A 56,539-nucleotide genomic window follows, 5' to 3' on the forward strand; every position below is an offset into this window, starting at 1 on the left:
CTGGTGGTACGCCCCGGAGCAGGGCTTCGGCCTGGCCGTGCGCACCGGTTGGGCGATGCTGCGCTCGTTCGGTTTCCTGCTGCTGATCGGGCACGTCCGCCGGGGCCGCACGGTGGCCCGTCCCTTCGGGCTGATCCTCGGGGTCACCACGATCTTCGCCGTCGGCCGGCTGATCGTGCCCCGGCAGGGGGTGCCGCCGCTGCCCGGGCTGCTCGGCTTCGGCGTGCTCACCGCGCTCTGTGTGGCGGTGGTGTGGATGCTCTACCGCTCGTCGGCGCTCGCTGGGCATCTCGTCCGGCACCGGCCGCGGCTCGTCATCGACAAGGCCGGCATCTCCTGGCGGGAGACCCCGCCGCGTCGGCCGCAGGCCAGCGGTTGGCTGCTGACCAGCCGAGTCGCGGCGTTCACCTACAGCCCGCTGATGCTGGTGCCGGCGCTGGTGGCCGGAGGCGCGATCCTGGACGACCGTCTGTCCGCCGTACCGGCCGTGCTGTTCTGGTTCGGCGCCGGCATCGCGGCCAGCTACGCGGTGCTGTTCTGCACCGCGTTCCTGATGCGCGGCAAGGACTGGGCACGCGGCCTGCTCGTCGTCGTCACGCTGGCCGTCCTGGCCGTGGACCTGCCACTGTGCTGGTGGCTGCTGGGCGTGGACGGCCTGATCCGCGACGGCGCCCCGCTGCTCGCCGCCGCCGCGCTGGCCCTGTACGGCCTGCGCCGGGCGGCCCGCGCCCCAGACGCCGCCGCCCCGGTCTGAGAGCCCGGCAGACTAAGCCCCGGGTTCGAGCGGTGCGCGACCTGAGAGGGGGTTGGCAGGCACTGTCGAGCTGCCCCGGATATGGACCGGCTATATCCGTACCCCGTGCATGCCGATCCGGCAGTGGCGGGGATCTGGCGCCTGGGTGGGCGGCGGGCGTGGCTCCGGCCGTGATCGACTCGGGATCGCCGAAGTCGGGGTGATCGGGCGACGTGGACACCCCGATATCGGCGATCCCGAGTCGATCAATGCCTGACGTCAGCCATCGGAGCCACTCTGCCCCACCAACGGGGCAGCTCGACAGGCAACGCAGCAGGCGGCGAGGGGGTGGCACTCCGGACTCGCCGCTCCAGGCGTCCGCTTCGTCGCCACCGTTTTGTGGCCGTCGCTGCGGGGCTGCCAGTTAGTGGCCGCGCGACCGTCGCCGCCGGTCTGGGGCCGTCGGTCTCGGGCCGCCGGTCTGGGGCCGCTGGTCTGGGGCCTGTCGGTCTGGGGCCGCCGGGTCGTGGCCGCGCGACCGTGACCGCCGGTTCGTGGCTGCCTTCGGGGCTTGGGGTGTTCGGCTCGGCGAGGTCGTCCGGCTTCGGTGCGGCCCGGCCGTGCGGCAGCGGTGCGGGCGGCCGGGCAGGGGGCAGGATGGCGGGTGATGTCGGTCACCGTGGCCGGTGTCGACGGCCCAGGTGATCGCCGGGCGGGACGGGTACGAGCCGCGCCGCCCCGGTCGGAGGGAGGCGCGCGGTGAGCGACGAGTTCGACGTGGTGGTGGTGGGGGCGGGGCCGGCCGGGGCGGCCGCGGCGCTGACGGCGCGCCGGGCGGGCGCCAGTGTCTTGCTGCTGGACCGGGCCGACTTTCCCCGGGACAAGGCCTGCGGCGACGGGATCGCCGCGCACTCGGTGGACGTGCTCGCCGAGCTGGGCGTGACCGAGGCGGTGGCCGGCTACGCCGCGCTGCCCGCGCTGCGGATGGTCTCCCCGGGCGGCCAGGCGGTCGCTCGGGCGCTGCCCCGGCCGGCGTACACCGTGCCTCGGGAGGTCTTCGACGCGCGGCTGGTGGCGGCTGCGGTGGCAGCCGGCGCGCAACTGCGCCGGCACAGCGTCCGCCGGGTCCAGCCGCGCTCCGACCGGGTGGTGCTCGACGGGGAGCTGTCCGGCCGGGTGGTGGTGGGAGCGGACGGCGCCGGGTCGGTGGTGCGCCGAGCCCTCGGCCACCCGGTGAACCCCGACCGGCACCTGGCACTGGCCATCCGGGGTTACGCCCCGGCGTTGCCCGGCCCACCCGAGCAGCTCATCGTCACCTCGAAGGCACGCTGGCCGGCGTACGCCTGGTCGTTCCCGATCGGCGACGGGCGGGCGAACGTCGGGTACGGGGAGGTGCTGCGCGGCGAGCCTCTGAGCCGGGCGTACCTGCTGGACCGGCTGGCCGCGCTGCTGCCCGGCACCGACCTGTCGACGGTGACCGCGCTGCGCGCCCATCATCTGCCGCTGTCCACGCACCGGCCGGCACCGGGCCGGGACCGCACCCTGCTGGCCGGCGACGCCCTGTCGCTGATCAACCCGTTCACCGGTGAGGGCATCTTCTACGCGCTGCTCTCCGGTGCGCTGGCCGGTGCCGCGGCGGCCCGTGCGCCCGAGGCGGCGGCGCGTCGCTACGCCGTTGGCCTGCGTCGTCGCCTCGGCACCCATCTGCGGCACAGCTCGGTCGCCGCATGGTTGGCACGACGGCGGCGGGTGGTCGACGCGGCGGTCCGGGCGGCCCGCCGGGACGACCGCGTGTTCGACGATGTGGTCGAGCTGGGACTCGGCGACGGGCGGCTCACCGCCCGTACGCTGGGCATGATCGGCATCGAACTGTCCGGCGGGGATCGGCCTCCGAAGGGGTGATCCCGCTGGCGGGTCGCTACGCTGCTAGGTGATGACGCTGCGGAACCTTATCTACTCCGTGTACGAGCGCCGGCTCACGGCGAAGCTCGCGGGCAAGCCGGTGCCCCGACACGTCGGGGTGATGTGCGATGGCAACCGCCGGTGGGCGAGGGAGATGGGCTTCGTCGACCCCAACGACGGGCACCGGGTCGGCGCGGCGAAGATCAAGCATGTCCTCGGCTGGTGTGACCAGGCCGGCATCGGGCACGTGACCCTCTACCTGCTGGCCACCGACAATCTGCGCCGCCCGGCCAGCGAGCTGGACCCGCTGCTGCAGATCATCGAGGACCTGGTGGTGGAGCTGGCCGAGGAGGGCAACCCCTGGCGGCTGCGCATCGTCGGCGCGCTGGACCTGCTGCCCGCCCAGACGGCGGCGGCGCTCAAGGGCGCCGAGGAGCGCACCCGGGACCGCAGCGGCGGCGCGGAGGTCAACATCGCCGTCGGCTACGGCGGCCGGCGGGAGATCACCGACGCGGTCCGTTCGCTGCTGCTGGAGCACGCCGCCTCGGGCGGCACGATCGAGGAACTGGCCGAGGTGCTGGACGTCGAGCACATCGCCGAGCACCTCTACACCCGCGGCCAGCCCGACCCCGACCTGGTCATTCGCACCAGCGGGGAGCAGCGGCTGTCCGGTTTCATGCTCTGGCAGTCCGCGCACTCGGAGTTCTACTTCTGCGAGCTCAACTGGCCGGATTTCCGGCACATCGACTTCCTGCGCGCGCTGCGCTCGTACGCCACCCGCCAGCGCCGGTACGGCGCCTGACCCTGCTGCGGGCGCAGGAGAGCCCGGTCAGGGCAGCCGGGTGAGGGCTCGGGTGAGGAAGTCGCCCAGTGCGGCCGGGGACTCGATGGTCAGGTCGGCGGCGTTGGCCACTTCCTGACCGGTCTCCGGGTTGGCGACGGCCACGCAGACGCCGAAGAAGTCCGGGTCCGCCTCGGCGCGGGCGCGTAGCGCCGCGAACGCCTTGATGTCCGAGACGTCGTCGCCGAAGTACCAGGCGCCGGTGGCACCCTGGACCACCTCGCCGATCACCATGCCCTTGTCCCGGTCGACGGGCGGCTTGAGCTCCAGCACCATCCGCCCGGCCTGCACCCGCAGCCCCAGCCGGTCGGCCTGCGCCTGCCCCCACTGCTGCACGGTCGGGCCGAGCTGCGGCGCGGTACGCCAGTGCAGCGCGACCGAGAGCCGCTTGAACTCGACGAGCGTGCCGGGTGGCAGCTCCGCCCGGGCCAGGTCGGCCAGCTCGGCCATGGTCGGCACCCACGGCAGGGCGGTGGGCTCGGTGACGGTCTCGCCACCGGAGTGGCTGTGCTCCAGCCCGTAGAGACCGTAGAGGTCGACGCCGCTCAGCTCGCCGAGGCGGTCCCGAAGGAACTCCACGGGCCGCGCGGAGACGATCGCGATCCGCTGCACCACCGGGGCCAGCGCCTCGATCGCGGCGAGGGCGTTGGGCGCGGGGCGGACCGCCGTCGGGTCGTCGTCGACGGGCGCGAGTGTGCCGTCGAAGTCGAAGAAGAGCACGGTCCCCGCCGCCCGGCCGGCAGTGACCTGCCATGCCTGATCGGCGTTCAACGGGGTCCTCGGCTGGTGGTTGCCCAGATTCAACGGCGGCACGCGCGTCAGCGTACCCCGGCGTTGAGGGCTCATTCCTGGCCGAGCACCACCGCTCGGCGGCGCGCGATCAGCGTTCGGCGGCTCCTCGTCCGCGGCGTCCGAACGGCACCACCGCCGCGTCCTGCCCGTGGCTGAGCAGGTAGCCCTCCACGAAGCCGGTGTTGCGGTCCCCGGTGCGGGTCTCGATCTCGGTGAGCCGTGCCACCAGGAACTCGGTGAGTGCGCTGATCCGGTCGTTGAGCCGTTCGTGCAGCTCCGCGACGACGGCCAGGATGACCGCCGTGCCGGCGCTGATGAGCGCGAGAAGGTTGACGAGCAGCGGCAGCTGCCCACCGTTGACCGCGAGGGTCACCACGTTGCCGGTCGCCCACAGTGTCATCGACACCGTGGCGACCACGACTGCCCACCACTTCAGGGTCATGGACAGACCCCTCCTTATGTCCCGCAGGGCTGGGTTCGGCCTTGTCCCGTCCCCCCGCCGATGACGAGCCCAAGCAGTACGAGTACGGACGCTAGCGTGCCCGTTCCGACCCCGGAGCGAAACGAATGAACCTGACCAGGCGTTCTTTCGCCATCTGAGGAACTAGCCTGCCTGATTGCCCCTATTTCGGACATCGACCGGCAACGTTGGGCGGTATGCGAGGTATCTAATGGTTTCGCGGATGTGGAACTTCTCCGCGTCCGACACGTTCGGGTCGACGAGGCGGCGCAGCAGGGCCTCCACGTCCGGGTCCATCGGTGGGGCCGGCTGACCGGCGCGGGGGCCGGTCGCGGTGCGGTCCCAGCCGAGCGCGGCGAAGGCGGCGGCCGGGTTCAGGCCCAGGCCCTCGCAGAAGGCGACGACGCGTTCGGCCTCGGGGTCGCTGGCCCAGTCCCCACGGACCCACCGGTTGATGGTCTGCCGGGAGACGCCGGTACGTCGGGACACCTCGGTGCCGCTCCAGGCCCGCGTCGCCCGCGCCTCGTCGAGGGCGCGCCGGACGAAGGTGGCGAAGGCGATCTTTCGCGCATTGGCCGTCTCGGTCACCCCGTGACGGTACGGCCAGCCTGGCTCGGGCGTACGCCCAGGCACGCCGCTGTCACGCAGACGTGACGGTTCTCTCGGATTCGCGGTAAACGATCCAGCGTCGCTCTGGAGGGGTGTCACCCGGGCAGAATAGATGCCCGTAGTGGCGAATGTAAGCGGACGAAAAGCTGATACTGTCACGCCCATGGGACAATCTACGGTGTGTCACGTGCATGAGACGACTGGTGCTCGCATGCGTCACGCCCCCGGCGCCGAGGGGGTGTGGTGACCGAGCTCGCCACCCGAGCCCAGGCCTTCGGGCTGATCGCCGAGGGAGTGGCCGCGGGGCTGAGTGCCCCGTGGCGCCTCTATCTCGCCCGAGGCTGCCGATACCTGTCGCTGAGCGTGGGCGACCGCACCGAGTGGAACGCCTGGCGTACCCACCTCGGCTGCCCCGAGTTGAGCGTCCGGGTCTACGACGCCGGCGGGGAGATTCGCCGCTCCTCCGTCGCCGAGGTCGTGGTGGACGGCTGCCGGATCAGCGTCGAACTGGTCGAGGAGGTCAGCACGGACGACCTGGACCGGCTGCTGGTCGCGGATCCCACCATCGACCCCACCGCGGTCGAGCCGGAGGAACGATGATGCGGCGTCCGGGCCGGGTCGGGGCCGCCCGATGAGCCCGTTCCTCGTGGTCTTCCTCGTCCTGGTGCTCGGTGCCACCAGCTACGCGGCCGGCCGGCTGCACGGGCAGCTCAGCTACCGCATCGGCTACCGCTTCGGCTACCGGCAGGGCTACTTCGACGGTGACCGGGGCGCCTGGAACCGGCGTCGACGCGACGCCCAGGCGGCGATCGCCTCCGCCCTGTCGGTCTCCTCGGCGGGGGCCGTCCGCTCCGCCGGCACGGTGGCCCGCCCCGGCACCACGTACACCGGCTCGTCGTTCACCGCGCCGGCCGCCCCCATCACCGGGCGGCACCCGACCGGCACGCTCGTTCGACGGACCGGCTGAGCCGGCCGGCGGGCCGCCGCGAGCGGTCCCGCCGACCGGCGCCGAGGAACGCGGTGCGTCGTCCGCGGCGGACACGCACCGTCGGGGCCACGTCAGACCGGTGACGGTGGCCCCGCCGGCCGGGATGCGCGCAGGGGGCATGCATCCCGGCCGGCTTGCCGCGCCGTGCCGCCGGCTCCGCGGGTCGCCGTTGCCGGAGATCCACGATCGCCCCTAGCCGGGACGGTCCGCCGCCGCTAGCGTCTAGGCATGGCACGGGGTTCTCCCGAGCCAGCCGGTCCGCCCGGATCTGCGACCTCGCGCACGGGGTTCCGCATCCGACCCCGTGTCCCCGGGCACCGGACGAGGCGGAACACGGGTGGCCGGGTGCCCATCCGTCGGAGCAGGCCTGTGACGACTCGCCGTACCACCGCCGGTGCCGACCAGACCCCGGCCGCGACTGCCACGACCCGCCGTGCCCCCCGGAGCCGCCGCAGCGCGGCAACCGCGCCGGCCGACCCCAAGGAGCCGCGACCAGCGGGCCAGGCGTTCGTTCTGGACACGTCCGTGCTGTTGTCCGATCCGGCGGCGTTCCACCGCTTCGCCGAGCACGAGGTGGTGCTGCCGCTGGTGGTCATCACCGAGCTGGAGGGCAAGCGGCACCACCCGGAGCTGGGCTGGTTCGCCCGGCAGTCGCTGCGCATGCTGGACGAGCTGCGGATCCGGCACGGCCGGCTGGACACGCCGGTGCCCGCCAACGACGCCGGCGGCACGCTGCGGGTGGAGCTGAACCACACCGACGACGGCGTGCTGCCTCCCGGGTTCCGCACCGAGAGCAACGACGCCCGGATCCTCTCCGTGGCGCTCAACCTCGCCGCCGAGGGCCGGGACGTCACGCTTGTCAGCAAGGACATGCCGCTGCGGGTCAAGGCCGCCTCGGTGGGTCTGCGCGCCGACGAGTACCGCCACGGCCAGGCCAGCGACCCGACCTGGACCGGCATGTCCGAGCTGGAGTTGGGCGAGGAGCAGATCTCCGCGCTGTACGCCGGCGACACGCTCGACGTCGACGAGGCGGCGGGTCTGCCCTGCCACACCGGTCTGGTGCTGCACTCGTCGCGCGGCTCCGCGCTGGGCCGGGTGCTGCCGGACAAGTCCGTCCGGTTGGTTCGGGGCGACCGGGAGGCGTTCGGCCTGCACGGCCGCTCGGCCGAGCAGCGCGTCGCCCTCGACCTGCTGCTCGACGAGACGATCGGGATCGTCTCGCTGGGTGGGCGGGCCGGCACCGGCAAGTCGGCGTTGGCGCTCTGCGCCGGGCTGGAGGCGGTGATGGAGCGTCGCCGGCACAAGAAGGTGATCGTCTTCCGCCCGCTGTACGCCGTCGGCGGCCAGGAGCTGGGCTATCTGCCCGGGTCGGAGTCGGAGAAGATGTCGCCGTGGGCGCAGGCGGTCTTCGACACGCTCGGCGCGGTGGTGCACGAGAACGTGCTGGAGGAGGTCACTTCGCGGGGCATCCTCGAGGTGCTGCCGCTGACCCACATCCGGGGGCGCAGCCTGCACGACGCCTTCGTGATCGTGGACGAGGCCCAGTCGTTGGAGCGCGGCGTGCTGCTGACCGTGCTGTCCCGGATCGGGCAGGGCTCCCGGGTGGTGCTCACCCACGATGTCGCCCAGCGGGACAATCTGCGGGTCGGCCGACATGACGGCGTGACGGCGGTGATCGAGGCGTTGAAGGGTCATCCCCTCTTCGCCCACGTCACGCTCAGCCGGTCGGAGCGCTCGCCGATCGCCGCAATGGTGACTGACCTTCTGGAGGACATCCCGTTGTGATGGGAGCTTTGTAGGCTTTCGTCCAGATTCTGAGTGTGGCGCAGATCACAAACGTGCCGGTTGGTTTCCCATCAGTCTCACTGTGCGCGATGGTGTCCCACGAGCGCCCACGCACCACAGGCATCGTTGGTGATCGTTCGTCCAGGCTCTGGGCGGCATCGGTGACGGTCGGTGCGTCGGCGCGACCGGCTCACCGGTCGGGGCGCTCACGGCACGGCTGAGGGCCACCTGGCCTGGCGCCGCGTCGTGTCCTTGCCCCCAACGAAGGGACCACTTCGTGAGTCGGCTGTGGAGCCGGTTGGGCGCCCGTACGGCCGCTGTCGCGCTGCTCTCCGTGGGCGTAGCCGGTGGCTTCTATCTGGGCCAAGACCGGGAAACCCAGCAACAGGGACTGGCCGCGCAGGAGAGCGTCGAGGTCGACCGGATCGACTTCGCCTACCAGCGCGAGCGCCAGGCCAGCCACCAGATCGCGTTCGCCCGGCAGCGGGCCGCCGAGTACCAGGCCAAGCTGCGGGCGGCTCAGGCCGCCAAGGAGGCCGCCGAGCGGGCCCGCCGCGCCGAGGCCGCCGCGGCGTCGCGCAAGCGCGAGCGCGAGGCCGCCGCCAACGAGGTCGCCAAGCCGTACGAGGGGCGGATCCCGGCGTCCTGCGAGGAGTACAGCGGCAACCGCAAGATCGGCTGTGCGCTGATGATCGAGGCGGGCTTCGGCATCGCCGAGTTCCCCTGCCTGGAGAAGCTCTGGACCAAGGAGAGCGGCTGGAACCACAAGGCCAGCAACTCCTCCTCCGGCGCGTACGGCATCCCGCAGTCGTTGCCGGGCAGCAAGATGGGCGCGATCGCGGACGACTGGCGGACGAACCCGGCGACCCAGATCAAGTGGGGGCTGGGCTACATCAAGGGCAAGTACAAGACGCCCTGTGGCGCCTGGAGCAACTTCCAGAACAACGGCAACTACTGACGTCGCCGAACGGCGGGGCGGGTGGGCGACCACCCGCCCCGCCGTCGTGCGTACGCCCGGTGCGTGGGCGGGACGCGAGTGGCGGTCGGCCCCTTTTGCTGATAGCAGTTGGGGGGTGACCCTGCCACCGCCCAACGGCGACCCCTACCGGTTCGGCACCGAGGCGTTCTACGCCGCCCTCGGCCGGGCCTTCGTCGCCATGTGCGCGGTGGTCCCGTTCCTGTTCCTCATCGAAGCCGTCGACCAGGGGCTCGCGTTCGGCCTGGACGCGACCGCCGGCATCATCCCGCACCGCATCGACGGCCTGGACGGGGTCTTCTTCTCGCCGTTCCTGCACCACGGCTTCGACCACCTCTACAGCAACAGCATCCCGCTGATCCTGCTGGGCACCTTCGTGCTGGCCGCCGGTGCCCGCCGGTTCCTCTGGTCGACCCTGATCATCATCCTGGTCAGCGGGCTCGGGGTCTGGTTCACCGGCTCGCCCAACTCGGTGGTGGTCGGCGCCAGCGGGGTGATCTTCGGGTACCTGGGCATCCTGCTCACCCGGGGCATCGTCGAGCGCAGTTGGTGGAATTTCGCCGTCTTCCTGCTCGTCGGTCTGCTCTACGGCTGGCAACTGGTCGGCATCCTCCCCACCGACGAGCGGATCTCCTGGCAGGGCCACCTGTTCGGGCTGCTCGGTGGCGTGGTGGCGGCGATCCTGTTCCGCCGTCGTCGGCCGGCCGTGGATGGCCCGGACTACTCGGGGTCCACCCTCAGCCTGCCCTGACCTGCTCCTCGGCGCGCCCCTGGGACATACTTGCCCGACCGCTGCGCCCCGCCTACCGTCGAGATCAGCAAGCGTTGATCCGTGAGCGGAAAGCGACGGTACGCCATGCGCGAGGTCGATGTCGCCGTGATCGGGGCCGGTCCAGCCGGCCTCTTCGCCGCGTACTACGCCGGGTTCCGAGGGTTGTCCGTGGCGGTGATCGACGCGCTTCCCGAGCCGGGCGGCCAGGTCACCGCCATGTACCCGGAGAAGCTGATCCTCGACGTGGCAGGCTTCCCCGCCGTGAAGGGCCGCGACCTGGTCGCCAACCTGGTCGCCCAGGCGGCACCCTTCAACCCGCAGTACCTGCTCGGCACGAGGGCCGAGAAGCTGTCGTACGCCGATGACCGGCCGGTGCTCGGCCTGGCCGGCGGCGAGCAGCTCGGCTGCGGCGCGGTCGTGGTCACCGGCGGGCTCGGCAGCTTCAGCCCACGGCCACTGCCCTGCGCCGACGGCGCTCCCGGCGCCGGCATCGTCTACTTCGTCACCGACCCGGCCGAGCTGACCGACCGGGACGTGCTCATCGTCGGCGGCGGCGACTCCGCCTTCGACTGGGCGCTGGCCCTGCAACCGCTGGCCCGCTCGGTGACCCTGGTGCACCGGCGGGAGAAGTTCCGGGCACACGCCTCGACTGTCGCCCGGGTGCTGTCGCTGCCGGTGCGGGTGGTGGTCAACGCCGAGGTCACCCGCCTGATCGGGGACGCCACGGTGACCGGCGCCGAGGTGACCGTGCGCGGCGGAGCGGCCGAGACCCTGCCGGTGGACACGGTGGTCGCCGCCCTCGGCTTCACCGCCGACCTGGGCCCGCTCGCCGAGTGGGGCCTCCGGCTGGACCGCCGGCACATCCTGGTGGACAGCGCCATGGCGACGAACCTGCCCCGGGTCTTCGCGGCCGGCGACATCACCGAGTACCCGGGCAAGGTCCGGCTCATCGCCACCGGCTTCGGCGAGGCCGCGACGGCGGTCAACAACGCGGCGGTGGCCATCGACCCGGACGCCCACCTGTTCCCCGGGCACTCCTCCGACGCTGGCTGACCGTCGGTATCGGACACACACCGGCGCGTGTCCGGACCGAGACGCGCCGGGCCGATCCTGAGGGAATGACGGGGCCCGAGACATCGCGTGACGGCGCACCCACGACGCTGGCGTGGCTCTGCCACCCGGCCACACTCCTGGCCCTGGTCGTGCTGCTGGTCAACGACCACGTGTTGAAGGCGGCGTTTCCCGGCCTGCTCACCGGCAAGCTGAGCGACGTCGCGGGCCTGGTGCTCGCCCCGCCGCTGGTGGCGGTGCTGCTGACGCTGCTGATGCCGCGGCTGCCGGCCCGGGCGGCCGCGTGGGTCGGCCTGGTCGCGGTGGGTGCCGGGTTCGCGATGGTGAAATCCAGTGGGTACGCCGCTGAGCTGGCCTCCTCGGCGTGGACCGCGCTGGCGGGGCCGTCCCTGGTCCGGGCCGACTGGACCGATCTGTTCGCGCTGCCGGCGCTCGGCCTGGCGTGGTGGACTTGGACCCGGGCCCGGACGCGACCGGTGCGTTACCGGACCGCTCGGCTGGTCCGGCTGCTGGTCGTGCTGCCACCGGCGATGTTGGCGGTGGCCGCCACCAGCGCGGTCCGCTACCCCTACGCGCTCGGCACCACGACGCTCGACGGCCGCCCGGCGATCTCGATCGGCGCGGGCTTCGAGGATCCGTACATGCCGGACGAGCCGGCCGACGGCCGTTGGCGGGTCAGCGAGGACGGCGCGACCACCTGGCGGGAGGCCACCGACGACGAGGCGAGCCGGCTGAACAGTCAGGACTCCCCGCGCCAGCAGGCGTGCGCGCCGGACGACTCCCGACGCTGCTACCGGGTGGTCGCCGGACACCTGCGGGTGGAGCAGAGTGACGACGCCGGAGTGACCTGGCGGGTGGCCTGGGAGGTGTCGGACGCCCGGCGCGACGAGTTGGCCCGCCGGTACGAGAGCCCCGGTGACCCCCGTCGCCACTTCTCCGCACGGGAACTGGTCGTCTACCCACACGCCGGGGGTGGCCACGAGGTGCTGGTCGCCAACGGCCGGGACGGATTCCTGCGCCGTCTGTCGGACGGCGGATGGCGGCGCGAGGGCTTCCTCAGTGTCCGGTACACGGACCCCACGCCCGAACTGCCCGCCGTGTACGACGGCGGGCGGGTCCAGCGCACGATCGACGTGTGGCTCGCGATCGCGCTCGCGTTGCTGCTTGGCTGCGCGGTCACCGTGGTCGCCGGTCATCTGGCGATCCGACGTGGTGGCGGCGGTCGTGGCTGGGGGATCGCCGGGGCCCTCACGCTCCTGCTGACCGGACTCGTGTTGAACGCTTCCTGGTCCCAGGTCGACGGCACCGGCGTGGTCACCGTGCTGGTCGTCGTGCCATTGGGCGCGTTGGCGGTGGCGGTGCTGCTCCTCGTACCGTGGCTCGGCCCCGCGCCGGACCGTTGGGTGGGGTGGACCGTGGGCAGCTTCCTGCTCACCGTGATCCTGGCCGGGCTGCCGATGGTCGGCTGGCTCAACGGGACCCCGGAACAGGCCCGGGTCGCGGTCCCGCTGGCCCTGCTGGCCACCGTGCCGGGACTGCTGCTGGGCGTCCGGCTCGCCAGCCTGGCCGACCCGACCCGTGAGGAGAACCGGCGCGATACGCCGCCCTACCCGCCGTACCAACCCCTGCCGCCACGGGCGTCGCTCCACTGACGCCCGGAACGAGCACGCCGACAGGGTAGATCTTGGACACTTTCCGTTAGCAGCTAACGGAAAGTGTCCAAGATCGCCAGCGATGGCGGGTGAAGCGGCCCGGGGTCGTGCCGCGCGGGGGAGCATCTGGTCGTTTGGGATGGGTCATTCAGGTGAACGGTGTGCGCCTGGTCCACCCGACGAACCGAGTGAACAGCGCCTCTGGTCCGGGCATCCCGCTGGATCGCTGAGCACCGACCCAACCAGGACTGAGCCGACACCCCGGCGTCGGTCAGCGGCGGGCGGGTGGTGCCAGCGCGGCGATCAGCACGGCCACCATGGTCAGCGCGGCCCCGAGCAGGGTGTTCACGCCGGGGTGCGAGGCCGCGGTGGGCAGCACCAGGTCAAGCAGGACCGCGCCCACGATCTGACCGGCGATGGTGGCCAGGCCGAGCAGCAGCACACCCGTGAACCGCACGATCGCCGCGGCGATCGCGATGAACACGATGCCGATCGGGCCGCCCAGGTAGAGCCACGGCTCGCTCGGCAGGTGACCGGTCGGCCAGCCTCGTACGGCGAGGTCGATCGCGAACGCGACGAGCAGGGTGGCCGTACCCACGGCGAAGTTGACGAGCGTGGCGGTCAGCGTGTGGTCGGCCGCCGCCCGGACCCGGCCGTTGACCGCCTGCTGCCAGGCGGTGCCCACCCCCGCCAGCAGCGGCAGCAGGGCCAGCGCCAGCGCGCCCGGCGCGCTCAGCCGGTCACCGACCGCCAGGCCGACCGCCAGGACGGTGAGGACCGCGCCGGCCAGCCGTTGCCGGGTGATCGGCTGCCGGCCGGTCGGGCCGATGCCGGCCCGGTCCACGGCGAGGCTGCTGCCGGACTGGCCGGCGACCACGGCCACGGTGAAGACCGCTACGCCCAACGTGCCGATGGTGAGCCCCTGCGAGGCCACCAGGAACGCGCCGCACATCCCGCCCAGGCACTGCCACGGCCGCAGCGCGCCGGCCGCGAGGGCACGCCGCAGCGTGACCAGCCCCCGTCGCCCGCCGGGAGTGGCGGGTACCAGCACGAGCAGCACCAGCAGGCCCAACCCGAACGAGACCACCGCGGCGGCGAAGCCGTCGGCCAGGCGTACGCCCAACTCGCCGTTGATGCGGGACTGCACCGCCACCGCGACCCCGGAGACCGACGCCAGCGCGACACCGGCGGTCCGACGGGTCGCGGAGAGGGTCTGCGGTGTCGCGGTGCCGGTGGTGGTCACTCCTGCTCGGCCAGCGGTCGACCGTCGAAGTCGATGGCGGAGTAGAGCGCCAGCTTCTCCAGCCGGTGGTACGAATCGATCACCCGGATGGTGCCGCTCTTCGAGCGCATCACGATCGACTGGGTGTACGCGCCGCCGGCCCGGTACCGCACCCCGCGCAGCAGGTCCCCGGACGTGACCCCGGTCGCCACGAAGAAGCAGTTGTCCCCGGTGACCAGATCGTCGGTGCTGAGCACCCGGTCCAGGTCGTGCCCGGCGGCGAGCGCCTTCTCCCGCTCCTCGTCGTCGCGCGGCCAGAGCTTGGCCTGCATCGCCCCGCCCATGCACTTCAACGCGCAGGCCGAGATGATGCCCTCCGGCGTGCCGCCGATGCCCATCAGCACGTCGACGTCCGACTCGCCCCGGGCCGCCGCGATGGAGCCGGCGATGTCGCCGTCGGAGATGAACCGGATGCCCGCCCCGGTCCGGCGGATCTGGGTGACCAGGTCGTCGTGGCGGCTGCGGTCCAGCACGCAGACCGTCACCTCGGACACGTCGGTGCCCTTGACCTTGGCGATCCGGCGCACGTTCTCGGCCACCCCGGCGTTGATGTCGATCACGTCGGCGTACGCGGGACCGACGGCGAGCTTCTCCATGTAGAAGACCGCGCTCGGGTCGAACATGGCACCCCGCTCGGAGACGGCGAGCACCGCGAGGGCGTTCGGCATGCCCTTGCTCATCAGGGTGGTGCCGTCGACCGGGTCGACCGCGACGTCCACCTCGGGGCCGGTGCCGTCGCCGACGTGTTCGCCGTTGAAGAGCATCGGGGCGTTGTCCTTCTCGCCCTCGCCGATCACCACGACGCCACGCATCTGAATGGAGTTGATCAGCTTGCGCATGGCGTCGACGGCGGCTCCGTCGCCGCCCTCCTTGTCGCCCCGGCCGACCCAGCGGCCGGCTGCCATCGCCGCGGCCTCGGTGACCCGGACCAGGTCGAGGGCCAGGTTACGGTCGAGATCCTGTGGGATCCGCGTCCTGGTGTTCGTCATGACGGCTGCTCCTCCTCGCGACGGTGCGGGGACGGCCGGCGGCGGAGCGGTCCCGCTGCCGGCTTTGTCGCTGATCCTCACACGATGGCCGACCGGGCGTCGGCGCGGGGCGGTGATGGGCCGGATACCGCCGGTCGGGCGGCTGCGAAGATGGCAGGGTGGAACCCGCACAGCCTGCCGACCGCGTACCCGCCGACCGCACGCCGCCCGGTGGCCAGCCGCCGGTCGACCAACCCGCCGGCGCCGAGCCCGCCGCGACCGGCCCGACGGCGCTGGCCACCGGCGAGCCGGCCCTTGTCGCCGGTGAGCCGGCCCCGGCTGCCGATGAGCCGGCCCTCGTCGCCGGTGAGCCGGCCCAGGCTGGCGGTGAGCCGGCGCCGGACCCGTCGGTGCAGCCTTCGGTGGCCCGGCCGGTGCCGGGTGACGCCGCCGGTGGGCCCGACGACGCCACCGGGGCCGGTGAGCGGTCCGCGCCGCCGCCACGGGTGGCAGCGGCGGCGACCAAGGCCGAGCGGTCGCCCAAGGACATGGCGATCTCGCTGTTGGTGCTGCTGATCCCGATCGCGCTGCTGCTGGCGTTCTACCGGGGCTTCCTCGGCGGCGATCAGGCCACCACTGTCGATCCGGCCCCGGCGATCGAGCAGGCACGGTCGGCGAACATTTTCCCGGTGAGCGAGCCGCATGGGCTCGGCTCCGGCTGGCGTACGGTCAGCGCCCGCTACCAGACCGTCGAGGGCGGCGCGAACCTGCGGATCGGCTACCTCACGCCGGAGGGGCGGGGTGTCCAGCTGCTGCAGAGCAACGTGCCCGCGGAGCAGCTGCTCCCCGCCGAGCTGACCGACCAGAGCCAGCCACAGGGCCCGACGGAGCTGGCCGGGCGCACCTGGCAGCGCTACACGGCCCGGGGGAACCAGCAGGCGCTGGTGCTGCTGGAACCGACCCGCACGGTGCTCGTCGTCGGTGACGCCCGGGACAACGAGCTGCGCGACCTCGCCGGCGCGTTGCGCTGACAGTCCGACATCGATGCGCCCAACGCATCGCCGGTGGGCGTATCCGTTAGGCTCCCTCGGCTCGGTCCGGTCCGCACGCTGCGGCCGGGCCATGTCCATCTCTGTGAAGTGAGAACTCAGTGAACATTCGACGGTGGAGCTTCGGCTTCCTCGCCGCAACCCTGCTCGTCCCCGGCCTGGCCGCGTGCAAGTCCGACGCTGCCGAGCCGGCAGCTGCGCCCAGCCCGTCCGCCCCGGCCGTACCGGCCGACCCGAAGGAGGCGCTGCTCGCCTCCACGAAGGAGGCGGCCAAGGGCGACTTCACCTTCACCCTGACCGGCGCCGACCTGACCGGCGGCGGCCTGGTGCACAAGCCCAGCAACAGCGCGCAGCTGACCATGAAGCTGGGTGACGCCTCCCAGGACGTGTCGATGGAGATGGACCTCATCTACATCGACTCGGAGAGCTGGGTGAAGATGGACATCGGCGGTGCCATGGCCGCCATGGTGCCCGAGATGGCGAAGAACAAGGGCAAGTACCAGCACCTCGACAAGACCAAGGTCAAGGGCATCAAGGACCTCCAGCTCGACCCGGAGACGCTCGACCCGGTCGACAGCGAGACGCTGGTCAAGGGCGTGACTGACGTGCAGAAGACCGGCGAGGGCACCTACGCCGGCAAGATCGACATCAGCGCCTCCACCGAGTCGGTCGCCCTCGACGAGGACGTGGTCAAGGCGCTGGGCGCGCAGGCCAAGGCGCTGCCCTTCACGGCCAAGCTGGACCCGCAGGGCCGCCTCACCGAGCTGGTCATCTCGGTGCCGGCCGCTGGCGAGACCGCCGCGCACGACATCAAGATCGGGTACGCGGGCTACGGCACCGGCACCGGCGCGAAGAAGCCGCCGGCGGACCAGGTCATCGAGGCCTCGGCCGAGACGTACGAGCTGTTCAAGTAGGTCGGCACGACGGATCGGGGCGGCCCAGGGGCCGCCCCGATCCGGCTTTTCCGCACCGGTCACCGCGAACAACCGGACGTCAAGGGCGATTGTCGGACGCGTCGACAGGGAACAAAGAGGGAGTGATCCGGGCGAGCTGCTCGGCCCGGATCGCGCGGCGTGGCCGAAGGGCTGCCGCGTCGCCCGGTTTCCGGCGCCGACCAGGCCGTCGGGTGACCCCCTTGGGAGACACGTATGACTGTTCGACGACTCGGTGCCGGCCTGGTAGCCGCCGCCCTGTTCACGCCCGCCCTGGCCGCCTGCGCCGGCGGTACGACCGGCACCGCTGGATCGACCGCGTCCCCCACGGTGAGCGCGTCCGGCGTACCCAGCGCGTCCGCCGGTACGCCCGTGCCGGGCGACGCCAAGCAGGCGCTGCTGGACTCCACCAAGGAGATCAGCAACGGCAACTTCCGGTTCACCCTCTCCGGCGCCGGCTCGACCGCCGAGGGGCAGGTGCACCAGCCGAGTCAGAGTGCCGCGATGAAGTTCTCCATCGGCGGCCCCTCCTCCGACCTGGCGATGAAGCTCGACGTGATCCACGCCAAGCCGGACAGCTGGGTGAAGCTGGAGCTGACCGGCCCCACGGCCGACAGCCTGCCCGCCATCAAGCAGCTCAACCTCGGCAAGTACCAGCACCTCGACCAGGCCCGCATCAAGGGCAACAAGAACCTCGGCTTCGACTTCGAGAAGGTCGACCCGGCCGGCAGCGCGGTGCTGACCCAGGGCATCACCGAGGTCCGCAGCACCGGCACCGGCACGTACGCCGGCACCATCGACGTCACCAAGGCCGCTGAGGCCGGCTCGCTGAACGCCGCCACGATCGCCGCGCTGGGCACCCAGGCGAAGACGGTCCCGTTCACCGCGAAGGTCGACCCGCAGGGCCGGCTCAGCGAGCTGGTGCTGCAACTCCCGGCCGCCGGGCAGACCGCCGCCCAGGAGATCAAGATGACGTACTCCGACTACGGTTCCGCCACCGCCGCGCAGAAGCCGCCGGCGGACCAGGTCGTCGAGGCGCCGGCCGAGCTCTACAGCCTGTTCAACTGATCGTCGTACGCCGGTGGGGTGGCTCCGGCCGCCCCACCGGCGGTTCCGGCCACCCCGTCCGCGGTCAGGACGCGGGGTCCTGCCGGGCAGCGTCGATCCGCGCCCGAGCGCCGTCCAACCAGCGCTGGCAGATCACCGCCAGTGCCTCGCCGCGCTCCCAGAGCGCCAGCGACTCCTCCAGGGATGTGCCGCCGGCCTCCAGCCGCTCCACCACCGAGGCGAGTTCGCCGCGGGCCTGCTCGTAGCTGAGCCGCTCGTCCGGCCCGGCCTTCGTGTCGTCAGTCATCGCGTCCATCTCAGCACACCCCCGTCCGGGTCACCGCGTCGCCACGTCGCCGTCGACCGTCGCGGCCAGCTCACCGTCGGCGAGGCGGACCCGCAGCGGGTCGCCCTTGCCGACCTCGGCCGCTGCCCGTACGACGTGCCCGTCGGCGCGTTGCACGATCGCGTACCCCCGGTCCAGGGTGGCGGCGGGGGAGAGGGCGCGCAGCCGGGCCAGGGTGTGCCGCAGATCGTCGTCGGCGCCGGCGAGCCGGTGGTCCAGGCAACGGCCGGCGCGCTGACGCAGCCCGGCCAGCTCCGTCGCGCGGTGCTCCACCATCACCTGGGGCCGGGCCAGCACCGGCCGGGACCGCAGGCCGTCGAGGCGGTGGGACTCCCGGTCGACCAAATTGCGGACCGCCCGCTCGAGTCGGTGCCGGGCCTGACCGATGAGGCGTACCTCCTCGGTGAGGTCGGGGACCACCCGCTTGGCCGCGTCGGTCGGGGTGGAGGCCCGCAGGTCGGCGACGTAGTCGACGAGCGGCGCGTCCGTCTCGTGGCCGATCGCGCTGACCACCGGCGTACGGCAGCCGAACACGGCCCGGCAGAGCGCCTCGTCGGAGAAGGGGAGCAGGTCCTCGATGCCGCCACCGCCCCGGGCGATGATGATCACGTCGATGCTCGGGTCGGCGTCCAGCACCTTGAGCGCGTCGACGATCTGCGGCACGGCGGACGGGCCCTGCACGGCCACGTTGACCGTCCGGAACTCCACGGCCGGCCAGCGCCGCCGGGCATTGGTCAGCACGTCCCGCTCGGCGGCCGACGCGCGGCCGGTGATCAGTCCGATCCGGCCGGGCAGGAACGGCAGCCGGCGCTTGCGCGCCCGGTCGAACAGCCCCTCGGCGGCGAGCAGCTTCTTGAGCTTCTCCAGCCGGGCCAGCAGCTCACCGAGCCCCACCTGCCGGATCTCGTCGGCCCGCAGGCTCAGCGTGCCCCGCGCGGCGTAGAACTCCGGCTTGGCGTGCAGCACCACGCGGGCACCCTCGCGCAGTTCCGGAGCGCCGGCGTCCAGCACGTCGCGGTTGGTGGTGACGGTCAGGCTCAGGTCGGCCGACGGATCACGCAGGGTGAGGAAGACAGTCGTGGCCCCGGGACGGCGGCTGATCTGCGCCACCTGCCCGTCCACCCACACCCAGCCGAGCTTGGCGATCCACGCCCCGACCTTCTGCGAGACGACCCGAACCGGCCAAGGCTCCTCCGCGCTGCTCCGCGCAGCGTCCCCACCAACCCCACTCACCCGCCCACCCTACGACCACCCCCGCTGGACCCCGTTGATCATGAAGTTATTGCGCTGGGTGGCGGCGTGTCGTGGCAATAACTTCATGATCAACGGGATGCAGCCCGGGGTTGTGGGCCGTGGTGGGTTGTCGGCGGGCACGTACGATGGGGGGGTGACTGATCTCCGGACCGGCAAGCGCGTGCTCCTGGCCAAGCCCCGCGGCTACTGCGCGGGTGTTGATCGCGCCGTGCAGACCGTCGAGGAGGCGCTGAAGCTCTACGGCGCCCCGATCTACGTGCGCAAGCAGATCGTCCACAACAAGCACGTCGTGCAGACCCTGGAGGCCCAGGGCGCGATCTTCGTGGAAGAGAACGAGGAGGTGCCCGAGGGCGCCACAGTCATCTTCTCGGCGCACGGCGTGGCGCCCGAGGTCTACGAGCAGGCCCGGGAGCGCTCGCTGAAGGCCATCGACGCGACCTGCCCGCTGGTCACCAAGGTGCACCAGGAGGCGAAGCGCTTCGCCGCCGAGGACTACGACATTCTGCTGATCGGCCACGAGGGGCACGAGGAGGTCATCGGCACCGCCGGTGAGGCTCCCGCGCACATCCAGCTCGTGGACGGCCCGGACGGCGTCGACAAGGTCACCGTTCGCGACCCGGAGAAGGTCGTCTGGCTCTCCCAGACCACGCTCTCGGTGGACGAGACGCTGGAGACGGTCGCCCGGCTCAAGTCCCGGCTGCCGCTGCTCCAGTCCCCGCCCAGCGACGACATCTGCTACGCCACGTCCAACCGGCAGCACGTCGTCAAGGAGATCGCCCCCGAGTGCGACGTGGTGATCGTCGTCGGCTCGACGAACTCCTCCAACTCGGTCCGGCTGGTCGAGGTCGCCCTGGACGCTGGCGCCCGCGCCGGTCACCTGGTCGACTTCGCCCACGAGATCGACGACGCCTGGCTGACCGACGCCCGCACGGTCGGGGTGTCCTCCGGCGCGAGCGTCCCGGAGGACCTGGTCAACGACGTGCTGGCGCATCTGGCCGCACGCGGGTTCGCCGACGTCGAGGAGATCACCACCGCCAACGAGCGGCTGACCTTCTCGCTTCCGCAGGAGCTGAAGCGGGACATGAAGGCCGCCGCGACCCGCGGCTGAGCACGTTCGGGTGCCGGATCACGGCGGGCAGGCCGTGCCGCCGGTGGTCCAGCGCGCGGATCACTGTGGGAACGCCGCGTCGTCCCGGTGCGTCGAAGGCGGCATGAGGACCTTTCGGCTCGTCGTCCCCGCCCTGGTCGTCTGCGCGGCGCTGAGCGCCTGCGGGGGGACGGACGGCTCCACCACCCCCGGAGCGCCGTCGGCAACGGTTGGGCAACCCACCCCCGCGTCACCCAGCAGCCCCGCCCCGGCGATCACGCCCTCCCCGCCGCTCAAGTCGCCGGGCGGGCCCAGCGTCCCGCCACCGGTCGGCGCCACCGAACTCACCGGCACGATCACCGCCGGGGTCGAGCCGAACTGCCTGCTGCTCGACGGCTACCTGCTGGTGGGCGGCCCGCGGGACGTGCTGGCTGCCGGCACCCGGGTCACCGTCACCGGCCGGGTGGAGAAGGGCACGATGACCACCTGCCAGCAGGGCACGCCCTTCGTCGTCGAGAGCGCCAACCGCCGCTAGCGACCTCGGCGCCCACTCAGCGGTCAGCGGTCGGCGTCGTCCAGCAGCTCCGGCGCCTGCGGCTGGCGGGGGGTCAGCTCGACCTGGGCGGGGGCCGCCAGCTCGTCGTCCGAGACGCCCAGCTCGGCGAGCTTGCGGGCGCTGACCAGCACCCGCGCCTCCAGCGAACCGACCGCCCTGTTGTACGCGGTCACCGCGCCGGCCAGCGACGAGCCGAGCTTGCCCACGTGGTCACCGAGGGTGGAGAGCCGGCCGTACAGCTCCCGGGCGAGGGTGTGCACCGCCACCGCGTTGCGAGCCAGGGCCTCCTGCCGCCACGAGTAGGCCACCGTGCGGAGCAGGGCGACCAGGGTGGCCGGTGTGGCCAGCACCACGTTGCGGGCGAACGCGTGCTCCAACAGCGTCGGGTCGCGCTGGAGCGCGACGTCGAGGAACGGGTCGGCGGGCACGAACAGGACCACGAACTCGGGGGAGCTGTCGAACGCCGTCCAGTACGACTTGGCGGCCAGGGCGTCGACGTGCCCCCGCAGGTGTCGGGCGTGCGCGTCGAGGTGGGTGTCCCGGCCGCGCTCGTCGCGGGCCTCCATCGCGGTGAGGTACGCGTCGAACGGCGCCTTCGCGTCCACCACCACCGACCGGCCCCCGTGCAGGCGGACCACCAGATCCGGGCGGACGACCTGCTCGTCGGTGGTGGCGGTGACCTGCTCGGAGAAGTCGCAGTGCTCCAGCATGCCGGCCGCCTCGACGATCCGGCGCAGTTGGTGCTCGCCCCAGCGGCCCCGCACCTGCGGCGCGCGCAGCGCGGCGACCAGCTGCTTGGTCTCGGTGCGCAGCTCCCCGGAGACCGCGTTCATCGAGCGGACCTGCTCGCGCAGCTCGGCGTACGCGTCGACCCGGTCGTGCTCCAGCTCGGCGACCCGCTGCTCGTAGCGGCGCAGGCTGTCGTGCAGCGGCGCCACGGCACGGGCCACCGCCTCCTGCGACTGCGCGGTGGCCTCGTAGCTCAACGCCCGCATGGACTGCTCCAGCCGCCCCTCGCCCTCGCGGGTCGCCGTCAGGGTGGCATCCAGCCTGGCGATGTCGGCCGCCGACCGGGACCGGGCCGCGAGCCAGCCCACCGCGCCGCCGGCACCGAGGCACACGATCACCACCAGCAGCGTCGAGACGTCCATCACCGGAGCTTGCCAGACGGGTACGACGTGACACCCGGGGGTACGTTCGATGACATGGAACTTGTGCTGTGCCTCGCGATCGTGCTGGTCGGCGCGCTCGGTGCCGCGGCGCTCATCCGCGCTCAGGGCACCGCCCGTCGGCGTACGGAGCTGGGCGACGCCCGCGCCGAGGCGCACCGCTGGTACGAGCGCCTCGGTGGTCAGCTGTTGACCCTCCAGGGCGACGAGCCGGCGGTCCGTCAGGCGCTGGCCGACGCCGGTGAGCGGTACAACGCGGCGGGTTCGCAGTTGGAGCAGGCGCGTACGCCGCACCAGTTCGCGCTCGCCCGGGAGACCGCGCTTGAGGGACTGGCGTACATCCGGGCGGCGCGGACCGCGCTGGGGATCGATCCCGGCCCCGAGGTGCCGGCGCTGGCCGCCGCGCGGGGTGTCGGGCAGCTCACCAAGGAGCGCGAGGTCGATGTGCAGGGGCAGACCTTCCGGGCCGGCCCGCAGCCGGGTCGGCAGACGCCCTACTACTACCCCGGTGGCCGCTACCAGGGTCGGCCGGTGCCGGCGGGCTGGTATTCGACGCCGTGGTGGAAGACCGCGTTGGGCGCGGGGGCCGGTGTGCTCGGCGGCATGTTGATCGCCGACGCGCTGTTCTCGCCGGCCTTCGCCGACCCGGGATACGGGTACGACGAGGGCTACCAGGAGGGCTTCGGCGACGGCGCCGACTACGCCGACGGCCAGGGCGGCGACGCCGGCGACCAGGGCGGCGACGCCGGCGACCAGGGCGGCGACTACGGCGACCAGGGCGGCGACTTCGGTGGCGCCGACCAGGCGGGCGACTTCGGCGGCGGTGACTATGCCGCCGGCGACTTCGGTGGCGGCGGAGGTTTCGGCGGCGGTGACTTCGGTGGCGGTGACTTCGGTGGTGGCGACTTCGGCGGCGGCGACTGGTGAGCGCCGAGGGCGCTGACTGAGAGCGGTGACTGGTCAGCGGCGGGCCGCTGACCTCTGAACCCTCTGGCTGACATGCGAAACGGGCCCCGGTCGTGGCGACCGGGGCCCGTTGCCGTGCTGCCTGATCAGCCGGTGTTGCGCATGCCGGCGGCGATGCCGTTCACCGTGGTGAGCAGCGCCCGCTCCAGGGCCGTGCCGTCGCTCGGGGCGCGTCGGCCACCCGGGGCGGTGGCCACCGCACGGCCGGCCGCGCCGGATTCCCGGTACTGCCGCAGCAGCGCCACCTGAAGGTGGTGCAGCGGCTCCAGGTAGGTGTCCCGGACGGCCAGGGTGCGCTGGAGCACCGGCGAGTTCTCCAGCAGGGCGGGGGAGGCGGTCACCGCCAGCACCTCGCGCTTGGTCAGCTCGTACTCCCGCTCGATCTGCTCGAAGATCGGGTGCAGCTTCTTCGGCACGAGGGTCTCGACGTACCGGCGGGCGATGCTGAGGTCGGTCTTGGTCAGCATCATCTCGACGTTCGACAGGAACGTGCGGAAGAAGTGCCAGTTACGGTGCATCTCGGCGAGCACGTCCGCCAGACCGGCCTCCCGGGCGGCGGCCAGGCCGGAGCCGACGCCGAACCAGCCCGGCACGATCTGCCGGGTCTGCGTCCAGCCGAACACCCACGGGATGGCCCGCAGCCCGGACAGCCCGGCGCCGGTGTTGGGGCGCTTCGCCGGCCGGGAGCCGATGTTCAGCGCGCCGAGCAGCTCGGTGGGGGTGGACGCCCAGAAGTACGCCGGCAGGTCCGGGTCCTCGACGAGCGACCGGTACGACCGGAACGCCGACTCGGAGACCACGTCCATGGTCGCGTCCCAGCGTTCCAGCATCTCGGCCGGCTGCCGGGGCGCGGTGTGCAGGAGCGTCGCCTGGAGCACCGCGGCGAGGGTCAGCTCCAGGTTCTCCCGCGCCAACGAGGGCAGGGTGTACTTGTCGGAGATCACCTCGCCCTGCTCGGTCACCTTGATCGCGCCGTCAAGCGTGCCGTACGGCTGCGCCAGGATCGCCTCGTGCGTCGGGCCGCCACCGCGGCCGACCGTGCCGCCGCGACCGTGGAACAGCCGCAGGCGTACGCCGTGCCGGGCGGCTACGTCGCGCAGCGCGCGCTGGGCTCGGTGGATCGACCACTGGCTGGTGGTGATCCCGGCCTCCTTGTTGGAGTCGGAGTAGCCGAGCATGACCTCCTGCACGTCGCCCCGGGCCGCGACGAGCGCCCGGTACGCGGGCAGCGACAGCAGCTCGTCGAGGATCTCGCCGCCGGCGTTCAGCTCGCCCGGGGTCTCCAGCAGCGGCACGAAACCGATCCGGGCCCGGCCGCTGTGCACGTCGACCAGCCCGGCCTCGCGGGCGAGCACCACGGCGGCGAGCACGTCGTCCACGCCGAGGGTCATCGAGATGATGTACGACTCGATCACCTCGGTGCCGAACCGGTCCTGCGCCTCGCGGATCGTGCTGAACACGTCGAACGTCTTGCGGGCCGGCTCGGTCAGCGGGGTGTCCAGGGTGGACAGCGGCCGGCGGCCGGTCAGCTCGTCGGCGAGCAGCTTGGTGCGCTCCAACCGGCTCAACGCCGGGTAGTCGGACACCTCGCCGACGGCCTCGTACAGCTGGGCGAGCACCGCGTGGTGCGCCTCGGCGTGCTCCCGGACGTCCATGGTCGCGAGGTGCAGGCCGAACGCGGAGACCGTCCGGATGGTGGAGGCCAGCCGGCCGACGGCGGTGAGCTGCCCGGAGTTGCGGGCCAGCGAGGCGCGCAGCAGGTCCAGGTCGGCGATCAGCTCGGCGGAGCCGCGGTAGTCGCGGCCCGGGACGTGGGCGGTGCCCTGGCGGAGCCGCTGCCGGGTGTTGGCCAGCTTCGCCTTCACGCAGCGTGCCTTGAGCCGGTACGGCTCCTCGGCGTTGACCCGACGGAACCGGGGGGCCACCTCGGGCAGCGCGTCGAGGTCGGCGGCGAGGCTGGCGGAGAGGTCAAGCGACACCCCACGCAGTCGGCGGGACACCGAGACCTCGTTGATCAGGTGGTCCATCGCCTTCTCGGTGGCCGCGATGCCGTGCTCGTGCTGGATGGTCAGCACCTCGCGGGTGACCGCCGGGGTGACGAACGGGTTGCCGTCCCGGTCGCCGCCGATCCAGGTGCCGAAGCTCAGCGGGCGGGCCGTCGGCGACGTCTCCACGCCGAGGGTGCGCAGCGTGTCGGCCAGGTCGTCGAGCACCTGCGGGGCGGCCTCGGCGTACAGGTCGCGCAGGTAGTAGATGGCGTTGCGGGCCTCGTCGGTCGGGTCGGGCCGGTCGAGCCGCAGCTCGTCGGTCTGCCACATCAGGTCCAGCAACTCGGCCAGCCGGCGGTTGGCCGGGCCCTCGTCGCTGGCGCCGTAGAGGATCGCGTTGGCGGTCTCGGTGTCCAGTTCGTCGGCGATGGCCCGCAGCTTGGACAGGATCGAGCGGCGGGCCGCCTCGGTCGGGTGGGCGGTGAAGACCGGCCGGACCGCCAGCCGGCGGGCCGCGGCGGCGATCTCCTCGGCCGGCACCCCCCGCTCGGCGATCATCTTCGCCGCCTGGTCCAGCCAACCGCCCTGCACGGCGCGGCGGCGACGCAGGTCCCGAGCGCGGTGCACCTGTTCGGTGATGTTGGCCAGGTGGAAGTAGGTGGAGAAGGCGCGGGCCAGCTTGGTGCCGGTGGTCACGTCGAGCCCGCCGAGCCGCTGGGCGGCGGCCGGGACGTCGGAGCGGACCTGGGCGCGGATCTCCTCGACGAGGTCGAGCAGCGGGCGGCCCTCCTGGCGGGCCAGGGTCTGGCCGAGGAGGGTGCCGAGTCGGCGGATGTCAGCGCGCAGCGCGGCGTCCGGGCCGTCGTGGTCGTGCTGGTCGGTCACGATGCGCTCCTTACGTGAGTACGAAGGACAGCGCTGTCCGACTCCCTGGATGGTATCCGCGTCGGGCCGGCTGGCAGGAGGGGCTCTCCGCATGCCGTGCCGTGACACGGAACACCTCGGAGATCACTTCAGGGCCTTGCGCGGTCGGTCGCCCGGCGGCCCCGCACCCGGGTCGCGCCGAGCAGGGCGGCCAGCCCGAGCACCGCCCAGAGCACCAGACCGGTCACCGGCCAGCCGATCGAGCGCCGGTCGAAGTACACGGCCGATTTGATCAGGTCGGTGGCCAGGCCGGGCACGTTCCACCGGTGCATTCCGCGCAGCCAGGTGGGCAGGAACTCGGGGGCGTAGATGCCACCGGAGCCCGGGTTGCCGAGCACCACCAGCAACAGGATGACCAGCCCGGTGCCGAGCACGCCCAGCCAGCCCTGGACCGCGGCGGCGACCATCGCGGCGGCGAAGGCGGCCAGCATGCCGACACCGGCGACGGCCGGCAGGTCGTGGTGCCAGACGTCCAGCACCGGGCCGACGATCACCGCCCCGACGATGCCGAGCGCCACGCTGTAGACGGCGAGCGCCCCGATGCGCAGTCCGGCGCGGCGCAGGGTGCGCGGGGCGGTGCCGGCGGAGATGCCGAGCACGGTCGAGGCCAGGTATCCGCCGAGGACGTACCCGATGGCCAGGTAGAAGGGGACCAGGCCGCGGGGGTCGGTGCCGGCGACCGGCACCTCGTCGGTCACCCGCAACGGCAGTCCGGCCTGTTGGGCGGCGCTGGTGAGCACCTGGATGACCAGGTCGGTGGCGGACGGTGCGCTGGCGCTGGCGGTGGTCAGGACGAGCCCGCCGTCGGGGGCGGAGCTGAGCACCGCGTACACCTCGCGGCCGGTCAGGCCGTCGTCGGCGGCGCCCGGGTCGGCGTACTCGATGGCTTTGATCTTGTTGGTCCGGTCACGGACGGCGGCCAGGACCGTGCGCGCGGGCTGGTCGCTCGTCGCCACCCCGACCGGCACGTCCCGGGGGTGCGGCTGGTGCAGGGCGCCGACGTACGCGGCGATGAAGGCGGCGGCCAGCGCGAGGGTGCCGAGCAGCAGGCCTGCGGTGCGGGGGAGCCAGTCGCGTACCCGGACCTCCGGCGCCTCGTCCACCACGTCAGCCTAGGGCGACATTCAACCTGTTTGCGGCATTTCCCGGCGAGCGGCGAAGGTGAGCAATTTTCTTCAAGACCGTCCGGGGTGCCTCTCGCAAGGATGGTCCCCGTTGGTCCGGAAGCCACCCGTCCGGGGTGGCCGGATCGGGGCACGCGGGCCTATTCGGGGAGTTCCGACGCCTGGGCCGGACCTGTCGCGGGCCGCTTCGTGCGCGCCTGAAGGAGCGCCCCAGGACGATCTTGTGCCGGTCCTCCGCGACCGTCTCCGTCCAGCCGTGGTTCTCCACGATGCAGCGCACCTGGTAGATCAGCATTCCGTCCGGATGCCCCAGCACCCGCCACCGGGCGGGCGTTGTGCGGCGACGCGGATCACTGCCGACTCCCTCAGCGGGCATCGTCCCCCCTTGGCACGGCGACCTCGTCACTACCCGGCCCGATTCTGGTCACTCGCCAACCCCTGGTCCACCCCGAGCGGCGGATCGCTCCGACCCGGCTCTGCGGGCTTGCCCGGCCCGTGCCGGCCGACCTGGGCCGGTTCGGTCGCCAGGCTCGTCGGCTGGGGTCCGCGGGTCGGAGAGTTGGCGTGGATCAGGGATTGACGACGGCGAAGGCGCGGACCGGGAAGGTGCCCATGCCGGCCACCATCGGTGGGGCCGCGGTGAAGCGGAACCCGCTCGGCGGCAGCGCGCCCAGGCCGGTCAGGTGCTCCACGATCGGGACCCCGGCGGCGAGCAGAATGCTGTGCGCGGGGCGTACGCCTCCGGCCGCCGGGCTCATGTCGTCGATGTTGATCGAGTCAATGCCGACCAGGGCCGCGCCGGCGTCGACCAGCGCCTGCGCGGCGTCCCCGGTCAGGTAGGGCGCCTCCGGCCCGCCGTACCGCTCGGTGCCGAAGTGCGCATCCCACCCGGTGTGCAGCAGCACCGCGCGCCCGGCCACCTCGTACGGGGCCAGCATCAGCCGGTCCACGGCTCGGGTGCCGGCCGGTACGCGGACCAGCACCCCGGGCAGGTCGGCGAGGCGGTCCAGCGACACCCCGGTCAGGTCGTCGCCGCCCGACCAGCGGTGGGCGGGAGTGTCCACGTACGTGCCGGTGTTGGCGATCATGTCGATCCGGGCCACGTGGAACTCGGTGCCCGCCGCGTACCGCTCGCGGGATGCGGCGAAGGTCAACCAGTCGGTGAGCCGAGGAGCGGGCCACCCCGGCAGGGTGGTCATTCCGTCGCGGATCACGTGGCTCAGCTCGACCAGCCGGCGATCGGCGCCGGAAGCGTCGACGCCCCGGCCGCCCTTGTGCGGCTCCTCGATGATCGTCTTCGCGCTGATCCGGACCTCGGTGACCATCAGCAGGCCGAGGTGCCGGACGAACAACGCCGCCAGATCGTCGTCGGTGATCTCCCGACCCGGAATGTCCAGCCGGAAGCCCTCGGTGCGCAGCCCGCCGCCGTTGGCGAAGCTCACCTCCGCGTCGAACTGTGCGCGCCACTGCTCACCCATCCCGAAACCCGACCACGCCTGCCGGCGGCGGTCAAGATCTTTCCCGTTTCCGACCGCCTCGGGGCCCGGTCAGCGCTCGCCCGCCGCCCTCTGCGGCAAGATCCGCACAACATCAGGGAAGTTGCTGCCTCCCGCGCCCCGGAAGCAGCAACTTCCGGGAAGTTGTGTGGATCTTGGGACGAGGGGTGGCCTGCGCGGGAGCGGACCCGGGCCGGGGTGCGGACCCGGGCCGGGGGTGCGCGGCGCGGGGCGACGCGACCTGGGCGGAAGGGGGTGGCTGTCGGTCGACGGGGATAGGCTTGTCGGCGTGCACCCCCCGTCCGGCTGGACGAGGGGCCGCCGTGGTGTGCGCCGACTCCCCTGGAAGGAATCCCTTGCTCACCGGTCTGTTCTCCGCCGCCCTGGCCGACCCCGGGCTGACCCGGGCGCGTGACCTGGCGCGCTCCGGTGCCGCCCAGGTCGACGGCCTCGACATCACCGCTCCGGCTGCGCTGCGCCCGTTCGCGGTGGCCGCCGTCGCGGCCGACCCCGACGGCGCCGGTGGCGGGGCCGGGCGACCCGTGCTGGCGGTGACCGCCACCACCCGGGAGGCCGACGACCTGGCCGCCGCGCTGGGTGCGCTGCTGCCGCCGGAGCAGGTGGTGGTCTTCCCCTCCTGGGAGACGCTGCCGCACGAGCGGCTCTCTCCCCGCTCCGACACGGTGGGCCGCCGGCTGGCCGTGCTGCGCCGCCTCGCGCACCCCGAGTCGACCGACGCGCACGGCGGCACCGGGCCGCTGCGGGTGGTCGTGGCACCCGTCCGTTCGCTGCTGCAACCGCAGCTCAAGGGGCTCGGTGACCTGGAGCCGGTGCAGCTCGCCGCCGGCGAGGAGGCGGACCTGGAGGAGGTCGCCCGCCGGCTGACCGACATGGCGTACGCCCGCGTCGACCTGGTCACCAAGCGCGGCGAGTTCGCGGTGCGCGGCGGCATCCTGGACGTCTTCCCGCCCACCGACGAGCACCCGTCCCGGGTCGAGTTCTGGGGCGACGAGGTGGAGGAGATCCGCACCTTCGCCGTCGCCGACCAGCGGACCATCGAGCAGGTTCCGCTGCTCTGGGCGCCGCCCTGCCGCGAGTTGCTGCTCACCCCGGCGGTCCGCGAGCGGGCCGCCGCGCTGGCCGAGCAGCACCCGGAGCTGGCCGAGATCCTGGACAAGCTGGCCGAGGGCATCCCGGTGGAGGGGATGGAGTCGCTGGCCCCGGTGCTGGTCGGCCCCGACTCGCTGGAGCTGCTGCTGGACGCCATGCCGGCCGGCACCCACGTCCTGCTGTGCGACCCGGAGCGCATCCGCACGAGGGCGCACGACCTGGTGCGTACCTCGGAGGAGTTCTTGCAGGCCAGCTGGGCCGCCGCCGCGGTCGGTGGCCAGGCCCCGGTGGACGTCGGCGCCGCCGCCTTCCGCACCCTGGGCGAGGTCCGCGCCACCGCCGCCGACCTCGGCCAGCCGTGGTGGACGCTGTCCCCGTTCGGTCTGGGTGAAGCCGAGACGGCCGAGACGCGCCAGCCCTGGGAGGACGCGCCCGAGCAGGCCGTGGTCACCCCGGACGACGCCATCGCGGTGACCCTCGCCGCGCAGCCGGCCCCGCTCTACCACGGCGAGACCGCACGGGTGGTCGACGACCTCAAGCGCTGGGCCGGCGAGGGCTGGTCGATCGCGCTGGTCTTCGAGGGGCACGGCCCCGCCCAGCGGGCGGTGGAGGTGCTGCGCGACGCCGGGCTGGGCGCCCGGCTGACCGAGGAGGTGCCGACCGCGCCCGCCCCCGGCGAGCTGGTCGTCTCCTGCGGCGCGCTGGGCAGTGGGTTCGTCGACGAGGCGTCCCGTTTCGTGCTGCTCACCGGCAACGACGTCACCGGCGGTCGGGGCACCTCGACGCGCGACATGCGCAAGATGCCGAGCCGTCGGCGCAACACCATCGACCCGCTGGAGCTCAAGGCCGGCGACTTCGTGGTGCACGAGCAGCACGGCATCGGCCGGTACGTCGAGCTGGTGCAGCGCACCGTCAACGGCGCGAGCCGGGAATACCTGGTCATCGAGTACGCGGCCAGCAAGCGTGGCCAGCCCGGCGACCGGCTGTTCGTCCCGACCGACCAGCTCGACCAGCTCTCCCGCTACGTGGGCGGCGAGCAGCCGACGCTGCACAAGATGGGCGGCTCGGACTGGCAGAAGTCCAAGGCGCGGGCTCGCAAGGCGGTCCGGGAGATCGCCGCGCAGCTCATCCAGCTGTACGCCGCCCGCAAGGCGTCCAAGGGCCACTCGTTCGGCCCGGACACCCCGTGGCAGCGGGAGCTGGAGGACGCGTTCCCGTGGCAGGAGACGCCAGACCAGCTCGCCGCTATCGACGAGGTCAAGCGGGACATGGAACAGACCGTCCCGATGGACCGGCTGATCTGCGGCGACGTCGGCTACGGCAAGACCGAGATCGCGGTCCGGGCGGCGTTTAAGGCCGTGCAGGACGGCAAGCAGGTGGCGGTGCTGGTGCCGACGACGCTGCTGGTGCAGCAGCACTACAACACCTTCGCCGAGCGGATGAGCCAGTTCCCGGTGCAGATCCGGCAGCTGTCGCGGTTCCAGACCCCGAAGGAGACCGAGCGGACGCTGGAGATGGTCGCCGACGGCACCGTCGACATCGTCATCGGCACCCACCGGCTGCTCCAGACCGCGACCCGGTTCAAGCAGCTCGGTCTGGTGATCGTCGACGAGGAGCAGCGGTTCGGCGTCGAGCACAAGGAGCACCTCAAGACGCTGCGGGCCTCGGTCGACGTGCTGAGCATGTCGGCCACCCCGATCCCGCGCACCCTGGAGATGGCGATCACCGGCATCCGGGAGATGTCCACCATCGCCACCCCGCCGGAGGAGCGGCACCCGGTGCTCACCTTCGTCGGCGCGCAGGACGACCGGCAGGTCGCCGCGTCCATCCACCGTGAGCTGCTTCGCGACGGGCAGGTCTTCTACCTGCACAACCGGGTCGAGTCGATCGACCGGGCGGCACGGCGGCTGCGGGAACTGGTCCCCGAGGCGCGGGTCGCGGTGGCGCACGGCCAGATGGGCGAGGAGGCCCTGGAGAAGGTCATGGTCGGCTTCTGGGAGAAGGAGTTCGACGTCCTGGTCTGCACCACGATCGTCGAATCGGGCATCGACATCCCGAACGCCAACACCCTGATCGTGGAGCGGGCCGACCTGCTCGGTCTGGCCCAGCTGCACCAGATCCGCGGCCGGGTCGGCCGGGGTCGGGAGCGGGCGTACGCCTACTTCCTCTACCCGCCGGAGAAGCCGCTCACCGAGCACGCCCACGAGCGGCTGGCCACCATCGCGCAGCACACCGAGCTGGGCGCCGGCATGTACGTGGCCATGAAGGACCTGGAGATCCGGGGCGCCGGCAACCTGCTCGGCGGCGAGCAGTCGGGGCACATCGAGGGCGTCGGCTTCGACCTGTACGTGCGCATGGTCGGCGAGGCCGTCTCCGCGTTCAAGGGTGAGCGGCCGGAGGAGGAGGCCGACGTCAAGATCGACCTGCCGATCGACGCCCACCTGCCGCACGACTACGTGAGTGTGGAGCGGCTGCGCCTGGAGATGTACCGCAAGCTCGCCGAGGCACGCGACGAGGAGCGTCTGCGCGAGGTCGTCGCCGAGATGACCGACCGGTACGGCGAGCCGCCGGCCCCGGTGCAGAACCTGGTGGCGGTGGCCCGGTTCCGCCTGCTGGCCCGCCGGTACGGCCTGAGCGACGTGACCATGCAGGGCAAGCACATCCGGTTCGGGCCGCTGCCGCTGCCCGACTCGAAGCAGATGCGGCTCAAGCGCTACCACCCGGACGCCGTCTACAAGCAGGCCACCGACCAGGTCAGCGTGCCCCGACCGACCACCCGTCGGGTCGGCGGCGAGCCGCTGCGTGACCAGGCGCTGCTCGAGTGGTGCGCGCAATTGCTCTCCGACGTGCTGGGCGCCCCCGCCCCGCTGGTCGCCGCGGCCGGGTGAGCACGGCGCTTCCGTCGTACCCCCAGGTGCGGGTGCGTCGGAGTCGCCGTGCCGAGCGCGCGGGTGGAGGTGGGGGGCGTCACAGCGCCCGGTGATGGCGTGAGAGAGTGACGGTCATGCGTGCTCGCCGTCTTGTCGCCGCCGCCACCGTGGCGGTCGGCATCGTCGCCCTCTCCGGTTGCCGTGCCGAGCCCGGTGTCGCCGCCTACGTCGGGGATCACCGCATCACCCAGGATGCGGTCACCGCCATGCTGGACGACCTGCGGGCGAAGAACCCGACGCCCCCCGCGGAGGACCCGTCCGCCGCCGCGCAGCCGCGGCTGCCCGGCCCGGCCGAGGTGACAAGCGTGCTGGTGCTGGGCGAGGTGTGCGGGCGGGTGTCCAAGGAGAAGAACTACCAGCCGCGCGCCCAGGTGTCGCCCGAGCAGGCCGCCCAGCAGTTCGGGCTCTCGCCCGACACCCGGTACGTGCGCTCGGTCGCCGAGCTCTACACCTGCCTGTCCGGGGTGCCGTCCGGCGAGGCGGTCGCCCCGACCGACAAGGAGTTGGCCGACGTGGTCGCGGCGGGTCGCAAGGCCGCCAAGATCCCGGCCAACGTGAGCGACGAGGACGCCGCCCGTCAGCTCGACGGCGAGCAGTCGCGCGACCAGTTGCGCGCCGCGCTCGCGACCCGCAGGTCGCTGGTCGAGGCGGTCGAGAGTCACGACGTGACCGTCAACCCCCGGTACCGGCCGCTGGAGTTCCCGGTGCTGACCTTCGAGGGCAACGCTCCCGCGGTGAGCGTGCCGCTGGGCGAGGCGGGCTCCGGAACGGTCACCGACGTCTCCACCCCGGACGCGGTGCCGTCGAGCGCGAACCCGGACGCCGAGGGCACGGCCAGCTGAGCATGACGGCACGGATCGTCCTGCTGGTCACCTCACCCCGGTTGCCGGCCGGCCTGCTGACCTCGGCCGCCTGGGACGCCGTACGCCAGCATCCGGTCCTGGCCGGCGCGGAGAGCGAGTTGACCACGGCCGTGCGCCAGGCGGGCGCCGAGGTGAGGATCGTGGACGGCCCGGCGACGCAGCCCCTGCTCGACACGGTCGCGGCGCACGGCACGGCGGTCTGGTTGGCCGGCCCGGCCGGCGACGAGGCCCTGGCCCGGGAGCTGGGTCTGCGGCTGGCCCGGGAGCCCGGGCTTGCCGAGTTGGAGCTGATGTACGGCTCGTGGGACCCGCCGGGGGCCCGGCTGCTCGACGCGGTGGCCGTGCTGGACCGGCTGGCCTCGCCGGGCGGCGACCCGTGGAAACGGGCGCAGACGCACCGCAGCCTCGCGGGCTACCTGCTGGAGGAGAGCTACGAGGCGTACGACGCGATGGTCGCGGACGACACCGACTCGCTACGTGAGGAGTTGGGCGACGTGCTGCTGCAGGTGGTCCTGCATGCCCGGCTCGCCGAGGAGCTGCCCGAGGGCGAGCGGTGGACCATCGACGACGTGGCGGGTGGCCTGGTCGACAAGATGATCCGGCGCAATCCGCACGTCTTCGCCGGCGCCGAGGCGGGCACGCTGGAGGAGATCACCGCCAACTGGGAGCGGATCAAGCGGGTCGAGAAGGCGCGCGATTCCGTCCTGGACGGTGTGGCGCTGAGCCAACCCGCCCTGGCCCTGGCCGCGCAGATCCTGGAACGCGCCACCCGCAACGGCATCGAGGTCCCACCTCCGCTGGCCGCCACGCAGGTGGACGCCGAAGCGAGACTGGGCGCGAGCCTGCTGGCAACCGTCGTCGCGGCCCGCGAGGCGGGTATCGACCCCGAAGCGGCCCTCCGCCGGGCCACCCTGGCCTACGCCCAAGCCGTCCGAGCCGCCGAAACCCAGCCCGCACCCCCACCCCCACCCGTCGACCCACGGTGATCAAGAGGTTCGCGTCAGGATCCGGCTCGGATCTGACCCAAACCTCTTGATCACCGAGGTGGGCGCGGGGGGCTGGGTAGGGTGGGGCCGGTGGAGGAGTTTGGGGTACTCGCGGAGCGGGTTGTTGAGGCTCTGCTGGAGTCGCGGCCGGGGGTTGCCACCTCGGCGGGCGATCATCGGTTCGACGACCGGCTGCCGGATCTGTCCGCCGACGCGCTGGCCGCCGATCGGGTGATGCTCTCCGACGCGGCGAACGCGCTGTCCGAACTGGACCCCGACTCGCTGGACGTCGACGAGCAGGTGGATCACGCGCTGCTCACCTCCTTCGTGGACCGGGAGCTGTTCGAGCTCACCGAGATCCGGTCGCACGAGTGGGATCCGCTGCACCACAATCCCGGTCCGCTGCTGCACCCGCTGCTGGCCCGTCCGTACGCCCCGGCCGAGGTGCGGTTGACGCAGTTGGCCGGCCGGCTCGCCGCCGTACCGGATGCCCTCGCCACCGCCCGCGCGACGCTGCGGGACATGCCGCGGATCCACGCCGAGACGGCGGTCGGGCAGTTCACCGGCACGGCCGCGCTGATCCGCGACGAGCTGCCGCCGCTGATCGCCCAGGCGCCGGGCAGCCTCGACAAGGTCGAGCCGGCGGCCACCGCCGCGATCGCCGCGCTGGAGGAGTTCGTCGCCTGGCTGCGCGTCGGCCTGGCCGCCGACGCGGGCCCCGGCCGCGACCCGCGACTGGGCCGCCGCCGCTGGGAGGCGCGGCTCTGGCACACCCTCGACACCGAGCTGGGGGCCGCCGAGATTCAGCGCCGCGCCTGGGCCAACCTGGACCGGGTCACCGCCGAGATCCGCGACGCGGCCGTCGAGCTGGTCGGTGGCCGGGCCGACGACGAGACGGTACGCCGGGCGCTGGACGTGCTCGCCGCCGAGCACCCGGACGACTCGACAATCGTCGAGCTGGCCGGGGTGACCCTGGACGAGGCGACCGACTTCGTCCGCCTGCACGACCTGGTCACCCTGGTCGACGACCGGTGCGTGATCCAGGAGATGCCGGAATTCGCGCGGGGCGTCGCCGTGGCGTACTGCGACTCGCCCGGCCCGCTGGAGACCGCGGCGGTGCCGACCTTCTACTGCATCGCGCCCACCCCGGCGGACTGGTCGGCGCTGCGCGTGGACTCCTTCTACCGCGAGTACAACGACCACATGGTCCGCAACCTCACCGTGCACGAGGCGATGCCCGGCCATTTCCTGCAGCTCGCCCACGCCCGGCGTCACGTCGGCGGCACGAGGGTGCGGGCGCTGGCCCGCTCCGGCCCGTTCGTCGAGGGATGGGCGGTGTACGCCGAGGAGCTGATGGCCGGGCTCGGCTTCGGTGGCCTGCCGGTGCGGTTGCAGCAGCTCAAGATGCAGCTCCGGATGACCATCAACGCGCTGCTCGACCAGTTGGTGCACGCCGAGGAGCTGCCCGAGGCCGAGGCGATGGCGCTCATGACCGGGCGCGGCTTCCAGGAGGAGGGCGAGGCGGCCGGCAAGTGGCGCCGGTCGCTGCTCACCTCGACGCAGCTCTCCACCTACTTCGTGGGGTACAGCGAGATGGCCGAGATCGCCGCAGCCCGCCCGGACGGGGTGTCGGTGCGCGACTGGCACGACGCGATGCTCGCCCAGGACTGCCCGCCGCCGCGCCACCTGCGCACCCTGCTGGGCATCTGACCGGGTCGGTCGAGCGGTCAGGAGCCGCCCGGCCGACGGTCCACCACGCCTGCTCCGGCGGGCGGGTCGAACGCGTTCGTCTCCACCGTCTCGGAGTAACTGGTCAACGCCAGCTCCATCGGTTTGCCGTCGACCGCGCCGAGGAAGCTGCCGAGCACGCCCTCGGTGGTCACGCAGGCGCTGAAGTCGCCGTCCGAGCGCTGCACCTCGACGCACGCGGCGTGATGCCCGGCGACTGTGGTGTCGCTCTGCTTGATCACCGCCTGCGGGTCGAGTGCGGCGGCGGTCAGCAGCCCGACCACCACCGGCGGGGTGACGAGACCCTGCCGGTTCGCCTCGGTGAAGAGCGCCACGGTGGGCTTGGTGCCCGGGGTGGGTGGCGCCACGAGCGTGCACGCCATCCGACCGCCGGTCGACGCGCAGCGGGTGACGGCGTCCGGCGTGACGGTGAGCCGCCCACCCGGGTAGGTGTACGCGGAGCGGGCCGGATCCTGCGCCTGCACGATCGCGGCGCTCTGGCCGCCGGGCAGTTGGTAGTCGGCCGAGTAGGTCAACTCCAGCGCCCGGTCGAGGCGGGCGGCGAGGTCGTTGACGAGATCCGAGCGACCCATGGCGGTGCCGGCGTCCTCGTATGTCTGACAGCCGGTGACCGTGAGCGACGCGATGACCGACACGGCGAGCATGCGGAGGGTGGTCGAGGCGGCGGGCATGACGACCAGCCTGGTGGATCAAGTCGGCGCAGCGCAAACCCGTTGCCGGTTGACGCCCGGAAATCCGGGAATGTCCGTCAGTGCGGGGCGACTCGGGTGCGCGGGCGACGCCGTGCCCGATCCCGCCGCCCGATACGCTGCGTTCAACACCTGCCTCAGCCGCACCGTCGCGGCCCACCCACGGACCGGATCACAACAACGAGGAGCGACTCAGTGGCAACCATCGAGGGAATCGTCGCCCGGGAGATTCTCGACTCGCGGGGCAACCCGACGGTCGAGGTCGAGGTCGGCCTGGACGACGGCACGGTGGCCCGCGCCGCAGTGCCCTCCGGCGCCTCCACCGGCGCGTTCGAGGCGATCGAGCTGCGCGACGGTGACGCCGACCGTTACCAGGGCAAGGGCGTGGAGAAGGCGGTCTCCAACGTCGAGGACAAGATCGTCGACCAGATCATCGGGTACGAGGCCAGCGAGCAGCGGCTCATCGACCAGAAGATGCTCGACATCGACGGCACCGACAGCAAGTCGGAGCTGGGCGCGAACGCCATCCTCGGGGTCTCCCTGGCGGTGGCGAAGGCGGCTGCCGGCAGCGCCGAGCTGAGCCTCTTCCGCTACCTGGGCGGCCCGAACGCGCACCTGCTGCCGGTGCCGATGATGAACATCCTCAACGGTGGCGCGCACGCCGACTCCAACGTCGACATCCAGGAGTTCATGGTCGCGCCGATCGGTGCGCCCACCTTCCGCGAGGCGCTGCGCTCGGGCGCGGAGGTCTACCACGCGCTGAAGTCGGTGCTGAAGAAGAAGGGCCTGTCGACCGGGCTCGGTGACGAGGGTGGTTTCGCGCCGAACCTGCCCACCAACGCGGCAGCCCTGGACCTGATCGCCGAGGCGGTCGAGAAGGCCGGTTACCGGCTCGGCACCGACATCGTGTTCGCCCTCGACGTGGCGGCCACGGAGTTCTTCGACAACGGCACCTACACCTTCGAGGGCGCCGCGAAGTCCGCCGAGGAGATGAGCACCTACTACACCAAGCTCGCCGACGCGTACCCGATCGTGTCGATCGAGGACCCGCTGGCGGAGGACGACTGGACGGGCTGGCAGACGCTGACCGCGTCGATCGGCGACCGGGTGCAGATCGTCGGCGACGACCTGTTCGTGACCAACCCGCAGCGCATCGCCCGCGGCATCGCGGAGAAGGCGGCCAACGCCGTCCTCGTCAAGGTCAACCAGATCGGTTCGCTGACCGAGACCCTGGACGCGGTGGACCTGGCCCACCGGGCCGGCTTCAAGTGCATGATGAGCCACCGCTCCGGCGAGACCGAGGACACCACCATCGCCGACCTGGCGGTGGCGACGGGCTGCGGCCAGATCAAGACCGGCGCGCCGGCCCGCTCGGACCGGGTCGCGAAGTACAACCAGCTGCTCCGGATCGAGGAGGAGCTGGCCGACGCGGCGCGCTACGCGGGCGCCGGCGCGTTCCCGCGCTACCGTTCGGCCTGAGACGTGGTCGGGAAGCCCCACCGCGGGGCTTCCCGGCAATCTCTGTAACGCATGGAGCCTCGGGGGAGGGGTGTGACGATGCAGCGCCGCACACCGGGTGGTCAACGTCCCGCCCGTCGACCGGGTCAGTCCGGCCGGCCGGGTGCCGGCCGGGCCACCCGTGGGTCGCTCCGGGACGCCGGCGTACGAGCCGAACCGCGCGGCGCCGCCGGTCGGGCGCCGGGCGCGGTCCGGGGCGCCGAGGGCGTGCGCTCGGCGAACCGTCCGGCCGCCGCTCGGCGTACCGCCTCGGGCGGCGCCGTGAAGCGGCTCGCCGCACCCCATCCCCGTCGCTTCACCGGCCGGGCCACCGTGCTGTGCGCGGTGCTGATCGCGCTCGCCCTCGCGTACACCTATCCCGTGCGCGTCTACCTGGACCAGCAGGCCGACATCGAGCGGATGGAGGCCGCCCAGGCGGCGCAGGAGGCCGAGATCGCCAAGCTCGCCGCCGAGGCCGCGAAGTGGAAGGACGACGAGTACATCACGACGCAGGTTCGGGAGCGGTTCTTCATGGGCCGGCCGGGCGAGAAGATGATGGTGGTGCTGAACGACCCGGAGGGCGCGGCCCGCGACGCCGGGAAGTCGCCCGGCTCGGGCGCCCCGGCCGGTCCGACGACCTGGTACGACACGCTCTGGTCGAGTGTGCGGGCGGCGGACAGCCAGCAGCCGGGCAAGTGAACCACCGACCAGCACACCAGGAGAGACGAGCACCGTGACTGTCGCACCACCGCCGGAGTCGGCGGCGGATTCCGTACCCCTGCCGCAGCGGGAGCCGGCCACCGAGGCCGACCTGGCCGCGGTGGCGGCGCAGCTCGGCCGGACGCCCCGGGGCACCCGGGCGGTGGCCCACCGCTGCCCGTGCGGCCTGCCCGACGTGGTGGAGACGACGCCCCGCCTCGCCGACGGCACCCCGTTCCCGACGCTGTACTACCTGACCTGCCCCCGGGCCACCGCGGCGTGCAGCCGGTTGGAGTCGGCCGGGCTGATGCGGGAGATGGCCGACCGGCTGACGACGGATCCGGAGCTGGCCGCCCACTACCGGGCCGCGCACGAGGACTACCTGGCCCGCCGGGAGGCGATCGGCGAGGTGCCGGAGATCGCGGGCATCTCCGCCGGTGGGATGCCGGGCCGGGTGAAGTGCCTGCACGTGCACCTGGGCCACGCCCTGGGCGCCGGCCCCGGCGTGAACCCGTTCGGTGACGAGACGTTGGCGCTGGTCGAGCCCTGGTGGGCGAGCGGCCCGTGCGTCGACGTGCCCTCGACCGAATGACAGCGCAGGCCGAGGGGCAGATCCTGGTGCGGCGGGCCCGCACCGGGGACGTACGGGGCATCCGCCGCTTGGTCGACACGTACACCGACGACCGGCGGCTGCTGAGCAAGGCCACCGTCACCCTCTACGAGGACGTGCAGGAGTTCCGGGTGGCGGTCCGGCCCGACGACGGCGTCGTGGTGGGCTGCGGAGCGCTGCACGTGATGTGGGAGGACCTGGCCGAGATCCGCACGGTGGCCGTCGACCCGTCCTGCCGTGGCCAGCGGATCGGGCACCGGCTGGTGGGTGAGCTGATCGACGCGGCCCGGGAGCTGGGCGTCGCGCGGATCTTCGTACTGACCTTCGAGACCCGGTTCTTCGGCTCGTTCGGGTTCCGGGAGATCGACGGCGCTCCGGTGCCGCAGCCGGTCTACGAGCAGCTGCTGCGCTCGTACGACGAGGGTGTCGCGGAGTTCCTGGACCTGGAGCGGGTCAAGCCGAACACGCTGGGCAACACCCGGATGCTGCTGCGCCTGTAGATTCCGCCGGGGGCTGGCTGTCGTAGGGTTGCGGAGTGACGACGCGTGTTGCGGCCATCGACTGCGGGACCAACTCGATCCGACTGCTGGTCGCCGACCTGCCCGAGAAGTCGGCCGGGCCGCAGGCCCCGCTGACCGACGTGACCCGGCGGATGGAAATCGTCCGGCTCGGGCAGGGCGTGGACCGGACGGGGCGGCTGGCGCCGGAGGCGATCGAGCGGACGCGGGTGGCGCTGGCGTCGTACGCCGCCGACATCGAGAAGTTGGGCGCCCAGCGGGTGCGGATGTGCGCCACCTCGGCCTCCCGGGACGCTTCGAACGCGGCCGATTTCACCGAGATGGTGCGGGCCACCCTCGGGGTCGAGCCCGAGGTGGTCAGCGGCGACGAGGAGGCCCGGCTGTCGTTCACCGGTGCGGTGCGCGGCCTGCCCGCCGACGCGTTGGAGCCGTTCCTGGTGGTCGACATCGGCGGTGGCTCCACCGAGTTCGTGGTCGGTGACCGGGCGGCCGGCGTGCGGTCGGCGATCTCCGTGGACATCGGCTGCGTCCGGATGACCGAGCGGCACCTGGCGGGCGACCCGCCGACGGCCGAGCAGATCGCCGCCGCGCAGGCCGACATCGCCGCCGTCGTGGACCGGGCGCTCGCGGCGGTGCCCGGCCGCGAGGCGGCCACCCTGGTCGGCCTCGCCGGTTCGGTCACCACAGTGGTCGCCATCGCTCAGGGCCTGCGGGAGTACGACCCGGAGCGCATCCACCACGCCCGGGTGTCGTACGAGGCGGTGGCCCAGGTGACCGAGGATCTGCTTTCGCGGACCAGCGCGCAGCGGCTGGAGATTCCGGTGATGCACCCGGGCCGGGCCGACGTGATCGCGGCGGGCGCGCTCGTGCTCCGCGTGATCATGGAGCGGGCCGGAATGCCCTCGGTGGTCGCCTCGGAGCACGACATCCTCGACGGCATCGCCTGGAGCCTCCAGTAGGCCACCCGCGTCCTTGATCGACTCCGCATCGCCGATATCGCGGTATCCGGGACACTTGGACACCCCGATATCGGCGATCTCGTGTTGATCTAAGCGCTTGGCGTCGCCTTCAGGCAGTAAGCGGCCTGAGTAGGGCCGTTCTTCAGTCTTCGTCGTCCAGATTAGGGCGGTGCACGCGGATCCAAGCCTCGATGTCCTCGGTGCGCCAGATTCGCCCCGTGGCCAACGCTTCATACGGCTCCGGCCAGTCGGGACGCTTCATGAGCTGCTCCACGCGCTGCCTGCTGACGCCCAGCCGCATGCGAATCTCGTATGCACCCATGAGATTCCGGCCCATTCCTTGGAGGCTAGACATGCCCCTACTAGTCAAGGCCCTAGTTGGGCAACACCCTACTAGGGCCTTGACTAGGGGCTACGGTGCGATCACCCTTAAGTAATGGCAGCATCCAACGTTTCCCCAGTTCACGACCGCCAGCGTCGGGCGATGCGCCCACATCTGCCGATGCGACCTCTGTGGCTGTGCCGGGTGTGCGCCGCCGCCTGGCCATGTCAGCCGGCGCGGCTGTTGTTGACCATGGAGTACCGACGTGACCGGGTCGGCCTGAGCATCTACATGGCTGGCCTGTTGTTTGAGGCCACCGCAGATCTGATCAAGCTCAATCCGAACCCGGCGCCATCCCCGGCCGACCTGTTCGCCAGGTTCGTGGGCTGGACCGCCAGGGGGTCCGAGTCCGCCCCGACCACCCTGGGCGTTGTGCCGACTGATCCCGCAGGCCGGGATGGACCCCCGCTGTCTCGGTGATCGACTCAATGTCGGCGATATTGCGGTGTCCCGTCGGGCGGATGCCCCCACATCGCCGACCTGGAGTGGATCAAGCGCCCGGGTCCCGCTCGGCGCGGCGAGGGCCGGAATCGTTGACGCTACCTCGCATTGCGCACTAGTGTGCAATGCGTGGACACCACACAGTTGTTGAAGGGCGTGCTCGATCTGGCCGTCCTGGCCGTCCTTCGGGAGGAGGACGGCTACGGTTACGACATCCTGCGCCGGCTCCGCGAGGCCGGCCTGGAGGAGATCGGCGACGCCTCGGTCTACGGCACGCTGCGCCGTCTCTTCGCCGCCGGCCTGCTCACCACGTACGTCGTGCCGAGCGAAACCGGCCCGCACCGTAAGTACTACTCACTCAACGCCGCCGGGCGTGACCAGTTGACCCGCTCCGGCAAGCTCTGGCGCTCGTTCGCCACCACAATGGACACTCTGCTCGACGATCGGGGGCTGGCGGCATGACCGTCACGGAGCAGGAGATCACCGACTACGTGGCGCGGGTCCGGGCCGCTCTGGCCGACCTGCCGCCCGACCGGCTCAACGAGCTGACCGAGGATCTCGCCGACCATCTCACCGAGGTCGCCGCCGAGGCCGAGGGCACCCTCGTCGAGCGGCTGGGTGAGCCGGAGACGTACGCCGCCGAGCTGCGCGCCGCTGCCGGCGTCGGCGCGGGCGGTGGGCGCAACCTCGACCAGCGGGTCGCCACCGCCGTGGTCCGGCTCCGCGGCCGGCTGCGCGCGATCGACACCCGGCTCGGCCCACCCCTGGGGTACGCGACAGCCAGCGATTTCCTCCGTCTGCTGCGCCCGGGCTGGTGGGTAGCGCGCGGCTATCTGGCGGCGATGCTGGTCACCGTGATCACCACGGGTGGGAGTTTCGGTCTGCTGCCCCGGTTCGGTGGGGAGCTGCTGGCCGGCCTGATCATGCTCGTCGGTTTCGTGCTCGCCTCGATCTGGCTCGGTCGCCGATCCGGTCAGTTGAGCCGCTGGCCACGGTCCGCCTTGCAGGTCGGCAGCGCGGTGCTTGTGGTGTTCGCGCTCTCGGCCCTGATGCAGGCCGAGAACCGGATGCGCTACGGCGACTACGGCTACGACCCGACGTCTGTCGACAACCCGTACGACCGGATCAGGGACGTCTTCGTCTACGACAGCGAGGGTCGGCTGGTGGAGAACGCCCGGCTCTTCGACGAGAACGGCAACCCGATCCGGCTCGGCTATCCGGACTGCGCCGACCCGGCCGCGGCCTACGGCAATCCGCTGCTGCGGGCCTACCCGTACTGCCCGGACCAGGCGCCCTTCGGGCCGCGAGGCCCGGGCATGCCCGGCCGGCCGACGAGCGGGCCGCAGCCGACCGGCACGTCGACGCCGAGCGAGACCCCGGCGGTTCCGACCCCTGCGCCGAGCACGGCGAGCCCGAGCGTGACGCCGAGTGCCACACCGAGTGGCGACCCGACCCCGACCGCGACGAGCTGACGGGCGATGTGAACCAGATCATGCACACGATGCTGGGAAATAGCTGAACGGACGAGGCGAGCGGGACGACGCCGGAAATCAATGATCGTTACGGTGTCGTCTGCTCATCCACCCCTCGGAAGGAACCCCCGTGTCAGAGCAGGTCGCACCGCCCCCCGCGTCCGACGCCGCACCGCAGCAGCCGGCCGTCGAGACGCCCGCCCAGCCGGCCGTCGAGACGCCGCCCCCGGCCGAGCCGGAGGAGGCGAAGAAGTCCGGTGGGAAGAAGGCGCTCGGCATCATCGGCGCGATCGTCGTGTTTCTCGTCGTCGCCGGCCTGAAGTTCGGTCTCGGCGCGGCGATCGGCAACTTCCTGAACAAGGACGAGACGGCCGACGCCAAGGCCGGCGACTGCATCGCCGAGCTGCCCGAGATCAAGGGCGACAAGGAGGAGGAGGTCGACGGCGCCAAGGTCGTCGAGTGCACCTCCACCGACGCCGCGTACAGCGTGGTCGGCCGGATCGACGGGCAGACCGAAGCCCAGGCCAAGGCCGAGACCACCTGCAACGAGTTCTTCAAGGAAGACCAGGAGGGGTACGTCTTCTACAGCATCGAGTCGGGCAAGAAGGGCTACGTGCTCTGCCTGACCAAGAAGGCCTGACCGAAAAGGCCTGACCGAAAAGGTCAGACCGAGCTGAGAGACCGATGACGGCGGTGGGGGAGCGTTCCCCGCCGCCGTCGGCATACCCCCGGTCACCGCGCGGCGAACAGGAGGTGAATGCCACTGTTCCGGCGTCTTCCCGGCGGAGGCGCGGCATGGCAGGCTACCGGCACGTAGGACCACTGGGCGACCAGCCAACGATGACTGACCGCTAGGAGGACGGCCGATGGGCGACATGGTGAGCTACCGCAGCAACGGGGGTACGAGCGAGGGGTATCTCGCGATACCCGCCAGCGGCACGGCCAGCCCCGCCGTCATCGTCATCCAGGAGCGGTGGGGTCTAGTCCCGCACATCCGGTCGGTCGCGGACCGGTTCGCCGAGGCCGGCTTCGTCGCCCTCGCCCCGGACTTCTACCACGGTGAGACCACCAGCGAGCCGGACGAAGCGCAGCGTCTGCTGCTGGCGATGCGGATGGACGAGGCGGCGAAGGACATCGCCAGCGCCGCCGACTACCTCGCGGGGCGGCCGGAGGTAACCGGCAAGGTCGGCGCCGTCGGCTTCTGCGCCGGTGGCAGCCTCGCCCTCTGGTCGGCGACCCTCTCCGAGCGGATCGTCGCCACCGCCGGCTTCTATCCCGTGCTGCCCTGGGAGTCGATGCGCCCCGACTGGGTCGACTACGCCGGCAAGACGGCCGTCATCCACTGCTCCGAAGAGGACGGCACCTCGGCCGCTGAGGGTGTGCAGACCGCACGCCGGGCCATCGAGGAGGCCGGCGGCACCTGCCAGCTCTACGACTACCCGGGCACCTCGCACTCGTTCTTCAACGACGACCGGCCGGAGGCGTTCGACCAGCGTTCCGCCGCCAGCGCCTGGGCCCGCACCCTCGAACTCTTCCGGGCCAAGCTTGGCTGAGCCGCGTACGCCCGACCAGGTCGTCGCCCGCGCCGCGCGGGCGACGGACCTGGCCGACCTCGACGCGGCGGTCAGTGACTGTTTCGCCTGTCCACGGCTGGTCCGGTGGCGGGAGGAGGTGGCCCGCACCCGACGGGCCGCCTTCCGCGACCAGGAGTACTGGGGTCGACCGGTGCCGGGCTTCGGCCCCGCCGACGCGCGGATCGCCATCCTCGGGCTCGCGCCCGCCGCGCACGGTGGCAACCGCACCGGCCGGATCTTCACCGGCGATCGCTCGGGCGACGTGCTCTTCGCGGCCCTGCACCGGGCCGGGCTGGCGAACCAGCCGACCAGTGTCGCCGCCGACGACGGGCTGGCGCTGTGCGACACCCGCATCTTCTCGGCCGTCCGCTGCGCCCCGCCGGACAACAAACCAACCCCGGACGAGCGGGACACCTGCGCGCCCTGGCTGCACCGCGAGGTCACGCTGATCCGGCCCACCCTGCGCGTCGTGGTCGCGCTGGGCGCGTTCGCCTGGGCCGCGTGGTGGCCTGTGCTGCGCCAGGTGTACGGGCAGCGCCCGCCCAGCCCGCGACCGGCGTTCGGCCATGGGGCACACTGGTCCGGCGCGGCCGTGCCGGAGTTGCTCGGTTGCTACCACGTCAGCCAGCAGAACACCTTCACCGGGCGGCTGACACCGGGGATGTTGGACGATGTCTTCGGCCGGGCCAAGCAGCTGGCCGAAGTGGACTGAGAACGCGTGGGGTGGTGGCGATGACGAACGGAACGCGCCCGCCCACGCCGTCCCCGGTCGCCGGGTCGGGTGTGGTCCGCCCGGTGCTCGGTCTGCTGCGCCGGTGGTGGCCGGTGGGTGCGGTGGCGGCGCTGCTCGCGGCCGCCGCACTGGCCTCGGCGCACTCGTCGATCGGCGCCAGTCAGATCCCGCCGGCCGCGGAGAACGTCCCCTGGGTGCCCGAGTACCCGACGGATACGCCGTCGCCGCCGCCGTCGATCCCGGTCGAGCCGAGGGACGCCGGCGAGGCCACCCAGGCGCACATCCCGCAGTGGATCGCCACCGTGGCGATGGTTCTGCTCGGGCTGGCCATCCTCGCGGTGCTGGGTTATCTCAGCTGGCTCCTGCTCCGTGGCGCGCTGCGCCGCACCTCGCGGGCGCTGCCGGCGCAGCGGGCTCGGCGTACGGCCGAGGGCACCGCCCGCGAGGTGGCCGCCGCCCTGGACGCCGGCCTGGTGGAGCTGGACGACCAGGCCACCGATCCCCGCGTCGCGGTGATCGCCTGCTGGGTACGCCTCGAGGAGGCCGCCGCCGCGGCCGGTGTGCCCCGGCATCCCGGCGACACCCCGACCGACCTGGTCACCCGGCTGCTGCGGGGTGACCCGTCGACCGGGGTCCCGGCGATCGTCAGCGCCGACGTGCTGGCCGAGTTCGCGCACGTCTACCGCGAGGCCCGGTACGCCACGCGTGAGGTCGACGAGGGCACCCGCGACCAGGCCCGCGCCGCGCTGCGGCGGCTACGCGGTGAACTCACCATCGTGACGACTGGCGCTTCCGAGGTGCCGTCGTGAACGGGCTGGGGACGGTGCGACGGTGAGCGGCAGTGCCAGCATCGACGACCTGCTCACCTTCGAGGAGGAGCGGCCGAGGCAGGCCGAGCGTGAGCGGGGTGGCCGGGCCGGACGCGTCTTGCGGGCCCTGGCCGGCAACGCCGCCCTGGTCGCCGTGCTGGTCGTCGGTTTCCGGGCGGTCGGTCTGCAGGTGTCGCTGGTGATCCTGGTGGCCGGTGTGTTCGCGGTGTCCGGGGTGCGCCGGGTCGCTGCCGCGCTCGCGCCACCACCGGCGGCGAGGTCCCGTCCTCCGCGTCATCAGTACGACGACGACGGCACCTGGAACTGGGGTGCCCGGGACGCGCTGCGCGCCGCCATCAACGGCTGGGAACTCCCGCTGGACTGGTCCACGACGCGACCCGAACGCTTCACCGGGGTCATCCTGCCCCGGCTCGCGGAACTGGCCGACGAACGGCTGCGCCTCAAGCACTCGGTGACCCGTGAGTCGGATCCGGCCCGTGCCCGTGCCCTGCTGGGCGATCGGTTGTGGACGTTCCTGGAATCCCCGCCCCGCCGCCCCCCGTCGCCGCGCGATCTCGCGGTGATCGTCGCCGAACTGGAGAACATCTGATGAACGACGTGGACCGGAGCATGCCCGCCGCCGAGGTCGGTCGCCTGGCCCGGGCCGTCCTGGACGCGGTCGGCACCGTCGTGGTCGGCAAGCGGGACGCGTTGGAGCTGGTCCTCGCCGGGATCCTGGCCGGTGGGCACGTGCTCCTGGAGGACCTGCCCGGTCTGGGCAAGACGCTCACCGCGCGCTCCTTCGCCCAGGCGCTCGGGTTGGACTTCCGCCGGCTCCAGTTCACCCCGGACCTGCTCCCCGCCGACGTCACCGGCTCCTTCCTCTACGACCAGCGCAACGGCGACTTCACCTTCCGCGCCGGGCCGGTCTTCACCAACCTGCTCCTCGCCGACGAGATCAACCGGACGCCGCCGAAGACCCAGTCCGCGCTGCTGGAGGCGATGCAGGAGAAGCAGGTCTCGGTGGAGGGCGTGACGTACAAGCTGGACGAGCCGTTCCACGTGCTGGCCACCGCAAACCCGATCGAGTACGAGGGGACCTACCCGCTGCCCGAGGCGCAGCTGGACCGGTTCCTGCTGCGGGTCTCCTTCGGCTATCCGGAGCACGAGGAGGAGTGGGAGGTGCTGCGCCGTCGGATGGGCCGCCGCCGCGAGGAGGCGGACATCAAACCGGTCGTCGACGCCGCCACCCTGCGGGCGATGCAGGCCGCCCTGGAGGACGTGGTGGTGGAGGACTCCATCGGCCGGTACATCGTGTCGCTGACCGCGGCCACCCGGGAACATCCGTCGGTGCTGGTCGGCGCCTCGCCGCGTGGCTCGTTGGCGCTGCTGCTGCTGGCCCGGGTGCGCGCGGTGTTCGGCGGCCGGGACTACGTGGTGCCGGAGGACGTCAAGGAAGTGGCGGCGCCCGCCCTGGCCCACCGGATCACCCTGCGCCCGGAGATGTGGCTGCGCCGCGTCGACCCGGCCTTCGTGGTGGGTGAGGTGTTGGAGGCCACGCCCGCCCCGGCCAGCGGTGCGCTGCCCAGCTACGCCGCCGGCGGGCTCCGGCGCTGATGACCGGCCCGACCGCGCCCGCGCCGCGATCCACCGAGCCGGAGTCGGCCGCCGGCTGGGCGCCCACCCCGGCGCTCGGCCGCGCGGTGCTGCTCGCCGGCCTGTTGCTGGTGGCGGGGGTCCTGCTGGGGCGGGTCGATCTCGTCGTGCTGGCGGCCCCGTTCGCGCTGGGCACCGCGTACGCGCTGCGCCGCCGGCCCACGACGCTGCCGCAGGTCTGGATCACCGCCGGGGACGACGGACCGCTCGTCGAGGGTGGCGAGGTGTCGGCCGCCGTCAGTGTCGGCAACCCGGACGCGGTCGACTACGACCTCGTGGTGGTGCGGTCCCGGGTCTCGCCGTGGTTGCGGATCATCCGGGCCGGTTTCGCCGGCACCGGCCCGGCCGACGACGCCCCGCCCGCCGACGCCCCGCCCGCTGCTGGCGCGTCCGCCCGCACCGGCCGCTCCGTCGCCGATCGGCCGTTCGTGACCTCAGTGCCCGCCGCCGCGGCGGTGGACCTCGAGTTGGCCGGCCGGGCTCTGCGCTGGGGCCGGCACCCGGTCGGTCCGGCCGGCGCGCGGGTCGCCACGGCGGGTGGCCTGCTGGTCTCCCGAGCGGTGTTCACCGAGCCGGTCGGGGTGCGGGTCTATCCGCGCACCGAACCGTTCGAGGCGGTGGAGGCGATGCCCCGCGCCGCCGGCCTGGTCGGCGCGCACCACTCCCGCCGGCCCGGTGAGGGCGGCGAGCTGGCCGGCGTACGGATCTTCGCCCCCGGCGACCGGCTCCGCCGCGTCGACTGGCGGGTGTCGCTGCGCGCCCGGCAGTTGCACGTGGCGGCCACCCTCTCCGACCGGGACGCCGAGGTGGTGGTGCTGCTCGACGTGCTCGCCGAGGCGGGGCGCTCCGGCGGCGTGGACGGCTCCGCCTCGGTGCTGGACACCACAGTGCGGGCCACCGCGGCGATCGCCGAGCACTACCTGCACCGGGGCGACCGGGTGTCGCTTGTGGAGTACGGGCCGGGGGCCCGCCGGTTGCGCGCGGCCGCCGGCCGCCGGCAGTACCTGACCGTCCTGGAGTGGCTGCTCGACGTGCGCGCCGAAGCCTCCCAGCACGAGCCGTACGACCAGGTCTTCGGCCCGCAGCAGCTCTCCTCGGACGCGTTGGTGGTGGTCCTCACCCCGCTGCTGGACGAGCGTTCGGCGCAGATGCTGGCGCGGCTGGCCCGCGCCGGTCGGTTCGTGGTGGCGGTCGACACGCTGCCGGCCAACCTGACGCCGCCGAAGGATCGGGGTTGGGCCGAGGTGGCGTACCGCCTGTGGCGGCTGGACCGGGAAACCATGATCGGGCAGCTCCGGGAGCACGGCGTGCCCATCGTGCGCTGGGCCGGCGCGGGCAGCCTGGACCAGGTGCTGCGGGACGTGGCGCGGCTGGCGACGGCCCCAAGGGTCGGTTCCCGGTGAGGATCGAGGGTGTGGGCAGATGATCGACGCGATCACCGGGCGGGTTCGGGCTGCTCAGGATGCTGTTGCACGGATCAGCGCCGTTCCGCTGATGGTCCGGGCCGCGATCTTCGTCACCGCGCTGGCCGGGCTGGCGCTGGCGTTTCCCGCCGAGGTGTTGACCGGCCGGCCGCTGCTGTTCCTGGCGGTGGCCGCGCTGCTGCCCGCGATGGGTCCGCGGCGGCTGTGGCCGACGTTCGTGGCGCTGGTCATGGTCGGTGGCTGGCTGCTCGCCACCGACGGATACGGCCGACCGGTGGCGTTGTGGCGCCTGCTCGCCGTCGCCGCGCTGCTGTACCTGGGGCACTCCCTGTGCGCGCTGGCGGCGCTGCTGCCGTACGACGCGGTGGTGGACCCGGAGCTGGTCACCCGGTGGTTGCTGCGGGTGGCGGCGGTGCTGTTGGGTACGGCCGTGCTGGGGGTGCTGCTGTTGCAGGCGGCGGGCCTGGGCGGGGAGGCCGGTCATCAGTGGGTCACCGTGCTGGGGCTGGTGGTGGCGGTGGGTCTCGTCGCGTTGCTGGGTTGGCTGCTGCGGCGTAGGTGAACCCCTGAGGCGACAGAGTTATGCAGGTCACAGGGGTTGTGTTCCGTCACAGATGGGGGGCGCGAGCGGGATTACCTGAGCCCGGCGGGGAAAGATAGATGACGTGAATCCGAAGCGGATCCTTGTGGTGGGTGCCGGGCACGTCGGTCTCTACGCGGCCCTGCGCCTGTCAAAGAAGCTCAGCTCCCGTGAGGCTGAGGTCATCGTCGTGGACCCCCAGCCCCACATGACCTACCAGCCGTTCCTGCCCGAGGCCGCGGCGGGGAACATCTCCCCCCGGCACTCCGTGGTGCCGCTGCGCCGGGAGCTGCGCCGGTGCAAGGTGGTGGCGGGAACGGTCACGCGGGTCGAGCACGACCGCAAGGTGGCCACCGTGCAGCCGATCGTCGGTCCGGCCCGGGAGATCGCGTACGACCACGTGATCGTCGCGCCGGGTTCGGTGTCCCGGACGCTGCCGATTCCGGGCCTGCACGAACAGGGCATCGGGTTCAAGACGATCGGTGAGGCGATCTACCTCCGTAATCACGTGCTGGACCGGCTGGACGTCGCGGCCGTGACCCCGGATGCGGAGGTGCGCCGCTCGGCGCTGACCTTCACGTTCGTCGGTGGCGGTTACGCGGGCATCGAGGCGCTCGCCGAGATGGAGGACATGGCCCGGGACGCCCTGCGCTACTACCCGGAGCTGAAGCCGGAGGACATGCGCTGGGTGCTCGTCGAGGCCACCCAGCGGGTGCTGCCCGAGGTCGACCGGGACATGGGCGCCTACACGGTGCAGCAGCTCATGAAGCGCAACATGGACATCCGGCTGGACACCCGCCTGGAGTCCTGCGTCGACGGGGTGGTCAAGCTCTCCGACGGGGACAGTTTCCGGTCCGACACGATCGTCTGGACGGCCGGCGTGAAGCCGTCGCCGATGCTTGACGCGACGGACTTCCCGCGTGACGAGCGCCGGCGGGTCACCTGCATTCCCACCCTCCAGGTGGTCGACGGTGACCGGGTCATCGAGGGCGCGTGGAGCGCGGGTGACTGCGCCGCCGTGCCGGACCTGACCAAGGAGCCGGGCAACTTCTGCTCGCCGAGCGCGCAGCACGCGGTGCGTCAGGCGGCGCGGATGGCCGACAACATCGTCGCGGTGATCCGCGGCCGCGAGCCGGTCAACTACAAGCACAAGCACGCCGGCAGCGTCGCCAGCCTCGGCCTGCACAAGGGCGTCGCCCAGGTGTACGGCATCAAGATGACCGGCTGGCCGGCCTGGTTCATGCACCGGACGTACCACATGAGCCGGATCCCCTCGTTCAACCGCAAGGTCCGGGTGGTGGTGGACTGGTCGCTGGCGTTCTTCCTCAAGCGTGAGGTCGTCGCCCTGGGCCAGCTGCACGACCCGCGCGAGGAGTTCGTCGAGGCATCCCAGCCGGTGGGCGCGCCGCGCGTCTGAGCAAACTGGACGAAAGGGCCCCTCCTGCTCAGGAGGGGCCCTTTCGCGATACTCGGCGTCAGACCCGCCAGATCCAGGCGTCGGCGATGCGGGTGGCCGGGCCGTACAACTGCTCCAGGGTCGCCCGCAGGCTGTCGGCGTGCGGCGCGTCGTCGGCCAGCGCCACGCAGGACGCGCCCCAGAAGTCGACGTCCCGGGCGGCCTGCCGGCGCTGCTCGTCGCCGATGGCCGGCTGGTCGCCGCGGCGGGCGACGTCGGCCAGCAAAGCCGAGGTGGGCTGCTTGAAGGTGCCCATGGCGGCGGTGCCACCGCGCCCGTACGGGCCGATGAAGAACCCCTCGGGCAGGCCGAACCCGGCGTCGGCGGCGGCTGCCCAGCGCATCGGCCACGGTTCCTTGGGGGTGGGCAGTGGCACCGGGACCAGCACCCCGCCCGGGCGGACGCACTGCCGCCAGTGCCCGCCGGTGATGAACTCCGGCACGGCGGGCCGCTCGGCGGTCGGCAGTGGGGTCGGGAAGATCGGCAGCAGGGCTGCGATGACGGCGAGCGGCACCAGCCGCCGCGCCCGGCCGGTGCCGCGCAGTGCCCGGTCGACGGCCACGACGAGCACCGTCGCCACAATCGGGAGCAGCGCCAGGCCGAACCGCATCGGCAGCGCGCCGTCCATCACCGGCAACCCGGCCAGCAGGGCGTACGGGCCGGGCAGCGCGGTGCGGGTGCCGCCGAGCACCACCTCCGGGCCGAGGGAGAGCGCGCCCATCACCAGCGCCGCCACCACGCAGGCGAGCACCAGCCGGCGCCGGCCGGCCCAGACCGCGCAGGCGGCGGTGACCAGCAGCAGCGGCCAGCCGAGGAAGGTGTTGTATTCGGCGGGGCCGGTGGTCAGCCGGGACGCCTCGTCGCTGCCGGCGACCGACAACGGGGAGACCGCCCACCAGCTGCTGAGGTCGGCCGAGAAGTAGGCCGGGCTGAACATCCCGTCGGCGACGCCCTGCGGCCCGGCGAACTGGAACCACAGTGGGTAGCCGAGCACCAGCAGCGCCAGGCCGGCGGCGATCGCCAGCCCGCCGGCGAATCCGGGCAGTGCGCGCCGGGCGAGGTCCCGGTCCGCGACGGTGTAGCTGATCGCCATCACCAGCAGTGTGACGGCGCAGAGGAAGAGGACCTCCTCGCCGATGAAGACCTGCGCGGTGACGGCTGCGGCCAGCCCGGCAGCGGAGCTGATCATCCGTCGTCGGTCCGGGCCGACCGATCGGGCGCGGCCCGTCGCGTCGGGTGTCGTGGGGCCGGGGTCGGACGCGCGGAGCAGCCGGAGCACCAGCCAGACGATCACCGGCACCAGCCACTGCGCCGTCATGTGCAGGTGGCTGTTGGACTGCGAGATCATGCCCGGACCGAACCCGCACAGCCCGCCGCCGAGCGCGGCGGCGAGGCGGTTGGCGCGCAGCGTCCGGTGGAACAGCAGGTACCAGGCGAGGGCGGTGCCGGCCAGGTTGGCGGCGGCGAGCAGCGCGAAGGTGGTGGGCGCGCCGAGCAGGAGGGTGATCGGCGCGCAGACGACGCCGAGCGCGATGACAGTGGTGTTGGCCATCAGGTTGACGCCGTCCGGGGCGTTGAGCCGGTCGGTGAGCAGGTGGAAGTCGCCGAGCAGCGCCCTCGCGTCGACCGCCAGGAACCATTCGTAGAGCGTCTGGTCCTCGGGGTTGAGCGCCAACGTCCGCCCACCCGGGTCGGGCCACAGGCCGTGGGTCAGCCAGCCGGCGAGCGCCACCCAGACCACCGCGATCAGCAGATCCGCCCGGTGGCGGCGGACGGCGGCCAGCAGCCGGACGGCCCGGGGTCGGCGGCTGACCTGATCGTCGAGACGGAAGACCTGGTCAGGGGCGGCGTCGGGGGCCGTTGGGGCTGCGCTGCTCACGGCATCGACCCTAATGTGGCCAGCCCGGCGGGGTACGCCGGGTCGCCGCGGACCGGCTACGGTGACACTGCACCGTGCGTGTCGGCGCGCGGGTGCCACCCGCCCGGGTGGTGGAACGGCAGACACGGCCGCCTTAAAAGCGGCTGCCGAAAGGCGTGCGGGTTCGACCCCCGCCCCGGGCACCCAGCCGCCACGGCGTCCGCGTTCCCATCGTGATCACCAGGAGTGGGCCGGGCAGTTTACTCTTGGGGTGCACGTTCACGTGCAAACGACCCCCTGAGGGAGGCCAGACAGTGAAGACCTCGAACCCGGTGCTCGCCCGGCTCGGCCAGGCGGCCGAGCGGGAGCGCTCCGCCGGGTACGCACCGGCCGGGCCGTACGGACAGCCCGGCATTCCGCAGCAGTACCCGTCCCAGGCCGGCTACCCGGCCGCACCGCCCGCCGTGGCACCGATGACCGTCGACGACGTGGTCGTCAAGACGGTCGCGCTGTTCGGCATCCTCGGCATCACCGCCGCGGCCGCCTGGGTGCTCGTGCCCGACGCGCTGGTCGGCACCGCCTGGATCGGCGCGGCGGTCGTCGGCCTGGTGCTCGGCCTGATCATCTCGTTCTCCCGGATGGCCAACCCGGCGCTCGTCATCGCGTACGCGGTCGTCGAAGGTGTCTTCGTCGGCATGGTCAGCAAGGCGTTCGAGTCCGCCTACGACGGCATCGTGCTCCAGGCCGCCGTGGCCAGCTTCGGCATCTTCTTCGTGATGACGATGATCTACAAGGCGAAGATCATCCGGGCCACCCCGGTCTTCGTCAAGGTCATGACTTCGGTGATCATCGGCCTCGCCGCGGTCATGCTGATCAACCTGGTGCTGGCGCTGTTCGGCATCAACACGGGTCTGCGTGACGGCAGCCCGCTCGCCATCGGCTTCAGCCTCGTCTGCATCGTGGTCGCGTCGCTGAGCTTCGTGCTCAGCTTCAAGGAGATCGAGGACGGCGTCCGGATGGGCCTGCCCCAGCGCTACTCCTGGGTGGCCGCGTTCGGCATCCTGGTCAGCCTGGTCTGGCTCTACATCGAGATCCTGCGCCTGCTGAGCTACTTCCAGGGCGACGACTGATCTCGTCCGTCCCGCTGACCGGCGCCCGCTCCCGCTCTCGCGGGGGCGGGCGCCGTCGTCCGCGCCGTTTCGCCGCCGCCGCCGGGCCGTCCGGGGCAGAGTGACTGCGAGGGGTACGCGGGCGAAGGAGGCGACGGTGCGCAGCAACAACCCGGTGCTCAACCGGCTGGACGAGACCGGCCGGTTGGAGTCCCGGGTGGTCAGCTCCCGCGACGTCGAGCCGATGACCGTCGACGACGTGGTGGTGCGTACCGTCGGATTGCTCCTGCTCACCGGCGCGGCCGCCGCGGTGTCCTGGGCGGTGGTGCCCGACGCGGTGTGGTTGGGGGCGGCCCTGGCCGGCAGCGCCCTGGCCTCGATCGTGCTGGTCCTGGTCATCTCGCTGCGGGGGATCACCAACCCGGTGCCGATCGTCGGCTATGCGGTGCTCCAGGGGCTGCTGCTGGGGGTCGCCAGCCGGACCTTCCAGCAGGTCTACCCCGGGATCGTGGTGCAGGCGGTGGCCGGCACCTTCGGCGTCTTCCTCGGCATGGCGGCGCTGTACCGGGCCCGGGTGATCCGCGCGACGCCCCGGCTGGCCCGCCTGGTGATCGGCACGCTGCTCGGTATCGCCGTGCTCAGCGTGGTCAACCTGGTGTCGTACCTGATCTCCGGACGGCCGGGGCTGGCGGTCTACAGCGTCAGCGGGGAGGTCGGCTGGTTGCCGTACGCCTTCTCGGTCGTGGCGATCATCGCCGGTGCGTTCAGCTTCATCCTCGACTTCGACCTCGTCGAGCGTTCGGTGCGCGACGGCCGACCCCGCCGGTACGCGTGGCTGAGCGCGTTCGGCCTGCTCACCGGCCTGGTCTTCCTCTACTGGCAGCTGCTACGGCTGCTCAGCTACCTGCGCCGCTGAGCGGCCCGGAATGTCGGGGTCGGCGCCGGCCGTAGACTCGGCGGCGATGAGCGCAGCGGAGTTGGAGCGGGCCGTGCAGTTGCTGGTCCGCCAGGTCGGGCACTGGGAGCAGCCGCGCTGGGCGGCGGCCGCGACCACCGGCAACGTGCCCCGCGCCGACCTGATGCACCGGTTGGTGCAGGAGATCGCCAATCTGGCCGCCGACGCCGAGGGACAGCCCCGCCGGACCGTGCCCCGGCTGGACAACGACCTGGCCCTACCCGACCAGTTGCGGGTGGTGACGGCCGACCTGCTGGCCGCCGGGGCCGACGCCGAGGCGCTGGCGCGGGCCGCCGCCGAGGTGACGGCGACCCGCGGCGCTCTCTGACGTCGGGTCAGCTCAGGCGTTCGAGCACCATGGCCATGCCCTGGCCGCCGCCGACGCACATGGTCTCCAGACCGATGGTCTTGTCGTGCCACTCCAGCGCGTTGAGCAGGGTGCCGGTGATCCGGGCGCCGGTCATGCCGAACGGGTGGCCGACCGCGATCGCGCCGCCCATGACGTTCAGCTTCTCCTCCGGGATGCCCAACTGCCGGTAGGAGGGGATCACCTGGGCGGCGAACGCCTCGTTGATCTCGACCAGGTCGACGTCGTCGATGGTCATGCCGGCCCGGCGCAGCGCCTGCCGGGACGCCTCGACCGGTCCGAGACCCATGATCTCCGGCGACAGCGCGGTCACGCCGGTGGAGACGATCCGGGCCAGCGGGGTC

55 protein-coding genes and 1 tRNA gene (2 of these 56 only partly in view) are annotated in these 56,539 nt (G+C 72.4%); 41 read left to right on the plus strand and 15 right to left on the minus strand.

From position 1 onward, the window contains the following. The 3 genes from ABZU46_RS01335 to ABZU46_RS01345 form a co-directional block, all read left to right on the plus strand. Positions 1-754: the 3' portion of a hypothetical protein gene (locus tag ABZU46_RS01335; RefSeq protein ID WP_354854082.1), read on the plus strand. Its footprint begins 107 nt before the window's first position; only the last 754 of its 861 coding nucleotides appear in the window; the start codon falls outside the window, past its left edge; its stop codon occupies positions 752-754. A 738-nt stretch (positions 755-1,492) separates the two neighbouring features. Then, positions 1,493-2,635, plus strand: coding sequence for a geranylgeranyl reductase family protein (locus tag ABZU46_RS01340; protein WP_354854085.1), 1,143 nt, complete (start codon positions 1,493-1,495; stop codon positions 2,633-2,635). Between the two features lie 31 nt (positions 2,636-2,666). Beyond that, the gene (locus ABZU46_RS01345; protein ID WP_234589120.1) at positions 2,667-3,437 is read left to right on the plus strand and encodes an isoprenyl transferase; all 771 of its coding nucleotides are present in this window, start codon (positions 2,667-2,669) and stop codon (positions 3,435-3,437) included. 27 nt (positions 3,438-3,464) lie between these two features. Here the strand turns inward: ABZU46_RS01345 and otsB are convergent, their stop codons facing one another. The 3 genes from otsB to ABZU46_RS01360 all read right to left on the minus strand — a co-directional run bounded on the left by otsB (position 3,465) and on the right by ABZU46_RS01360 (position 5,316). After that, on the minus strand, positions 3,465-4,289 hold the full coding sequence (gene otsB, locus ABZU46_RS01350; protein ID WP_354854088.1) for a trehalose-phosphatase: 825 nt from the start codon (positions 4,287-4,289) through the stop codon (positions 3,465-3,467). Between the two features lie 67 nt (positions 4,290-4,356). Beyond that, entirely contained in the window at positions 4,357-4,710 is a 354-nt protein-coding gene (locus ABZU46_RS01355; protein ID WP_354854091.1) for a hypothetical protein, read from the minus strand. 162 nt (positions 4,711-4,872) lie between these two features. Beyond that, positions 4,873-5,316: an XRE family transcriptional regulator gene (locus tag ABZU46_RS01360; RefSeq protein WP_204943358.1), complete on the minus strand. Its 444-nt coding sequence runs from the start codon at positions 5,314-5,316 to the stop codon at positions 4,873-4,875. 264 nt (positions 5,317-5,580) lie between these two features. On the opposite strand from ABZU46_RS01360, the gene ABZU46_RS01365 reads away from it, so the two are divergent. The 7 genes from ABZU46_RS01365 to ABZU46_RS01395 all read left to right on the plus strand — a co-directional run bounded on the left by ABZU46_RS01365 (position 5,581) and on the right by ABZU46_RS01395 (position 12,581). Beyond that, entirely contained in the window at positions 5,581-5,937 is a 357-nt protein-coding gene (locus tag ABZU46_RS01365; protein WP_354854093.1) for a hypothetical protein, read from the plus strand. A gap of 31 nt (positions 5,938-5,968) precedes the next feature. Beyond that, positions 5,969-6,304, plus strand: a complete 336-nt coding sequence (locus tag ABZU46_RS01370; RefSeq protein WP_007455629.1) for a hypothetical protein — start codon at positions 5,969-5,971, stop codon at positions 6,302-6,304. 390 nt (positions 6,305-6,694) lie between these two features. Further along, positions 6,695-8,110, plus strand: a complete 1,416-nt coding sequence (locus ABZU46_RS01375; protein ID WP_354854096.1) for a PhoH family protein — start codon at positions 6,695-6,697, stop codon at positions 8,108-8,110. A gap of 277 nt (positions 8,111-8,387) precedes the next feature. Further along, a complete protein-coding gene (locus ABZU46_RS01380) occupies positions 8,388-9,068 on the plus strand; it encodes a lytic transglycosylase domain-containing protein (protein WP_354854098.1) in 681 nt (226 codons plus the stop codon). Between the two features lie 115 nt (positions 9,069-9,183). Continuing rightward, complete coding sequence (locus tag ABZU46_RS01385) at positions 9,184-9,837, plus strand: rhomboid family intramembrane serine protease (protein ID WP_354854101.1); 654 nt, start codon at positions 9,184-9,186, stop codon at positions 9,835-9,837. A gap of 105 nt (positions 9,838-9,942) precedes the next feature. Then, positions 9,943-10,911 carry an NAD(P)/FAD-dependent oxidoreductase gene (locus ABZU46_RS01390; RefSeq protein WP_354854304.1) on the plus strand — a complete coding sequence of 323 codons (969 nt, stop codon included), beginning with the start codon at positions 9,943-9,945 and terminating at the stop codon, positions 10,909-10,911. Between the two features lie 65 nt (positions 10,912-10,976). Next, a complete protein-coding gene (locus tag ABZU46_RS01395) occupies positions 10,977-12,581 on the plus strand; it encodes a hypothetical protein (RefSeq protein WP_354854104.1) in 1,605 nt (534 codons plus the stop codon). Positions 12,582-12,852: 271 nt separating this feature from the next. Here ABZU46_RS01395 and ABZU46_RS01400 read toward each other — a convergent pair whose 3' ends face one another. Beyond that, positions 12,853-13,824 (minus strand): DMT family transporter, encoded by a 972-nt coding sequence (locus tag ABZU46_RS01400; protein ID WP_354854107.1) that lies wholly within the window; start codon positions 13,822-13,824, stop codon positions 12,853-12,855. Next, a complete protein-coding gene (gene glpX, locus ABZU46_RS01405; protein ID WP_354854110.1) occupies positions 13,821-14,852 on the minus strand; it encodes a class II fructose-bisphosphatase in 1,032 nt (343 codons plus the stop codon). The genes ABZU46_RS01400 and glpX overlap by 4 nt, the downstream gene beginning before the upstream one ends. 158 nt (positions 14,853-15,010) lie before the next feature. Here glpX and ABZU46_RS01410 point away from each other — a divergent pair, with 158 nt between their 5' ends. The 3 genes from ABZU46_RS01410 to ABZU46_RS01420 all read left to right on the plus strand — a co-directional run bounded on the left by ABZU46_RS01410 (position 15,011) and on the right by ABZU46_RS01420 (position 17,880). Continuing rightward, positions 15,011-15,862 carry a DUF4245 family protein gene (locus ABZU46_RS01410; protein ID WP_354854113.1) on the plus strand — a complete coding sequence of 284 codons (852 nt, stop codon included), beginning with the start codon at positions 15,011-15,013 and terminating at the stop codon, positions 15,860-15,862. A gap of 119 nt (positions 15,863-15,981) precedes the next feature. Next, positions 15,982-16,794 carry a hypothetical protein gene (locus ABZU46_RS01415; protein ID WP_354854116.1) on the plus strand — a complete coding sequence of 271 codons (813 nt, stop codon included), beginning with the start codon at positions 15,982-15,984 and terminating at the stop codon, positions 16,792-16,794. A gap of 234 nt (positions 16,795-17,028) precedes the next feature. After that, positions 17,029-17,880: a hypothetical protein gene (locus ABZU46_RS01420; protein WP_354854118.1), complete on the plus strand. Its 852-nt coding sequence runs from the start codon at positions 17,029-17,031 to the stop codon at positions 17,878-17,880. 64 nt (positions 17,881-17,944) lie between these two features. Here the strand turns inward: ABZU46_RS01420 and ABZU46_RS01425 are convergent, their stop codons facing one another. Both ABZU46_RS01425 and xseA read right to left on the minus strand, forming a co-directional pair. Continuing rightward, positions 17,945-18,166 (minus strand): exodeoxyribonuclease VII small subunit, encoded by a 222-nt coding sequence (locus ABZU46_RS01425; RefSeq protein WP_354854120.1) that lies wholly within the window; start codon positions 18,164-18,166, stop codon positions 17,945-17,947. A 30-nt stretch (positions 18,167-18,196) separates the two neighbouring features. Continuing rightward, positions 18,197-19,438, minus strand: coding sequence for an exodeoxyribonuclease VII large subunit (xseA, locus tag ABZU46_RS01430; RefSeq protein ID WP_354854122.1), 1,242 nt, complete (start codon positions 19,436-19,438; stop codon positions 18,197-18,199). 85 nt (positions 19,439-19,523) lie between these two features. Between xseA and ABZU46_RS01435 the strand changes: the two genes are divergently transcribed. Then, the gene (locus ABZU46_RS01435; RefSeq protein ID WP_354854124.1) at positions 19,524-20,567 is read left to right on the plus strand and encodes a 4-hydroxy-3-methylbut-2-enyl diphosphate reductase; all 1,044 of its coding nucleotides are present in this window, start codon (positions 19,524-19,526) and stop codon (positions 20,565-20,567) included. 103 nt (positions 20,568-20,670) lie between these two features. After that, on the plus strand, positions 20,671-21,081 hold the full coding sequence (locus tag ABZU46_RS01440; protein ID WP_354854125.1) for a hypothetical protein: 411 nt from the start codon (positions 20,671-20,673) through the stop codon (positions 21,079-21,081). Between the two features lie 23 nt (positions 21,082-21,104). On the opposite strand, the gene ABZU46_RS01445 is transcribed toward ABZU46_RS01440, so the two are convergent. Continuing rightward, the gene (locus tag ABZU46_RS01445; protein WP_354854127.1) at positions 21,105-22,253 is read right to left on the minus strand and encodes a DNA recombination protein RmuC; all 1,149 of its coding nucleotides are present in this window, start codon (positions 22,251-22,253) and stop codon (positions 21,105-21,107) included. Between the two features lie 54 nt (positions 22,254-22,307). On the opposite strand from ABZU46_RS01445, the gene ABZU46_RS01450 reads away from it, so the two are divergent. Then, positions 22,308-23,198: a hypothetical protein gene (locus ABZU46_RS01450; protein ID WP_354854128.1), complete on the plus strand. Its 891-nt coding sequence runs from the start codon at positions 22,308-22,310 to the stop codon at positions 23,196-23,198. A 125-nt stretch (positions 23,199-23,323) separates the two neighbouring features. Here the strand turns inward: ABZU46_RS01450 and ppc are convergent, their stop codons facing one another. The 3 genes from ppc to ABZU46_RS01465 all read right to left on the minus strand — a co-directional run bounded on the left by ppc (position 23,324) and on the right by ABZU46_RS01465 (position 28,751). Next, positions 23,324-26,110, minus strand: a complete 2,787-nt coding sequence (gene ppc / locus ABZU46_RS01455; protein ID WP_354854130.1) for a phosphoenolpyruvate carboxylase — start codon at positions 26,108-26,110, stop codon at positions 23,324-23,326. A 128-nt stretch (positions 26,111-26,238) separates the two neighbouring features. Then, positions 26,239-27,252 carry a hypothetical protein gene (locus ABZU46_RS01460; protein ID WP_354854132.1) on the minus strand — a complete coding sequence of 338 codons (1,014 nt, stop codon included), beginning with the start codon at positions 27,250-27,252 and terminating at the stop codon, positions 26,239-26,241. A gap of 590 nt (positions 27,253-27,842) precedes the next feature. Then, a complete protein-coding gene (locus ABZU46_RS01465) occupies positions 27,843-28,751 on the minus strand; it encodes a cyclase family protein (protein WP_354854134.1) in 909 nt (302 codons plus the stop codon). Positions 28,752-29,125: 374 nt separating this feature from the next. On the opposite strand from ABZU46_RS01465, the gene mfd reads away from it, so the two are divergent. The 4 genes from mfd (at position 29,126) to ABZU46_RS01485 (ending at position 36,368) form a co-directional block, all read left to right on the plus strand. Beyond that, on the plus strand, positions 29,126-32,767 hold the full coding sequence (gene mfd, locus ABZU46_RS01470; RefSeq protein ID WP_354854136.1) for a transcription-repair coupling factor: 3,642 nt from the start codon (positions 29,126-29,128) through the stop codon (positions 32,765-32,767). A gap of 116 nt (positions 32,768-32,883) precedes the next feature. Next, entirely contained in the window at positions 32,884-33,651 is a 768-nt protein-coding gene (locus ABZU46_RS01475) for a hypothetical protein (RefSeq protein WP_354854137.1), read from the plus strand. 2 nt (positions 33,652-33,653) lie between these two features. Continuing rightward, entirely contained in the window at positions 33,654-34,658 is a 1,005-nt protein-coding gene (locus ABZU46_RS01480) for a nucleoside triphosphate pyrophosphohydrolase (protein WP_354854139.1), read from the plus strand. 90 nt (positions 34,659-34,748) lie between these two features. Further along, positions 34,749-36,368: a DUF885 domain-containing protein gene (locus ABZU46_RS01485; protein ID WP_354854141.1), complete on the plus strand. Its 1,620-nt coding sequence runs from the start codon at positions 34,749-34,751 to the stop codon at positions 36,366-36,368. 17 nt (positions 36,369-36,385) lie between these two features. Here ABZU46_RS01485 and ABZU46_RS01490 read toward each other — a convergent pair whose 3' ends face one another. Further along, complete coding sequence (locus tag ABZU46_RS01490) at positions 36,386-37,078, minus strand: hypothetical protein (RefSeq protein WP_354854143.1); 693 nt, start codon at positions 37,076-37,078, stop codon at positions 36,386-36,388. A 213-nt stretch (positions 37,079-37,291) separates the two neighbouring features. Between ABZU46_RS01490 and eno the strand changes: the two genes are divergently transcribed. The 5 genes from eno to ABZU46_RS01515 all read left to right on the plus strand — a co-directional run bounded on the left by eno (position 37,292) and on the right by ABZU46_RS01515 (position 41,379). Further along, positions 37,292-38,575, plus strand: a complete 1,284-nt coding sequence (eno, locus tag ABZU46_RS01495; protein WP_354854145.1) for a phosphopyruvate hydratase — start codon at positions 37,292-37,294, stop codon at positions 38,573-38,575. 78 nt (positions 38,576-38,653) lie between these two features. After that, entirely contained in the window at positions 38,654-39,292 is a 639-nt protein-coding gene (locus ABZU46_RS01500; RefSeq protein ID WP_354854147.1) for a septum formation initiator family protein, read from the plus strand. 34 nt (positions 39,293-39,326) lie between these two features. After that, the gene (locus ABZU46_RS01505) at positions 39,327-39,884 is read left to right on the plus strand and encodes a DUF501 domain-containing protein (RefSeq protein WP_354854148.1); all 558 of its coding nucleotides are present in this window, start codon (positions 39,327-39,329) and stop codon (positions 39,882-39,884) included. After that, positions 39,881-40,402: an amino-acid N-acetyltransferase gene (locus tag ABZU46_RS01510; RefSeq protein WP_234584104.1), complete on the plus strand. Its 522-nt coding sequence runs from the start codon at positions 39,881-39,883 to the stop codon at positions 40,400-40,402. Before ABZU46_RS01505 ends, ABZU46_RS01510 begins: the two co-directional genes overlap by 4 nt. A 35-nt stretch (positions 40,403-40,437) precedes the next feature. Then, positions 40,438-41,379 (plus strand): Ppx/GppA phosphatase family protein, encoded by a 942-nt coding sequence (locus ABZU46_RS01515; protein ID WP_354854150.1) that lies wholly within the window; start codon positions 40,438-40,440, stop codon positions 41,377-41,379. A 142-nt stretch (positions 41,380-41,521) separates the two neighbouring features. Here the strand turns inward: ABZU46_RS01515 and ABZU46_RS01520 are convergent, their stop codons facing one another. Beyond that, positions 41,522-41,716: a DNA-binding protein gene (locus tag ABZU46_RS01520; protein ID WP_354854151.1), complete on the minus strand. Its 195-nt coding sequence runs from the start codon at positions 41,714-41,716 to the stop codon at positions 41,522-41,524. Between the two features lie 99 nt (positions 41,717-41,815). Between ABZU46_RS01520 and ABZU46_RS01525 the strand changes: the two genes are divergently transcribed. The 12 genes from ABZU46_RS01525 (at position 41,816) to ABZU46_RS01580 (ending at position 51,867) form a co-directional block, all read left to right on the plus strand. Continuing rightward, positions 41,816-42,181, plus strand: a complete 366-nt coding sequence (locus ABZU46_RS01525; RefSeq protein ID WP_354854153.1) for a hypothetical protein — start codon at positions 41,816-41,818, stop codon at positions 42,179-42,181. Between the two features lie 150 nt (positions 42,182-42,331). Continuing rightward, entirely contained in the window at positions 42,332-42,664 is a 333-nt protein-coding gene (locus tag ABZU46_RS01530) for a PadR family transcriptional regulator (RefSeq protein WP_007455685.1), read from the plus strand. Further along, entirely contained in the window at positions 42,661-43,674 is a 1,014-nt protein-coding gene (locus tag ABZU46_RS01535; protein ID WP_354854154.1) for a hypothetical protein, read from the plus strand. The genes ABZU46_RS01530 and ABZU46_RS01535 overlap by 4 nt, the downstream gene beginning before the upstream one ends. A 130-nt stretch (positions 43,675-43,804) precedes the next feature. After that, positions 43,805-44,314 carry a hypothetical protein gene (locus ABZU46_RS01540; RefSeq protein WP_354854156.1) on the plus strand — a complete coding sequence of 170 codons (510 nt, stop codon included), beginning with the start codon at positions 43,805-43,807 and terminating at the stop codon, positions 44,312-44,314. Between the two features lie 226 nt (positions 44,315-44,540). Further along, on the plus strand, positions 44,541-45,227 hold the full coding sequence (locus ABZU46_RS01545; RefSeq protein WP_354854158.1) for a dienelactone hydrolase family protein: 687 nt from the start codon (positions 44,541-44,543) through the stop codon (positions 45,225-45,227). After that, positions 45,220-45,960: a uracil-DNA glycosylase gene (locus tag ABZU46_RS01550; protein WP_354854160.1), complete on the plus strand. Its 741-nt coding sequence runs from the start codon at positions 45,220-45,222 to the stop codon at positions 45,958-45,960. Before ABZU46_RS01545 ends, ABZU46_RS01550 begins: the two co-directional genes overlap by 8 nt. A gap of 92 nt (positions 45,961-46,052) precedes the next feature. Beyond that, the gene (locus tag ABZU46_RS01555) at positions 46,053-46,790 is read left to right on the plus strand and encodes a DUF4129 domain-containing protein (RefSeq protein ID WP_354854306.1); all 738 of its coding nucleotides are present in this window, start codon (positions 46,053-46,055) and stop codon (positions 46,788-46,790) included. 22 nt (positions 46,791-46,812) lie between these two features. After that, entirely contained in the window at positions 46,813-47,400 is a 588-nt protein-coding gene (locus tag ABZU46_RS01560) for a hypothetical protein (RefSeq protein WP_354854161.1), read from the plus strand. Continuing rightward, positions 47,400-48,407, plus strand: a complete 1,008-nt coding sequence (locus ABZU46_RS01565; protein WP_354854163.1) for a MoxR family ATPase — start codon at positions 47,400-47,402, stop codon at positions 48,405-48,407. Before ABZU46_RS01560 ends, ABZU46_RS01565 begins: the two co-directional genes overlap by 1 nt. Further along, positions 48,407-49,849 (plus strand): DUF58 domain-containing protein, encoded by a 1,443-nt coding sequence (locus ABZU46_RS01570; RefSeq protein WP_354854165.1) that lies wholly within the window; start codon positions 48,407-48,409, stop codon positions 49,847-49,849. Before ABZU46_RS01565 ends, ABZU46_RS01570 begins: the two co-directional genes overlap by 1 nt. A 19-nt stretch (positions 49,850-49,868) precedes the next feature. Beyond that, complete coding sequence (locus ABZU46_RS01575) at positions 49,869-50,432, plus strand: hypothetical protein (RefSeq protein ID WP_354854167.1); 564 nt, start codon at positions 49,869-49,871, stop codon at positions 50,430-50,432. 103 nt (positions 50,433-50,535) lie between these two features. Next, positions 50,536-51,867, plus strand: a complete 1,332-nt coding sequence (locus ABZU46_RS01580; protein ID WP_354854169.1) for an NAD(P)/FAD-dependent oxidoreductase — start codon at positions 50,536-50,538, stop codon at positions 51,865-51,867. Positions 51,868-51,925: 58 nt separating this feature from the next. Here ABZU46_RS01580 and ABZU46_RS01585 read toward each other — a convergent pair whose 3' ends face one another. Further along, complete coding sequence (locus ABZU46_RS01585; protein WP_354854171.1) at positions 51,926-53,785, minus strand: hypothetical protein; 1,860 nt, start codon at positions 53,783-53,785, stop codon at positions 51,926-51,928. Between the two features lie 101 nt (positions 53,786-53,886). On the opposite strand from ABZU46_RS01585, the gene ABZU46_RS01590 reads away from it, so the two are divergent. The 4 genes from ABZU46_RS01590 to ABZU46_RS01605 all read left to right on the plus strand — a co-directional run bounded on the left by ABZU46_RS01590 (position 53,887) and on the right by ABZU46_RS01605 (position 56,156). After that, positions 53,887-53,967: transfer RNA gene (locus ABZU46_RS01590), tRNA-Leu, on the plus strand. Between the two features lie 111 nt (positions 53,968-54,078). Continuing rightward, positions 54,079-54,894 carry a Bax inhibitor-1/YccA family protein gene (locus ABZU46_RS01595; RefSeq protein ID WP_354854173.1) on the plus strand — a complete coding sequence of 272 codons (816 nt, stop codon included), beginning with the start codon at positions 54,079-54,081 and terminating at the stop codon, positions 54,892-54,894. Between the two features lie 136 nt (positions 54,895-55,030). Next, on the plus strand, positions 55,031-55,789 hold the full coding sequence (locus tag ABZU46_RS01600; protein WP_354854175.1) for a Bax inhibitor-1/YccA family protein: 759 nt from the start codon (positions 55,031-55,033) through the stop codon (positions 55,787-55,789). A gap of 46 nt (positions 55,790-55,835) precedes the next feature. Further along, positions 55,836-56,156: a hypothetical protein gene (locus ABZU46_RS01605; protein ID WP_354854177.1), complete on the plus strand. Its 321-nt coding sequence runs from the start codon at positions 55,836-55,838 to the stop codon at positions 56,154-56,156. 7 nt (positions 56,157-56,163) lie between these two features. On the opposite strand, the gene ABZU46_RS01610 is transcribed toward ABZU46_RS01605, so the two are convergent. After that, positions 56,164-56,539, minus strand: partial view of an acetyl-CoA C-acetyltransferase gene (locus ABZU46_RS01610; RefSeq protein ID WP_354854179.1) — the end only. The gene runs 887 nt beyond the window's last position; the window shows 376 of its 1,263 coding nt (coding positions 888-1,263); its start codon lies beyond the right edge, outside the window; the stop codon is at positions 56,164-56,166.

Source organism: Micromonospora sp. NPDC005197 (genome assembly GCF_040608295.1).
Taxonomy (GTDB): Bacteria; Actinomycetota; Actinomycetes; order Mycobacteriales; family Micromonosporaceae; genus Micromonospora.

Excerpts from the sequence above, each read along its gene's own strand:
- ABZU46_RS01370 (WP_007455629.1), top strand. The coding sequence starts at position 5,969 with ATGAGCCCGTTCCTCGTGGTCTTCCTCGTCCTGGTGCTCGGTGCCACC.
- ABZU46_RS01395 (WP_354854104.1), top strand. The coding sequence starts at position 10,977 with ATGACGGGGCCCGAGACATCGCGTGACGGCGCACCCACGACGCTGGCG.
- ABZU46_RS01450 (WP_354854128.1), top strand. The coding sequence starts at position 22,308 with ATGGAACTTGTGCTGTGCCTCGCGATCGTGCTGGTCGGCGCGCTCGGT.
- ABZU46_RS01525 (WP_354854153.1), top strand. The coding sequence starts at position 41,816 with ATGGCAGCATCCAACGTTTCCCCAGTTCACGACCGCCAGCGTCGGGCG.
- ABZU46_RS01445 (WP_354854127.1), bottom strand. The coding sequence starts at position 22,253 with ATGGACGTCTCGACGCTGCTGGTGGTGATCGTGTGCCTCGGTGCCGGC.
- ABZU46_RS01355 (WP_354854091.1), bottom strand. The coding sequence starts at position 4,710 with ATGACCCTGAAGTGGTGGGCAGTCGTGGTCGCCACGGTGTCGATGACA.
- ABZU46_RS01345 (WP_234589120.1), top strand. The coding sequence starts at position 2,667 with ATGACGCTGCGGAACCTTATCTACTCCGTGTACGAGCGCCGGCTCACG.
- ABZU46_RS01605 (WP_354854177.1), top strand. The coding sequence starts at position 55,836 with ATGAGCGCAGCGGAGTTGGAGCGGGCCGTGCAGTTGCTGGTCCGCCAG.
- ABZU46_RS01420 (WP_354854118.1), top strand. The coding sequence starts at position 17,029 with ATGACTGTTCGACGACTCGGTGCCGGCCTGGTAGCCGCCGCCCTGTTC.
- ABZU46_RS01575 (WP_354854167.1), top strand. The coding sequence starts at position 49,869 with ATGATCGACGCGATCACCGGGCGGGTTCGGGCTGCTCAGGATGCTGTT.
- ABZU46_RS01425 (WP_354854120.1), bottom strand. The coding sequence starts at position 18,166 with ATGACTGACGACACGAAGGCCGGGCCGGACGAGCGGCTCAGCTACGAG.
- ABZU46_RS01440 (WP_354854125.1), top strand. The coding sequence starts at position 20,671 with ATGAGGACCTTTCGGCTCGTCGTCCCCGCCCTGGTCGTCTGCGCGGCG.
- ABZU46_RS01570 (WP_354854165.1), top strand. The coding sequence starts at position 48,407 with ATGACCGGCCCGACCGCGCCCGCGCCGCGATCCACCGAGCCGGAGTCG.
- glpX (WP_354854110.1), bottom strand. The coding sequence starts at position 14,852 with ATGACGAACACCAGGACGCGGATCCCACAGGATCTCGACCGTAACCTG.
- ABZU46_RS01465 (WP_354854134.1), bottom strand. The coding sequence starts at position 28,751 with ATGGGTGAGCAGTGGCGCGCACAGTTCGACGCGGAGGTGAGCTTCGCC.
- ABZU46_RS01545 (WP_354854158.1), top strand. The coding sequence starts at position 44,541 with ATGGGCGACATGGTGAGCTACCGCAGCAACGGGGGTACGAGCGAGGGG.
- ABZU46_RS01480 (WP_354854139.1), top strand. The coding sequence starts at position 33,654 with ATGACGGCACGGATCGTCCTGCTGGTCACCTCACCCCGGTTGCCGGCC.
- ABZU46_RS01435 (WP_354854124.1), top strand. The coding sequence starts at position 19,524 with ATGATCAACGGGATGCAGCCCGGGGTTGTGGGCCGTGGTGGGTTGTCG.
- ABZU46_RS01500 (WP_354854147.1), top strand. The coding sequence starts at position 38,654 with ATGCAGCGCCGCACACCGGGTGGTCAACGTCCCGCCCGTCGACCGGGT.
- ABZU46_RS01390 (WP_354854304.1), top strand. The coding sequence starts at position 9,943 with ATGCGCGAGGTCGATGTCGCCGTGATCGGGGCCGGTCCAGCCGGCCTC.
- ABZU46_RS01510 (WP_234584104.1), top strand. The coding sequence starts at position 39,881 with ATGACAGCGCAGGCCGAGGGGCAGATCCTGGTGCGGCGGGCCCGCACC.
- ABZU46_RS01565 (WP_354854163.1), top strand. The coding sequence starts at position 47,400 with ATGAACGACGTGGACCGGAGCATGCCCGCCGCCGAGGTCGGTCGCCTG.
- ABZU46_RS01535 (WP_354854154.1), top strand. The coding sequence starts at position 42,661 with ATGACCGTCACGGAGCAGGAGATCACCGACTACGTGGCGCGGGTCCGG.
- ABZU46_RS01475 (WP_354854137.1), top strand. The coding sequence starts at position 32,884 with ATGCGTGCTCGCCGTCTTGTCGCCGCCGCCACCGTGGCGGTCGGCATC.
- ABZU46_RS01490 (WP_354854143.1), bottom strand. The coding sequence starts at position 37,078 with ATGCCCGCCGCCTCGACCACCCTCCGCATGCTCGCCGTGTCGGTCATC.
- ABZU46_RS01520 (WP_354854151.1), bottom strand. The coding sequence starts at position 41,716 with ATGGGCCGGAATCTCATGGGTGCATACGAGATTCGCATGCGGCTGGGC.